This is a genomic window from Nocardia sp. NPDC049737 (assembly GCF_040674755.1).
Lineage (GTDB): Bacteria > Actinomycetota > Actinomycetes > Mycobacteriales > Mycobacteriaceae > Nocardia.
On record NZ_JBFANH010000045.1, the window covers coordinates 1 to 44,760 of the forward strand.

The window sequence follows — 44,760 nt, forward strand, 5'->3', positions numbered from 1 at the left end:
ATCGTCAAGGGCGAGAACATTCCGGAGCCGGGCATTCCGGAGTCGTTCAAGGTGCTCCTCAAGGAGCTCCAGTCGCTGTGCCTCAACGTCGAGGTGCTGTCTTCGGACGGCGCGGCGATCGAGATGCGCGACGGCGATGATGAGGATCTGGAGCGCGCGGCCGCGAACCTGGGCATCAATCTGTCCAGGAACGAAGCCGCCACCGTCGACGATCTGGCGAACTAGGCGGTAGGGCCGGATGGCGTGCACGCCGACGACATCCGGCCTCCGCGCTCGACCAACTAGTGAACTTTTTGCTCGAATTCGACCCGAATAGGGGAAAGGAAGTTACGTGCTAGACGTCAACTTCTTCGATGAACTCCGGATCGGTCTGGCCACCGCCGAAGACATCCGCCAGTGGTCCTTCGGCGAGGTGAAAAAGCCGGAGACCATCAACTACCGCACGCTCAAGCCGGAGAAGGACGGCCTGTTCTGCGAGAAGATCTTCGGTCCCACCCGGGACTGGGAGTGCTACTGCGGTAAGTACAAGCGCGTCCGCTTCAAGGGCATCATCTGTGAGCGCTGTGGCGTCGAGGTGACTCGCGCCAAGGTGCGCCGTGAGCGGATGGGCCACATCGAGCTGGCCGCTCCGGTTACCCACATCTGGTACTTCAAGGGCGTGCCTTCGCGCCTCGGGTACCTGCTCGACCTGGCGCCGAAGGATCTGGAAAAGATCATCTACTTCGCCGCCTACGTCATTGTCGGCGTCGACGAGGAGCTGCGTCACAACGAGCTCTCCACGCTCGAGGCCGAGATGGAGGTCGAGAAGAAGGCGGTCGCCGATCAGCGCGACGCCGATCTCGAGGCCCGCGCCCAGAAGCTCGAGGCCGACCTGGCCGAGCTCGAGGCCGAGGGTGCCAAATCCGATGTCCGCCGCAAGGTCAAGGACGGCGGCGAGCGCGAAATGCGTCAGCTGCGCGACCGTGCCCAGCGCGAGCTGGACCGGCTCGACGAGATCTGGAGCACCTTCACCAAGCTGTCGGTCAAGCAGCTCATCGTCGATGAGGTGCTCTACCGCGAGCTGATCGACCGCTACGGCGAGTACTTCACCGGCGCCATGGGTGCGGAGTCCATCCAGAAGCTGATGGAGAACTTCGACATCGACGCCGAGGCCGAATCGCTGCGCGAGACCATCCGCAGCGGTAAGGGCCAGAAGAAGCTGCGCGCGCTCAAGCGGCTCAAGGTCGTCGCGGCCTTCCAGGCCAACGGCAACTCGCCCATGGGCATGGTGCTCGACGCCGTTCCGGTGATCCCGCCGGAGCTGCGCCCGATGGTTCAGCTCGACGGTGGCCGCTTCGCCACCTCCGACCTGAACGACCTGTACCGCCGCGTGATCAACCGCAACAACCGCCTCAAGCGACTGATCGATCTGGGCGCGCCCGAGATCATCGTCAACAACGAGAAGCGGATGCTGCAGGAGTCCGTGGACGCACTCTTCGACAACGGCCGCCGCGGCCGCCCGGTCACCGGACCGGGTAACCGCCCGCTGAAGTCGCTGAGCGATCTGCTCAAGGGTAAGCAGGGTCGTTTCCGTCAGAACCTGCTCGGTAAGCGCGTCGACTACTCGGGCCGTTCGGTCATCGTGGTCGGTCCGCAGCTGAAGCTGCACCAGTGCGGTCTGCCCAAGCTGATGGCGCTGGAGCTGTTCAAGCCGTTCGTGATGAAGCGTCTGGTCGATCTGAACCATGCGCAGAACATCAAGTCCGCCAAGCGGATGGTGGAGCGGCAGCGTCCCCAGGTGTGGGATGTCCTCGAAGAGGTCATCGCCGAACACCCGGTGCTGCTGAACCGTGCGCCCACCCTGCACCGCCTCGGCATCCAGGCCTTCGAGCCGCAGCTGGTGGAAGGTAAGGCCATCCAGCTGCACCCGCTGGTCTGTGAGGCGTTCAACGCCGACTTCGACGGTGACCAGATGGCCGTGCACCTGCCGCTGTCCGCGGAGGCGCAGGCCGAGGCCCGCATCCTGATGCTGTCCTCGAACAACATCCTCTCGCCTGCCTCGGGTCGCCCGCTGGCCATGCCGCGTCTGGACATGGTGACCGGTCTGTACTACCTGACCCGCCTGGAAGAGGGCGCGAAGGGCGAGTACCAGGCGGCCACCAAGGATGCACCGGAGCAGGGCGTGTACTCCTCGCCCGCCGAGGCGCAGATGGCGGTGGACCGCGGTGAGCTCACCGTGCGTTCGCTGATCAAGGTGCGCCTCACCGACCAGCGCCCGCCGAAGGCTGTCGAGGCGGAGCTGTTCCCGGATGGCTGGAACCGCGGCGACGCGTGGATCGCCGAGACCACCCTTGGTCGCGTGCTGTTCAACGAGCTGCTCCCGGCGGACTACGCGTTCATCAACGAGCAGATGCCGAAGAAGCGTCAGGCAACGATCATCAACGATCTGGCCGAGCGCTACCCGATGATCGTGGTCGCGCAGACCGTCGACAAGCTCAAGGACGCGGGCTTCTACTGGGCCACCCGTTCCGGCGTGACGGTCTCGATGTCGGACGTGCTCGTTCCGCCGGAGAAGACCGAGATCATGGAGCGCTACGAGGCGCAGTCCGATCAGATCGAGAAGAAGTACCAGCGTGGTGCTCTCGACCACCAGGAGCGCAACAACGCCCTGGTCAAGATCTGGCAGGAAGCGACCGAAGAGGTCGGTAAGGCGCTGCGTGCGCACTACCCGGCCGACAACCCGATCATCACGATCGTCGACTCGGGCGCGACCGGTAACTTCACCCAGACTCGTACCCTCGCCGGTATGAAGGGCCTGGTTACCAACCCGAAGGGTGAGTTCATCCCGCGGCCGATCAAGTCCTCCTTCCGTGAGGGCCTGACGGTGCTGGAGTACTTCATCAACACCCACGGTGCTCGTAAGGGTCTGGCCGACACCGCGCTTCGTACCGCGGACTCGGGTTACCTGACCCGTCGTCTGGTGGACGTCTCGCAGGATGTCATCGTGCGCGAGCACGACTGCGCCACCGAGCGCGGCATCGTGGTGCCGATCGCCGAGAGGCAGCCCGACGGCTCGCTCATCCGGGACGCGCACGTGGAGACCTCCGCGTACGCCCGGACGCTCGCCTCGGACGCGGTGGACACCAAGGGCAACGTTGTCGTGGCGAAGGGCGCCGACCTCGGCGACCCGGCCATCGAGGCGCTGCTCGACGCCGGTATCACCGAGGTGAAGGTCCGCTCCGTGCTGACCTGTACCACCGGCACCGGCGTGTGCGCGACCTGCTACGGCCGCTCCATGGCGACCGGCAAGCTGGTCGACATCGGTGAGGCCGTCGGTATCGTCGCCGCGCAGTCCATCGGTGAGCCCGGTACCCAGCTGACCATGCGTACCTTCCACCAGGGTGGTGTCGCGGGTGACGACATCACCGGCGGTCTGCCCCGTGTGCAGGAGCTCTTCGAGGCTCGTGTGCCCAAGGGCAAGGCGCCGATCGCTGAGGTCTCGGGTCGGGTGCGGCTCGAGGACGACGATCGCTTCTACAAGATCACCATCATCCCGGATGACGGTGGCGAAGAGGTTGTCTACGACAAGCTCTCGAAGCGTCAGCGTCTGCGTGTGTTCAAGCACGACGACGGCACCGAGCGTCTGCTCTCCGACGGTGACCACGTCGAGGTCGGCCAGCAGCTGCTGGAAGGCGCGGCGGATCCGCACGAGGTGCTGCGTGTGATGGGCCCCCGTCAGGTGCAGATCCATCTGGTCCACGAGGTCCAGGAGGTCTACCGCTCGCAGGGTGTGTCGATCCACGACAAGCACATCGAGGTCATCGTGCGCCAGATGCTGCGTCGCGTGACGATCATCGATTCCGGTGCCACGGAGTTCCTGCCCGGTTCGCTCACCGAGCGTTCCGAGTTCGAGGCCTCCAACCGTCGCGTCGTCGCCGAGGGCAATGAGCCCGCGGCCGGTCGCCCGGTGCTGATGGGTATCACGAAGGCGTCGCTCGCGACCGATTCGTGGCTGTCGGCGGCATCCTTCCAGGAGACCACCCGAGTCCTGACCGACGCGGCCATCAACTGCCGCTCGGACAAGCTCATCGGTCTGAAGGAAAACGTGATCATCGGCAAGCTGATCCCGGCCGGTACCGGTATCAACCGCTACCGCAACATCCAGGTCCAGCCGACCGAAGAGGCTCGTGCCGCGGCGTACGCGGTGCCGTCCTACGACGACACCTACTACTCGCCGGACAGCTTCGGCGCCACCACCGGTGCCGCGGTCCCGCTCGACGATTACGGTTTCAGCGACTACCGGTAGTCGGTAATTGGCAATCGCCCCGCTCCAACAGGAGCGGGGCGATTCTCGTTTCACGGTATTGTCAAAGTGTGAGCGTGGCGTACGACCACTACCCAGAACTGCATCGTCTCGTCGAGCAACTCCGACCAGAGGTTGCGCCCGCAGCGCGTGAAGCGCTGCTGCGATTGGTTGAGGGTGGCGCAAGCGATCGGCTCGCCGCACTGCCGTCCTTCGACGGCCCAGAAGACCTTAGTGAGCGGATGGATACCGAACTCTTTGAGGCCCAGTAAAACTGATCGTCGATGCTAATGTCCTGGTCGCAGTGATGAATCGGCGGGATAGACGGCACGCTGAGATGAGTGCGCTCCTGGTAGGTCGGACTGATGAGCTGGTTGTCCTCCGTATGTAGTGGCTGAGGTCACCTACTTGATGCAGAAGTACGCCAGTGCACAGGCCGAAATCCAGTTCATGGAAGCCGTGCGGGACGGAGTCTTCCGTGAGGAGTTCGATGCCGCGGACACGCTGCGGATTATCGAGCTGATGAAGCAGTTCGCGAGCTTTCCACTGGGCGCTGCGGACGCTTCTCTGATTGCGGTTGCCGAGCGACTCGGAATACGGGAAATCGCTAATGCGGACAACCACTTTCGTGCGGTGAATACCGCCGGACTAGGTTTCATCAATGTTCTGCCGTAGATGATGACCGGCGGTCAGCCGGCAGATTTCTAGCGATCCTGATGACGCACTCGGGGACAGGTTTTGCCTGCGATGTGGCATTTCTCCTCGAAGCCAGCCGGTAGCCAGTTACCTGACTGCAACAGGGGATGGCTCGGGAACTGGGTGTGGGCCGCAAGTGCGAAAATCAGTACGGCCCATGGGCTTTGGACCTGCAGTAGATGTGGATTGCCGTTTCGGTCCGGATAGCGGCAGACCATTCGGTCGGGACCGGGCATATCCACCATTTCCAGACCGGCCCAGTGCACCGAGAACGAATGATCCGCGTTGTAGCAGTACATCCGTCGGTCCGAAACCATTACTGTCCCAGGGCGTTCGGCTACCCAGCGCGGGCGCAGTCCGGCCTCGGCCTGGCGGCGGCGCGAGCGGTTCGCCATAGCATTGCCGAGATGGGCGGCGGCCACAAAGGATAACGATCCGACTGCGGTCACACTGTTGTGATTCCAGGTACCGTCCCCGACCGCGCGCCACTGAAACCAGACGGCAGGCCCCTCTGCCAGAGGGATTTCGGCGGGTTCGGTTCGGACCATGGTCGCCCGGGGCGGCAGTTCGGCAAGTCGGTCGTGCAGTAGGAAGTCGATGACACCACAGGTGTACAGCAGATGGTCGTCGGCCGTGGACCAACCCACCTGCTGCGCGATGATCCGGTCGATATCGGCGGTCGGGTCGTACATCGGCCCCTACCGTCCGATCGGCCGCAGACACATCGGCTTTCCCTCAGTTCTTCGCGCCAACGTCGTCATGCAATATCCAATCGCGATAGATATGCCACCGTTGTCAATTGTGCCCAAGGGGAGCCGATCGTGCGATCATCCGCCGTCTGCACGAGTGCGCGAAAAGATTCGTAGGCTGGAAGGGCCCGAAATGCCGGGCCTGGCCACCGACTTCGAGACGGGACTACATCCATGACGTACGGACAACAGCCCGGCTATGGCTATCCTCCAGCGCAGCCGCAGTTCGAGCCACCGGCGCATCTGGGCTTCGCGCTCGTCGCGACGATTATCGGCACGCTGACCTGTCTGGTGGGGACGGCGCTCGGGCTGGTCGCGATCGTCTTCGGCGCGCAAGTGCACTCGAAGTGGATCGCGGGCGACGTCGCGGGAGCGACGGACGCGTCGAGGAAGGCGCGAGGCTGGGCGATCGGGGCCATGGTCGCGAATGTGGTGTGCGTAGTACTCGCGGTCGGCTACCTGGCCGTCACGCTCACCCGATCGTCTTCCTACTGATCCATGGTGGACAACCGCTGTCCCGCCGGGGTATGAAATTAGAACACGTTTCAGTTCAGTGGGAGATGCGATGGATGACGCGGCTATGGGCGATCTGGTGATGGCCGGATTTCAGAAGCTGGGATTTATCCAGTTCACCGGCATCGAAGGAGTGGAGTTCAGCTCGGGCCGCAATGTTGTGACGATCGCGCCGAAGCCCGAACATCTCAACCACAATGGTGATCTGCATGCCGCGGTGCTGTTCGGGCTAGCCGAGACCGCGGCGATGGGTGCGTCGATCTCGGGCATTGTCGATCTCATGGGTGAGACGTTCATCGTCGCCCGTGGCGGCCGGATCGAATACCTCGCGCGGGCCAAGGGGGAGGCGGGTCCATTCGTCGCGACCTCCGAGTTGACCGCCGAAACCTTGGAACAAGTGCGCGCCGATATCGCGGCGCGCGCCGATGTCGAACTCGAGGTGCCGGTGGAAATCACTGATAGCACTGGCAAGCCTGTTGCCGCATCGGCATTCACGGCGGTCATTCGGCCACGTCGGAAGTGACCGATTGCCCGGGGTCGGGAGGGCGACCCGAACGCGCGCCCTCCCGTAAACCACGTCAGCGCTCGCTGTCGAGCAGCGCCATCTGCGCGGCCGCATAACGCTCGCCCGCGATCTGATCGGCCGGCACTGCGGCTTCGATGGTTGCCAGTTCGTCGGCGCTGAGCTGGATATCCACGGCTCCAAGGGATTCCGTCCAGCGCTGGCGAGTGCGTGCGCCGAGGATCGGCACGATATCCGCGCCCCTGGTCAGCACCCAGGCAATGGCCAATTGCGCGACCGAAACATCCTTCTCCGCAGCGATTTTCGCGAGAGCGTCGACCAATTTCAGGTTCTGGTCGAGATTTTCACCCTGGAAGCGCGGGCTGTGCGCGCGGAAGTCGGTCGGCGCGAAGGTCGCGCCCGGACGAACCGAATCGCTGAGCAGACCACGTGACAGCACTCCGTAGGCGGTGACGCCGATGCCGAGTTCCCTTACCGTGGGCAGGATTTCGGCCTCGATACTCCGGGAGATCAGCGAGTATTCGATCTGCAGATCCGCGATCGGATGCACGGCGGCGGCCCGACGGATGGTTTCGACGCCGACCTCGGACAGGCCGATGTGGCGGATATAACCCGCCTCGACGAGTTCGGCCATGGCGCCGATCGTCTCCTCGATCGCGACATTCGGGTCCAAGCGCGCGGGGCGGTAGACGTCGATGTAGTCCACGCCGAGGCGCTGCAGGCTGTAGGTGAGGAAGTTGCGCAGCGCGACGGGGCGACTATCGGTGCCGCCCCACGTGCCACCCGGCCCGCGCAGTGCGCCGAACTTCACGCTCAGCACCATGTCCTCGCGGGGACGCTCGGCAATCGCCTTGCCGATCAGCATCTCATTGTGACCGGCGCCATAGAAGTCGCCGGTATCGATGAGGTTGGCGCCGGAGTCCAGTGCGGCGTGGATGGTGGCAATCGATTCGGCGTCGTCGGCGGCCCCGTACATGCCGGACATGCCCATGGCGCCGAGTCCGATGCGGCTGACCGCTGGTCCGGTATTGCCGAGCTTGCTGGTGAGCTTCGATGTCGTCATAGGACCAGCTTGGCCGCTGTGCACGCGTGGCGGCAGAGATCGCTTATCGGGGGATCGGCGATCCCTGGCTGACTCGCGCGTATTGCGGGAAAGTATTGCTATGGACCGATCCGAACTGGCCGATTTCCTGCGCCGGCGTCGCGAACAGTTGACGCCCGCGGACGTCGGACTGCCACCGGGGGTGCGCCGGCGCACCCCCGGTTTGCGCAGGGACGAGGTTGCCATGCTGGCGGGCATGTCCACCGACTACTACACCCGTCTCGAGCAGTCCCGCGGCCCGCGCCCATCCACCCAGGTGCTGGCGTCGCTGGCGCGGGCGCTGCGCTTCAGCAATGACGAGCGCGACCACCTGTATCACCTGTGCGACCACGCCCCGCCCGGAGGTGAGTCCGCCGACAAACACGTCGGTCCCGGGATCATGCATGTGCTCGCGAAACTGGACGACACCGCGGCCACGGTCATTACTGACCTCGGCGAGGTATTGGTGCAGAACCGAATGCACACCCTGCTCGTCGGCGACCACGCGAGTCGGCGCGGCTGGGACCGGTTCTATGCCTGGCGCTGGTTCACCGATCCGCAGTCGCGCTCGATCTTCCCGGAGGACGACTGGGAGCGGTTGGGGCGCAATCACGTCGCGGATCTGCGCGCCACCGCGGCGCGCCGATCCGGCGATGCCGACGTCACCGAATACGTGAGCCGATTGCGTACCGCGAGTGCGGAATTCGAGCAGTTGTGGCACGAACACGAAGTGGCGGTGCGGACTTCGGATATCAAGCGGATCCTGCATCCGGAGGTCGGCGCGATCGATACGGTCTGCGAAACCCTGCTCACCCCGAACGCGGCACAGCGCCTACTGGTCTATATGCCGCGTCCGGGCACCGATGCCGCGGAGAAGCTGGATCTATTGCGCGTCATCGGGACGCAGCGCCTGCTACCGCACGACGATATCGGCTCGCTCAGGGATTGAGATCGAAGTAATCCATCGCCGCCTGAACGGCCGGTTCACCACCACCCGCGGACAGACCGGCGAACGCGCCGATGGTCCCGCCGACCACGGTCATGACCGGGACGGTGACGAAGTCGAAGACGAAAAGGCCGAGCGGGAAACCGAGGACGAATCCGATAGCGGCACCGATGGCGGCACCCGTCAACACCTGCGGCATGGACTTCTCGACCTGATCGAAAAAGCGCTCCTCGGTGCTCACCTCCCGCACCGGGTCATCGGTCGTGCTGATCGGTGTGAGTGCGAGCCGGGTACCCGCCTCATCGATGGTCGGCACCAGATCGATTCGATGCCCGGCGATCTTCACTACGGTTGGCAGTGCGGCGACCACCTGTCCGTTCGGATCGGTCAGCGAGATGACCTTGTTGTCGCGGACCAGGTCCCAGCGGCCCTCCGAAATGGTCGTCACCACGGCGTGCCGGTTCTGCGTCGCCGCGACGTGGTAGCCGAGGTGCTGGAAGATGCCCTGCAGATCGAGTGGTACGTCGGCGGTCGAATTAGGCGCGGGCACTGCGGGTTCGGCATGTACGACGCTGGTGCCTATCGTGGTGGCCGCGAGCGCAAGCAGTGCCGTCGCGGTGATTCTGGAGATCCTCATCCTGCTCTTTCATCCGACCACCGGCGTGGAATGTCCGGTTTGCTCCGGACGAAGATACCGTTTCGTGATCGAATGTTGAAGGGTTTCCTCCCCGATACCAGGTGAGTCCCGATTGTTTTGTGGTGCTTCGTATTCAGGTCCTGGCCGAACCCATGCGCCGCTTGCGCGGCTTCAGATGCAGACCGGGCAGCGGCGGGGCGGGAATGCGCTGTTGCGGTGTGTGGCCCGCGATATCGGCGAAACGTTCGACAACATGCTTTTCCCAATCGTTTCGGGCCTCGACGATGTCTTCATGGCTGCGGCCGACGAAGTTCCACCACATCACCAGTTCTTCGCCGAATGGCTCGCCGCCGATGAGCGCGAAATGCGCGCCCTCGGTGCTCGTCAGCGGCAACTCGTCGCGGCCGGCGCCCAGGTAGAGCAGTGGGCCCGCGGCGATTTCGGTGCCATCGACGGTGACATTGCCCTCGACCACCATGAGCGCGTGCTCGAAATCGGGATCCAGGGCAATGGTGGTGTCGACGCCCGGTTCGATCCGCACATCCGCGCCGACGATCGGCGTGTACACCTTGGCAGGCGAGGTGAGTCCGGCGAACGTGCCGATCAGCACGATGGCTCGCACTCCGGGAGCCTCGTAGACCGGCAGGTCACGATGCTGTTCGAAGTGTGGATCAATCCCGAGGCTATTGCCGGGCAACGCGATCCACAGTTGTAGGCCGTGCCCGGCTTGCGCCCCCGCGACGCCGTATTCGGAATGCGCGATGCCGCGTCCGGAGGTCATCAGATTCAGCTGTCCCGGCTCGATCTCCACATCGGAGCCGACCGAGTCGCGGTGGCGGATACGGCCGTCGAACGGCCAGGTCACCGTCTGCAATCCGATATGCGGATGCGGATCGATATCCGGTGACGCACCCGTCTTGGTGACCGTGGGCGAGCCGAAGTGATCGAGAAAGCACCAGGCGCCGACGGTCGGCAGATCACGTTGCGGCAGTACACGTTCCACGTAAACGCCGCGCACACCGCCGAGCGGGACCTCGCGCGCCGGATAGATCTCCGCGACCGGACCGCAACCGGGTGTCGCCTCGCAGACCGCTTCGTCCGGATGCGGATCCAGGTCACTCATGCCTGCACCTCGCTGGCGCTCGGTTCCGGCATGACCGACCTTGTCGCTGTGCTGATGGTTCGCTCGCTGCGCTCACTCACGTGCCTGCACCTCGCTGGCGCTCGGTTCCGGCATGACCGACCTTGTCGCTGTGCTGATGGTTCGCTCGCTCATCGGGTGATGCCCTTGCCGACCACGTGCTCGTCGTACTGCGGATGCTTCTCCAGATAGGCCTTGATGAACGGGCACAGCGGTCGGATCACCCGGTCGCGGGCGACCGCATCCTCCACCGCGTTCTTGGCCAGAACGGTGCCGAGGCCCTTGCCGGAAAACGCGCCATCGATCTCGGTGTGGATGAACACCGTCTCGTCGTCGCGCTCCTCGTACTCGGCGAATCCAGCCAGTTCGCCGCCGTAGAAGACCTCGTAGCGCTGCTTCTCGTCGTTGCGAACGACCTTGCTCTCGGGCGTCGATTCGGTCATGGTCGACTTCTCCTTCGTCGGGCGTACCGGGTGCTTACTCAGGATCGATACGCGGTTGAACGCGCCGATCGTGGTGGCGACCCAGAGGATCGCCGAGACCTGCTCATCCGATAAATGCTCCCGCGCCCGAGCGTACTCACGATCCATCGTGGCCTCGTCCGGCAGCGTGGTGGTGAGTTCGGCAAGTGCCAGCGCGGCCCGCTCGTGCGGCGCGTACAGCTCGGTGCGCCGCCACGCGGACAGTACGGAGAGTTCGCGCTCGGTGGCGCCGGCCGCGATGGCGGCGCGATGGTGGACGTCCAGGCAGTAGGCGCAGCCGTTGATCTGGGAGATGCGTACGTTGATCAATTCGATGAGCCTGCGGTCGAGTCCGGCCTCGGCTCCGGCGGCGCGGACCGCGCTGGCCACGGTGTTCAGCGCGCGAAACGCCTCGGGTGTCTGCTTGTCGATGAACACGCGTCTGCCGGATGACTCCATGCTCCGGATAGTAGAGCAGCACGGACCCGGACTGCGGTCCGGATGCCGTGCTGCGCTGGGCTCTGTGAGATCAGGTGACCTCGTGGAACCGTCGGAGGTGGAACGGCTCGATCAGGATCTCGTCCAATATTGCCGCCGCTTCCTTCAGATGCGGGGTTTCGAAATGCGTCGCAAGTGCCGCCTCATCGACCCACTCCTCGAGCAGCACGACCCGACTCGGATCGCTCGGGTGCAGATACAGCTCGTAGGCGATACAGCCCGCCTCGGCAAGTGTCGGCGCAACCAAATCCTCGAGCGTCTCGCGCAGTTCGGTCTCGTGACCGGGCTTGGCGGCGAACCGGACATTGAGCGTCAGAGTGGACACCGATGACTCCTGATTCGGCTGACCGGTCATTCCCGGCCGACGGCGGTGAAAGACATATCCGCGTACCGGTCTCCGGCCACCTTGTCGGCGATCGGGTCCAGCACGGCCAATTCCTCGGCGGTGAGCGAAATGGTCGCGGCGGCGACATTCTCGGCGAGCCGGATGCGGCTGCGGGTGCCCGGAATCGGGACCACCGTGAGTCCGTGCACGCCCGCCTGGGCATGCACCCACGCCAATGCCACCTGCGCGAGGGAGATTCCGCGCTCGTCCGCGATGGCGCGCAGCGGGGCGAGCAATTCGACGTTGTGTGCGGCGTTATCGCCCGAGTAGCGCGGCTGTGTTTTCCGGAAGTCCTTGTCGTCGGCCAACTCGCCTGCCGCGGCGAAGGATCCGGTGAGGAATCCGCGACCGAGCGGCGAGTACGGCACGAATGTCACGCCGAGTTCGGCGGCGGTGGGTGCCGCACTGCGCTCGGCATCCCTGGAGAACAGCGACCATTCGGACTGCACGGCCGCGATCGGATGCACCGCATGGGCCGCGCGCAGTTCGTCGCCGGTCACTTCCGACAGGCCGAGCGCCCGAACCTTGCCCTGCGCCACGAGCTCGGCCATCGCGCCGACCGATTCCTCGATCGGGACCGCGGGATCGCGGCGGTGTAGGTAGTACAGATCGATGGTGTCGATGCCGAGGCGGCGCAGGCTGGCATCGACCGCGCTGCTGATGTATTCGGGCGAGTTGTCGATGCCGCGGTAGGTGGGGTCGTCGGCCTTGCGGACGATGCCGAACTTGGTGGCGAGGACCACCTCGTCGCGGTTGGCGCGCACGAAGTCGCTGAGGAATTCCTCGTTGTGACCCGAGCCGTACATATCGGCGGTATCGAACAGCGTGACGCCGAGTTCCAGTGCGCGATCCAGGGTCGCCCGCGATTCGGTGAGGTCCGACGGGCCGTAGAAATCGCTTATTCCCATGCAGCCCAGGCCTTGTACACCCACTTGGATCCCGCTGGCGCCCAATGCTGCAGTCGGAAGTGAACTCATATTTTGATCCCTTTGCATGGTTTCGTGAGTGCGGCCGGTTTGACGGCGGCGGTTTTGCCCTCGTACAGGTCGATCTTGTAATCGAGCACGGCCAGGGTCTGATGGAGTTCGTCGATCTTGGCGAGCACCTCCGCGCGGGTATTGCGGAACATCTGCAGCCGCTCGGGCACGGTGGATTCGCCCTCCCGCACCAATTCGGCATAGCGGACCATGTCCGCCACCGACATCCCGGTGGTGCGCAACCTGCCGATCAAGGCCAACCACTCCAGATCGCGATTGCTGAACCGCCGCTTTCCGGCGTGATCGCGCCCGATGTAATTCATCAGCCCGATCCGCTCGTACCATCGCAGCGTGTCGCGACTCAGTCCCGACCGATCCGCTGCCTCGCCGATCGAATACTGCGGCTTCTCCCGATCCACATCGACTTGCTCGTCACCGACGACCTGATCTACGGCTCCACCCACTGCACTCGCCCTTCTCGATGAACAAAACCGACGTTAATGACCTGGAGCGCACTCCAAGCAAGCCCTAATTCTGCCGAACATCGGTTGTGCTTGCCGCCGGGCCCGCATCTTGCGTGGGACACTGGAGCCGACCAGGGGTGGGGACGAGTTCACAACAACTTGCCGTGTCCATTGACGATTCGGCTCGATCTACTGGGGTAGCGAACGGACGCTGTCCTCGCCGCGCATCCAATGCGCGACGATGACCAACGGGCCGCTGTGGACTCAGTCGCGTTTGGGCAGCTCCTGCACGGCCCATTTGTTGCCGTCAGGGTCGGCGAAGAAGGTGAACAGGCCCCAACCCATATCCTTCACGGGCGTCGCCTCCACACCTGCCGCGACCAACTGCTGGTACGCCCCCTCGGCGCTCGCGACAACCACCTGCATGCCTTCGACGCTGCCCGGTGCGGCGTCGGTGATGCCTTCGCCGATACAGATGGAGCAGCCGGAGCCGGGTGGGGTCAGCTGGACGAAGCGCAGGCTCTCGTTGACGCGGTGGTCGTGGTCGGCGTTGAAGCCGATCTTGGTGTAGAAGTCCTTGGCGCGGTCCACATCGGTCACCGGAATCGCGACCAGTTCGATTTTCCAATCCATCTGCTGAGCATCGCATCGGCTCGACGGCGAGAACGGGTTTTCGCACCTACTCTGGTGACATGCCAGGTAAGGACATCGACCGGATCAGAGCCCGCTCGGCTTGGGCCACGGTCCGGGAAAGCCCCGTGATCACCGCCATCGCGGTGGCGCCGTTCGTGCTGGCGCTCGGCGTCGTGTGGTGGCTGCTCGGCGGATTCGCCGCGTTCGTGCTGCTCGTCGTCCTGGGCGTCGTCGTGGTGGTCGGCGGCAAACTACTGCACTGATCGCACCCGCGCTCAGCGCGGAATATGGAATCGCACCAGATCGCCGGTGCCCTCGTCCACCTGCGCCCACGGCCGGTCGAATTCGAGTACCGCGAGCGCCGAGGTGGGGAACTTCCGGCTGAGCTCGATCGCCGGATCGGAGTCGCGATTGCTCGCCAACTCCCATGCCGTCCAAGGCATTCCGGGCGCATGCCCGATGACCAGCAGCGTCGTGACATCGTCATCGCTGAGCTGGACCAGTTCGATGAGCGTGCGCGGCGACGCCTCGTAGATGCCAGCCTCATAGACCACCGGCGCGGTGACTCCGGTGGCGGCGAGCGTTTCCCGCGTGCGCGTGGCGGTCGAGCAGCGTACCGCATCGATCGGCGGCTGGGTCTGGCGTAACCACTGACCGGCAAGTCCGGCCTCGCGCTGACCACGTGGAGCGAGCGGGCGCTCGTGATCGGAGATACCGTCGGGATAGGACGACTTACCGTGCCGCATGAGGATCAGAGTCCGCACCATGGAGATACCGTAAGCCCTCCGGAGAAGAGGCCTCGAACACACTCGAGGCAAACTGAAAGCGGCATCACAATCACGGCGCCTCATGGGACACCCCCGCCGGCACCGTGACGATGACGCTCCCGACCACTCCCGACCCCCTTGGGTGGCTATAGCCCAGGTACATTTTCGAGGATCTGCACAATATGGCCTACGTAATCACGCAGCGTTGTTGCAACGACGCCAGCTGCGTCACTGAGTGCCCGGTCGATTGCATCCGTCCCACCCCGGACCAGCCGGAATTCGCGACGACCGAGATGCTCTACATCGACCCCGACACCTGTATCGACTGCGGTGCCTGCGTTGACGCGTGCCCGGTGGAGGCCATCTTCTCCGAGGATGATCTGACCGCGTCGCTGGCCAGGTTCCGCGACATCAACGCCGCCTACTTCCAACGGCATCCACTCGAATCGAACTTCGATCCGATCGTCACGCCCGCGCGTCCGCCCAAGGAACTCGGCACGCTCCGCGTCGCGATCATCGGCGCGGGACCGGCGGCCTGTTACGCGGCCGACGAACTGCTGCGCCGCTGCGATGTCGAGGTCGAGATGTTCGATCGGCTGCCGACGCCGTGGGGTCTGGTGCGCGCGGGCGTCGCTCCCGACCACCCGGGCACCAAGACGGTCTCCGGGCTGTTCGAGTCGGCTTTCCGGCGCGAGGCGCTGCAGTTCTACCTCAATGTCGAGGTCGGCTCGCACATCACCCATGAGGAACTGCTCGCCCACCACCACGCGGTCATTTACGCGGTGGGCGCGTCCTCCGACCGGCGACTGGGTGTGCCGGGCGAGGATCTGCCGGGCAGCCATTCGGCGACCGAATTCGTCGCCTGGTACAACGGCCATCCGGACTACGCGGATCGCAGGTTCGACCTGTCCGGTGAGCGCGCGGTGATCGTCGGCAACGGCAATGTCGCCCTCGATGTCGCGCGCGTGCTGACGGTGGACCCGGACGAACTCGCCAAGACCGATATCGCCGACCATGCCCTGGATGCGCTGCGCGGCAGCAATATCCGTGAGGTCGTCGTGCTCGGTCGGCGCGGTCCGCTGCAGGCGGCCTACACCTCGCCGGAGTTCCTGGCGCTGACGCATCTGAAGGGCGTCGACGTCATCGTCGAGGAGGCCGACCTGACGCTCGACCCGGGCAGCCAGGCGCTGCTGGACCATCCCGAGGTCGAGCCGTCGCTGGAGCTGAAGTACACCCTCGCCAAGGAATACGCGTCAGGGCGTCGTGATCCGGCCAACAAGCGGATCGTCTTCCGCTATCTGGTCTCGCCGACGGCACTGCACGGTGCCGATCACGTCGAGTCGGTCGAGTTCGCGCACAACGAATTGGTCAGCGAGAACGGCCAATTGCTGGCGCGCACAACCGATCGCAGCGAGACCCTGGACACCGGACTGATTTTGCGTTCGATCGGCTACAAGGGCGAAGCGATCAAGGATCTCCCCTTCGACGAGCGCCGCGCCGTGGTCCCCAATGAGCACGGCCGTGTCATCGGCGAGGACGGTGTTCCGGTGCCCGGTGTCTATGTGAGCGGCTGGATCAAGCGCGGTCCGCGCGGTGTCATCGGCTCCAACCGAATCGACTCCGAGGAGACCGTCGAGCAGCTCCTCGCCGACTTCACCACGGGCAAACTCGGTGTGCCACAGGCCGATCGGGCCGCGCTCAAGGCGCTGCTCGGCCAGCGGCAGGCCGATCTGGTCGACCGTGAGGGCTGGAAGGCGATCGATACGGCGGAGAAGTCCGCGGGTAAGGCATCGGGCCGTCCGCGGGTGAAGTTCACTACCCGTGAGGATCTGCTCAAGGCCGCACGCGGCTGAACAGGCCACCGGCTCCGTTCCCAGTGAACGGAGCCGGTTTTTCTTTGCCGGTTTATCTCTACAGAGGCATGATGCGCACAACGGTCGTGGTGGTACCGCCGACCACGAACCACAACCGCAGCACCGGTCGCCCGGAGCGATCGCCCGGTTCGTAGCGGCTGCGCACGGTGACGTGCTGACGTGCCAGCACCGGCGCGACGTACTCGATCACCGCGCGATGCGGTCCGGCGACCAGCTTGGGGTATTCGACCAGGAACTGTTCCACCGCCTGCCAGTAACAGGCATTGTTGACGTGGTTGTACTGGTCGATATCGGTGGCCCGCACCGGGAACGGCATATCGGTATCCGATTCCGGCGGGGTGGCGTCGGTGAGATAGGGCCGCCAGCGCAGACGGTGCTCATTGGTGGTCTGCGCCAGATAGGCCAAGCCCTCGTCGCTGATCCTGGCGGGCATATTGTTGGATTCGCTGATATTGATCCAGAAGCCCTCGGTCTCGATCAATCCGCCGTTCGCGCTGGTGATGCGCACCCGCATATTCGTCCAGCGGGTGGACATGCTCGAACACCACCGCAGCAGCCGCACCTGGTCGGGCCACAGGATCGGCCGGATGACGTCGATCACCGTACGACGCACGATCCAGCTCGGATCGGTCGTATGCAGGTTCGTCTGTTGCAGTTGCTCCCAGGCGATGTCCTGCAGATAACGTGCGACGGCGTCGAACCGCAAGCGGTTGTACGGATCTACATCGCCCGCCCGCATGGGCCACGCCGACGCAAACCCCATGCCCTCCTGGGGAAGCGGGGCGAGTGGCTGATCGAGTGACACTGGTGCTCCTCGCGCTGCACGGTGTGCCGCGTTCTCTTACGCTGCTGTTCTGAGACGACTTTACGGGGCGTACGTCACACACTCGCGCCGAGCCGCCTCTACTCACACACGTCGGTCCCGCCGGGCGGGATGGGGCGATGATGGAAGCACCGCGCAGCGATTCGACGAAGGGGATTGGCAGGGTGGCGGGTGTGCACAACTCCGACCTACCGCCGAAACTCGGCAAACCCGCCGAACGAGCCCTGGCCGCCGCCGGAATCCACCGCCTGGCCGACTTGACCACCTGGACCGAACGCGACCTCGCCGCCTTACACGGTGTCGGCCCCACCGCGATCACCAAGCTCCGCGCCGCCCTCGCCGAACGCAACCAAACCTTCGCCTGAGCGCTGCGCCTCGGGCGACGATCGGCGATCGCGCCGGTACTATCCCGAGAGGACCGAGGGGAGGGCCGGGGTTGAAACCACTTGGGCCGCACGATCCGCGCCGGGCAGGCCGCCATCGCTTGATCGCCGTAATCGGGCAGGGCGCGATGGGACGAGTGCTGCTCGGCCGATCGCCGGACGGACGTCTCGTCGCAGTCAAAATGATCCACCGCCACCTCGCCCAGAACCCGGAATTTCGCGCCCGCTTCCGACTGGAAGTCCAGGCATCACAGCGCGTCACCGGCGCATACACGGCCGCGGTCATGGATGCCGACCCCGACGCCGCCGAACCCTGGCTGGCCTCGGTGTTCGTACCGGGACCTTCGCTGCGCGCCGCCGTCGACCAATCCGGCCCGATGCCATTGGGCGGACTCCGTTTGCTCACAGCGGGACTGGCCTCGGCGCTCATGGAGATCCACCGCGCGGGCATGGTGCACCGCGACCTCAAACCGACCAATGTACTGCTCGCGGAGGATGGTCCGCGGGTCATCGACTTCGGTATTGCGCGGGCGTTGGAGGGGGATATCCAGCTCACTAGCACCGGCTCGGTGGTTGGTTCGCCCGCATTCATGTCGCCAGAGCAGGCCGAAGGTCATCAGTTGACGACTGCCAGCGATGTGTTTTCGGTCGGTGCGATGTTGGTGCTGGCCGCGACCGGCGAGAGCCCTTTCCTTGGTGCGTCCACTCCGCAAACTCTGTACAACGTCGTCCACAATCGAGCGGATACCACCCGAGTCCCACCTGTCCTGCGCGGTGTGGTGGAAGCATGTCTCGACAAGAATCCGGCGTATCGGCCGACGCCGCCACAGCTGCTGCAATCGGTCGAGGCGATCACGGCACGTGCGGGCTGGGCAGCGGCCGTGCGACAGCAGATTGCGCATGATCGTTCCGATGCGGAGCGGTGGGTCGCGTTGGACGGACGGGTCCCGGAGTCGGCCAAGCGACGCGGCGGCCGGGTCCGATGGGTGGCGGCCGCCGCGGTCGCGACGCTGGTCGCCGCGGGCGGTGCGAGCGCGGTCCTGCTGACTCACGGTGAATCCGTGCCACCGGATCCGCTGGCGAACCGGAAGCTGGAGCTGAGTGATGAGCAGCTGCGGCTGGTCGACACATGCAAACTGCTCAGTTCCGACGTTCTCGGTTCACTCGGTACTCCGGACTCGACATTTGCTTTGAGATCCACGACATGTGCAATGGGTCTACGCCAGAGCAACGGTAGGCAGACAACAGTAACGCTGTATGCCGGAACCGATGTGCCCGCAACGGAATACAAGGACAGCGGAGTGACCGTCGCGGGTCTGCCGATACTCGATTCGACGTTTCACTCCAGCGTTGTCAACCTGTGTGGGCGCGCGGCGTTGTTGCGGCAAAGTCCACGTATCGGAATCGAAGTGAACGTGAAGGGTAGCGATACCGAATCGTGCGAGCTGGCGATGAGCGCACTGAAGGCCGTTATCGCCCGACTCGCCTCGAATCCGCCCTTGGTGTCGCTACCGCGGCAGTCCGCGATTCGAATGGACCCCTGTACCGCAGTCGATCAGTCGGTCGTGGACTCTTCGCTGGGTGCGGGTGTCAAGGCGGCTCCCGTCGACGTGCACAAATGTAAGTGGTCGGGTGCCGAGGCGGATGTCACCGTCGAGCTCACCGAGACCAAGCGGGTCGACACCGGGGAATCGAAGTTCACCAATCTCAGACTTAACGGCGGCCAGCTCGGGCCGCTGGATGTCTCGCGTTCCACCGATGACAAAGGAGAATGCGTGACGTACCACATGGTCCGATCGACACTCGAGAATCGGGGGGAGATGGTAATTGTGACAGTCCATCCAAAATCGACGATCGCGTCCGATAACGCTTGTGCGCCTTCCGATCCGATTCTGATGTCGGTGCTGAACCGATTGCGTGCCACCTGATGGTCGAGCGTTTGGATTCCGATCAGCCCGCTCGGATCGGACGGTATCGCCTACTCGGACAACTGGGCGCCGGGGGAATGGGGCGCGTATTCCTTGGAATAGGCCCCGACGGCCGGCCGGTCGCGATCAAGCAGGTACATCCGCATCTGGTCGAGGAAGACGACTTCCTGCCGCGTTTTCGCCGTGAGGTGCAGACCTCCGCGCGTGTCTCCGGGGCATTCACCGCCGCTGTCGTCGACTTCGATGTCGACTCCGAGATGCCCTGGCTTGCCTCGGTTTTCGTACCGGGGCTGCCACTGGACAAAGCGGTGGCGCAGTTCGGTCCGCTCCCGGTCGATCAGGTGCGGTTTCTCGCAGTCGGTTTGGCTTCGGCGCTGACGGCGATCCATCGAATCGGGCTCATACACCGAGACCTGAAGCCCGCCAACATCATCCTCGCGCAGGACGGACCGAGGGTTATCGACTTCGGTATCGCGCGAGCGGTCGAGGGCCGATCCGAGCTGACGCAAACAGGCTCGATCATCGGGTCGCCCGCGTTCATGTCGCCGGAGCAGGCACAGTCGATGCCTCTGACGCCGGCTAGCGACGTCTTCGCCTTCGGGGCCGTCATCGCGATGGCCGCTGGTGGCAAGAGCCCATTCGCCGGGGCATCGATGCCGCACACCCTGTACAACATCGTGCACACTGATCCGGACCTGACCGGGCTTCCCTCGCAGATCCGGCAGTTGGTCGAGCCGTGCCTGCGTAAGGAGCCGGGGGCACGTCCGACGACGGCGCAGATCCTGGATTACCTCGGACCGATGCCGCAGGCGCCGAATCCGTGGTCCTCCGCTGTCCACGGCGCAATTCGGCAGCAGGCCGCAGAGTTATCGGCGTTGACATCCGATCCGGAATCGACGCAGATCGTCGGGGTGCCATCCGCTGGCACGGAGCCGACGTCGATGCGTGAGGAGGAGACCTTCGAGCAGCGACTCCGTCGATTGGAAGTCAACTCGTGGGACGCGAGTTCGAAGCGGGACAAGCGATCGCTGGTGATTGCGGCTTTGGTCGCGTTGGTGCTGCTGATCGGTACCGGAATCGGGGTTGGGGTCATGCGCTCTGGCGATGGTCCGGCGAATCCTGCTGGTGCGACTGAGAATCCGCTCAGTGCGATGAACCTGACGCAACTGCGGCTGGTCGATCTGTGTGGCTTGATGAACAAACCGTTTACCGCAGTAGGTGAGTGGAAGGCAGCACCCTATCCCTTGCAGTGGGGCTCCTGCACTGCCAAGGGCGCGAATTACAACGTTGAGCTGTGGAAGAGGTCGACAGCCGCCTACCAAGAAAGCGGAAAAAGGATTGATGGCGTTCCGGTGCTCGAAGACCGTACGAACCTGGGGCACGACTGCACACGGGGTTTGGTGCCCGCGAAAATGGAGCCGCAGTTCGGTCTGTTCGTTCAGGTGAATACCTCGGACTCGGCCGCCAAGGCAGGAATGTGCGAAGCCGCGGAGTCGGCCATGGCCGAGGTGATCGCTCGGCTGCGGTCGTCGTCATTTCAGCTGCTGAACGTTCAGGGCTCGTTGGCGCGACTCGATGCCTGCGCGCTGGTTTCGCCGACTGCCATCAAGTTCAACGTCGGCGCGCCTTCGCAGGGGGTTGCGAATGACGTGTACAGCTGCAAATGGACAGCGACCAATGTCTTGACCTTGAAACTGGATCGGGCAGCCAGGCCTGATCTCACATCGGGATTGAAACAGATCGATGTCGAAGGGCTCGTCGGCTATCGGCCTGTCGATGACCCCCAACGTGGGGAGTGTTCGGCCCAATATGCGCAAGGCACTATTGATCAGGGTCTCGCGGAGGTCGTGACAGTGCGGGTTTCGAATCAGACGGTCGACCCGGAGCGACTCTGCACAGCTGCGGCGGCGGTTCTGAAGAATGTTGTCTCGAATCTGCCGCCTCGGTGAACGTATCAGCGGGCTTGGGAGGGATTGGCGTGCGTCGCTTGATGTTCGGCTCGTTTGTGGCTTTTCTCGTCATCGTCGCGGTGACGGCGTGTGGTCAGGCGGTTCGAGGGTCCGCGCTGCCCGGCGAACCGGATGTTCGAAAGCTGGATGCTGGTCAATACCCGGTCCGGCAGTCCCGCCTGGTAGACCAACTGGATCAGCAGGACTATGCGTTGCTGGAGGCAGTGCGCATGTCCGACTCGGTATTGAACCCCTATGAGGTCGACTCCAAATACGGGCAAGGCGCTATCGCAGGCCCAGTGCTCACTACACAGGCCATGACGCGATACCTGGTCCCCCCGGTCGAGGCCGTCCTGCAGAAGTACGGTATGGTGCTGGGATTCGTCTCCTCCGCTTCGGATAAGTCGACGCCGCTTGCGAACGCTCGTGACTCATCGAAGGACCGCGAGGGCCTGTTTGTGGCGGTATCGCGCTTTCCCGACGAACGGTCGGCCACATCGGCCGCTACGGAGATGAACGACGCTGATTTCTCGTGGAACCCCGACAATGTCGCGGTGCAGCTGCCTGGATACGCGCAAGCCAAGGCGCACTGGCGGCCATCGGTGCCGACCCTGGGCAGCACTACACCGCACGGTGTATTCGTCATCAGCATCCTGGCGGAGCAGCGCGACACCAATATTCAAGCGCTGGTTGAGATGACGCAGAAGTATCTCGACGCCGAGACGAAGGCGCTGGACGGTTTCACATCGACCCCGCGCGACAAATTCAACACCCTGCGGCAGGACCCTGATCGGCTACTCGTTCGAACCCTGCACGCGGACATGGTGGTTCAGCGTCCGAGCTCGGGCGACCTCATCTACACCAGGCGCGGCTTCTTGAACAAGACGTCGCGTTCGTCATTCGTCGCGTTCGTGACGAACCAGGCCGGTCGGCACCAGATCATGACCGAAGCACAAGTCGATCGCGTAGCGGTGTCGGCTTTGTCGACTGTGTACCGGACCAATAGCGTTGCGGCAGCGCACAAGTTCGTCAGCGACTATCCGAGGATCGATGCCGAAGGCTTTCGGCGCGATTACGATCCGCCCCTGAATGTTGGGGATTCGTACTGCTACGAGGATCTTCGGGCCGTTTCGGACGATAGGTTTCGATGCGTGGTCGCGTACCGGTCGTATGCGATCTATGTGCAGAGCGCGCAGTTGTACGACGCACAGCAACGGGTTGTCGCCCAGTACGCGTTGCTGGCGAACACCCAGTAAGTCGTTCGATCGGGGCCGCGCCGATCAGTAACCGACGTAGCCTTCCTTCTGGCTCATCGCGACGATGCCCGGTACGTTGCTCAATGAACCGTATCTTTCGATCGCGTACCGCGATCCGGCGATGATGTTGTCCACCGGATTCCAGATGTCGTCGTGGCCGGGCAGCTTGTAGGCGTTGAAAGTCGGGTCGATGGTCTGCATCAGGCCCTTCGATGGAATGCCCGCCGCGGCATTGCTGTCCCAGAGGTTGATGGCGTTGGGGTTGCCGCCGGATTCCTTCTCGATGATGGTGGCGATGATCGCGGCGTCGCTATCGCTGATGTTGTAGCCCTTTTCGCGCAGCGCCTTGATCGCTTCCTCGATCCACTTCTTCTGGTCGCCGGTCGGCATGGTGCTGGGGACGTTGTACGACGTCGTGCTGCCCGAATTCGAACTGCCGGAGGAGGATCCGGAGCCGCTGCCGTTGTGATTGCTCGACACGTAACTGGGCTTGCTCGTGTTGGAGGACGTGGTGGACGCCGGCGTGGTGCTGGTGTTCTGGGACTGTGACGTTCCCAGATTCGGGTCGCCGAGGTCGTTGAAGGCCTTCTCCAGGTTCTGTACTGCGGTGTCCACCTTTGTTTTTGCGTCGTTGGCGGCCTGCTCAGCTTCCTTGAGTTTGACGGTGATCTGGTTCGACCAGTCCGCGGCGTCCCGACGGGCTCTCCACGCCAGGTTCTCGGTGTCCGTGTTCTGGTTGTCCTGACTGGACAGCGGGCCGAGTAGGGCGGCGATCCGGCCTTCGGGGTCAATAGTTCCGTCTGGATTCACCGGGAAGCCGGTGATGAGACCTCGGCCGTCGGCCGGAACCGGCGACGCGGTCGAGATTGTGTTGCGCAGCGTCACGATCTCGTCTTTGAGGTACTGAAGCCGACCAACCTCGGCTTGGAACGCCGTTTGGAGTTCGAGTATTCGCTGACTCACCGCGGAAGCGCGGGTCTTTTCGGTCTCCATTCGCGTATTCGCCGCTGCTGCGGCGGCGCCGGACCAGATCTTGTCGGTGCCCAGCTTTGCGGTGTCTTCGGTGCCCTTGCGGACCGCGGTGTCCAGATCCGTTGAGATTTTGGCCGCGTTGTCGGCGGCGGTGGTGAGGTGGCTGGGCTCCCACTTGGCTACGTCGTCGATGGTGAGGGTCATGGGAGTCGCAGGCCGATCGTCTTCAGGTTGTTCGTGAAGTCGGTCTCGGCGACTTCGAACGCGCCCGCGACGTTGTGGGTGAGCGAAGCGATCTTGTCGAGACGCTCGCCGATTCGGGTCAGGCTGCGGTTGACGGTGTCGGTGGCGGATTGCACGGCAGTTCCGAATTGGGTGCCGGGCAGTGCGTTTACCGCGATGTTGAAGCCGTCACCGACATTGAGTTTCTTGATGCCATTCGCCTCATCGCCCAGACTCTTGGCGAATGTCTGCAGTGCGCCCGCATCGACCCGCAACGTGCCCGGGTCCATTTGGTCTACCACGAAAAACCTCCCCCTTCGTCCCCACCTCAGGTCGCGGTCAGCATAGCAAAAACAGGTGGTGCGGACAGGGGGTCGACGGTGGGTGGTTAGTTTGGTCATGGCGTCGGTGATGTGAGTGTCGCCGAATGGACAGAGAGGTCGGCATATGCGTGCAGCCCAGGTCAGCAAGCTGGAGGGGCCGGAAGCGGTCGAGGTCGTCGAGATTCCGGAGCCGGCGGCATATCCCGGGGGTGTGGTCATCGACGTGCATGCGGCCGGGGTGGCGTTTCCCGATGTGCTGATGACGCGGGGTCTGTACCAGATGAAGCCCGAGCTGCCGTTCGTCGTCGGCGGCGAGGTGGCTGGGATCGTGCGCGAGGCTCCGGAGGGCGCGCACATAAAGCCGGGGGATCGGGTGGTCGCGCTGACCATGCTCGGCAATGCTCTCGCCGAGGTGGCGGTCACGCCGACGCAGATGGTGTTCCGGTTGCCGGACAATGTATCTCTGCAGGCCGGGGCCGGAATCCTGTTCAACGATCTGACCGTGCACTTCTGCCTGCGCAACCGCGGCAGGCTGGCTGCGGGGGAGACCGTGCTGGTGCACGGCGCCGCGGGCGGCATCGGCACCTCGACCCTGCGGATGGCGGTCGCGCTGGGTGCGAGTCGGGTCATCGCGGTGGTGAGCACCGAGGAGAAGGCGGCCGTCGCGCGTGCCAACGGCGCCACCGATGTGGTGCTGACCGACGGCTGGCTCGCGGCCGTCAAGGAGCTGACCGGTGGCCGCGGTGTGGATATCGTGCTCGATCCGGTCGGCGGCGACCGGTTCACCGACAGCATCCGCAGCCTCGCTCCGGCGGGCCGTCTGCTGGTGGTCGGCTTCACCGCCGGTGAGATCCCGACGGTCAAGGTGAATCGACTGCTGCTCAAGAACGTCGAGGTGATCGGCGCGGCCTGGGGCGAATGGGTAATGACCCATCCGGGTTATCTGACCGAGCAGTGGGAAGAGGTCGAGCCATTGCTTGCCTCCGGCAAGATCACCCCACCGAAGCCGGTGCTCTACCCGTTGGAGCGGGCCGCCGAGGCGGTCGCCTCCCTCGACAACCGCACCGCCACCGGAAAGGTTGTTGTCACCCTGCGCTGACCTCGAGCCGCGCCCGAATTGGTAGGCCGCGCTCGAATTCTGCGACCATTCGATGCGCGGCGCGACAATTCGCGCCCAGCGGTACGGTGATCTGATCATGAAGCTGGCCCACCCGTGCCCGACCGCCACCCTGAGGAATCGCTGCGCAGATGCTGTCTAATCGGGTATTGAATCGGACGTTGCTTGCACGCCAGCATCTGCTGGAGCGTTCAGCGCTGAGTGTGTTCGAGATGTGTGACCATCTGGTGGGGTTGCAGGGCCAGGATTCGCGGCCGCCGTTCGTCGGATTGTGGAGCCGCATAGCGGATTTCGATCCCGCGACGGTGTCGGCCGCTCTGGAGGATCGCTCGCTGGTGCGAATCACCTTGATGCGTGGGACGATTCATATGGTTACGCCGCCGGATGCGCTGCGTATTGCGCCGCATATCCAGCCCGAGCTCGAGAAGATCCCTTTCCGAAAAGGTTTCAACTACGGCGCGATGGTCGGTCTGGATCCGGACGAGGTGCGCAAGCACGGCGAGGCCGCACTCGGTGACGAGCCGATGTCGGCGGCCGACCTGCGCGCCAAGGCCGCGGTGATCTACCCGGATCGCGATGCCGGTGCGGTGCTGCAGACCTGGCTGTGCCAACTGCCCGTGCTGCAGACTCCGCCGCGGGGCAAGTGGAAGGACAACAGCAGGCCGATCTGGTCCCGTGTCGAACCCTGGCTCGGCGCGCCGCTGGAACCCAACTATCCGTTGGCGGAGTTGGTCTTTCGTTATCTGTGCGCCTTCGGCCCGGCCAGCACCATGGATATGCAGACCTGGTCGAAGCTGACCGGTATGAAGGCCGCCGTCGAGCAGCTCGGCGACCGCCTGCGCACTTACACCGACGAACGCGGTCGCACCCTCTACGACATCGCCGACGGCGAACTCGCCGATCCCGATCTGCCCGCCCCGGTGCGCCTGCTCGGCTGGTACGACAATGCGATTCTCTCGCATCAGGACCGAACCAGAATCGTCCCCGACGGCACGGCCCCACCGTTGCGCGCATTCGCGACCGCGGTCTCCCCGGTCCTGGTCGACGGCTTCCTCGCGGGCTTCTACAAGATCTTCCTGGAGAAGGGTGTCGCCCGCCTGCGCATCACCCCGACCAGGACGTGGTCGGCTGTGGAGCGCAAGGCGGTCGATGCGGAGGCCAATGCGCTGGTCGGGTTTCTGGAGGCCGATAAGCAGCCGAGCGTCGAAATATTGGACGTGGCCGCCGATCTGCGTCCCTGACCAGGACGATGAGGATCAACGCACCGAATGCGGGCGACCGCGGCGCAAATCTGTGGGCTCAGCACGCCCTGCGCGGCCCCGCCCCGTGCTACGTCGAGCGCTGCCGCCGTCCGACCCGCACCGCGGGTAACGGTTGACCGGGCCCAGCCACCAGTTGCTCGGCGATGTCGATCGCGACGAGCACGGCCGCGGTGAGCCCGACCACGGCAATCGCGGGTAACAACGACGACACCAGCGCGACGGCGATCAAGCCAACGGCCGCGACGACCCGAGTCGTGGCGACATTGCCGAGCATCCGCCACCGATTCACCACCAGGGCGACGAGGAACACAGCCGCGCCGCCCGGTGCGAGCGCGGCGGCGACGCCGTGGGCGGTGTGCCCGGGATCGGCGACCGCATGCCCCAGGCCGACGGCCACCGCGACGAGTCCTGTGACCAGCGCTAAATGCCCATAGCTCAGCACATCTCGCACGATCAGCCCGGGCGAGGGCATGGTCGCCAGCGCGTACTCGAGCAGTCGCGCCGAGCGGTGGAAATAGATCCACCACAGCCCCGCACCGACGAGGAAGGCAAGCATCAGGGTGGCAACCACCGCCGGATCGAGGTCGGTCGAGGACGCCTGCGCGCCCGCGTCCACCACCGATTCGCCCAGCGCGATGATGATGAACAAGCCGAACCGTTCCACCAGGTGCGATGCGCCGATCGTCCGGCCGCGCAGGGCCCTGGCGTACAGCAGCGGCGCTCCCAACTGCACGATGAGCGCACCGGCCCAGAACCAGATCCGCGAATGCTCGGGCAGCGGCGCGCTCGCGAAAATCGCTATGCCGGTGACCAATCCGATACTGAATGGATTGATCGTGGTCGCGAATCCATTGGTGCTGGTGATCGCGACGAACAGCATAATTCGCAACAGCAGGTGCGCGCCCGCGAAAACCATTGCGGCCCCGCGTGGTTGGTCCAGCGCCGCGGGCGCGGCCACCGCCATCAAGAAAATGCACAGCCCGCAGGCGAACAACACCAGCCGCTGGGCATTGGTCTCCTCGACGGTATTCACCAGGATCGTGACTCCGACCCACCCCCACCACAGCGGTGCAAGCAGCACCAGGGCATGGCCCAGCGTGGCGAACGAGGTGTGGTGGCCGAGTACGTGAGCGGTCTGGGTGACCGCGAAGACGAGCACCAGGTCGAAGAACAGCTCAGCCCAGGTGGCGCGGGCGTGTGGGGTGGATGTGGATTCGGCAGTCGTCTCGCTCAAAACTGGTCTCGCACTCGATAGTTCGGGAAATACGGTGTGGGGACCAATCCGCCGCGCACCGCGAGCACGAGCGTAAACGACCGGCCTACCGCTCGTGGGCGTCCCGGTAGGCGGGTGCTTTGGTGGTCCCGGTCGGTGTGAGCGTGCGCAATAGCGGCAGCGTCCGATGCGCGACCACTGTCGACAGCACGATCACACTGTGCGAGCGCACCACCGAACTCGTCCGGTCGATGCTCAACAACACCGCCTGGAGTCCGGCATGTGAATCCGCGCCGATCCGGCACAGCACATCGCCGGAGCCGGTGGTCGCATATGCCTCCAGTACGCCGGGAATCGTGTCGAGTTCGGCCGCCACCGCATCCAGCGCACCCTGTGCGATCTCCAAGGTGACGAAGGCCTGCACATCGAAACCCGCTGCGGTGACATCGATCTGCGGATCATAGGACGAGATGACGCCAGACTCCTCCATCCGTCCGATGCGCGACTGGACGGTGGCCCGGGCGACCCGCGTGCGCCGGGACAGCTCGAGAATGCCCGCCTTCTGATACTCGTGCATCGCGGTGAGGATGGCGAGATCGAGTTCATCGAGTTTCGCGGGCGTGCGCGACATGACGGCCTCCGTTCGGGCATGACCGGCGTAGTGCGGGTCACTTACGATGCTATTCAAATTGTCCAGCATCTGGGGTGACTTGCTAGCCGATTTCGCCATAGTGTCTAACCGAAATCGGTGATGTTGCCTATCCGAAGGGGCGGAGATTTCCTTGGATCATGACCATCGAGCATCTGCCGAAAGCCCACCGACAGAGTGGTCCGCTGCCTGCCGACGGTGAGTTGCGCCGCCTGGTCGGGCTGGTCGATCATGACGACAGCGTCGATCCGTTCCCGGTTATCGGCTGGGATGCACTGGTCTGGGTGGTCGGCAACGCGACTCAGACCGCGCACTTCCTGGAATCCGCCTTCGGGATGCGGCTGGAGGCCTATTCGGGTCCGGAAACCGGCAACCGTGATCACAAGGCGTATGTGCTGCGCAGCGGCTCGGCCAGATTCGTCGTCACCGGCGCGGTCGCACCGGACAGTCCGCTGGTCGCACACCACGATCGGCACGGCGACGGCATTGTCGATATCGCGCTCGAAGTTCCGGATGTGGACCGGTGCATCGAATGGGCGCGCACACACGGCGCGCGGATCCTGGTCGAACCACATGACGACACAGACGAATTCGGCACTGTCCGCTCGGCCGCGCTGGCCACCTATGGCGAGACCAGGCATACGCTGATCGATCGCTGCGAGTACTACGGGCCGTATCTGCCCGGATATGTCGCCCGCCGTTCCGCGTATCAGCCGCGCGCAGGTGCCCCTACCAGGCTGTTTCAGGCCATCGACCATGTCGTCGGCAATGTCGAGCTCGGCATGATGGACGAGTGGGTCGAGTTCTACCGCCGCGTCATGGGATTCACGAATATGGCCGAATTCGTCGGCGACGATATCGCCACCGAATACTCGGCGCTGATGAGCAAGGTGGTGGCCAATGGCAATCACCGGGTGAAGTTCCCGCTAAACGAACCAGCCGTCGGTAAGAAGCGTTCCCAGATCGACGAATACCTGGAGTTCTACCGCGGCCCAGGCGTGCAGCACATCGCGCTCGCCACCAGCGACATCCTCGAATGTGTCGACGTATTGCGCCGCGAGGGCGTCGAATTCCTCGAAACGCCCGACACCTACTACTCCGATCCGGAACTACGCGCCCGCATCGGCCACGTCCGCGTCCCGGTGCGCGAGCTGCAGCGCCGCGGCATCCTGGTCGACCGCGACGAAGACGGCTACCTGCTGCAGATCTTCACCAAACCGCTCACCGACCGCCCAACCGTCTTCTTCGAACTCATCGAACGCCACGGCTCACTAGGCTTCGGCAAGGGCAACTTCAAGGCCCTGTTCCAGGCGATCGAACGCGAACAAGCAGCGCGCGGAAACCTTTAACCGCCCGTCGATTACCGCACTACCAGCCGCGTCGGAGCGAGTCTTACGAGCGCGCCCCGTTCGCGGCTCGTCTTGTGTCCGAGTTGTTGAAGTGCGTGTGCCGCATTCGCGTGTCTCGACCTTCTGAGCGTGCGTGCGCCGGGTGTCAAGCGCTTCGTCATCACCGACCCTGTCGGAGCGAGTCTTACGAGCGAGGAGTTCGCGGCTCGTCTTGTGTCCGAGTTGTCGAAGCGCATGCGTCGCATTCGCGTGTCTCGACCTTCTGAGCGTGCGTGCGCCGGGTGTCAAGCGCTTCGTCATCACCGACCCTGTCGGAGCGAGTCTTACGAGCGAGGAGTTCGCGGCTCGTCTTGTGTCCGAGTTGTTGAAGTGCGTGTGCCGCATTCGCGTGTCTCGACCTTCTGAGCGTGCGTGCGCCGGGTGTCAAGCGCTTCGTCATCACCGACCCTGTCGGAGCGAGTCTTACGAGCGACCCGTTCGCGGCCCGTCTCGCGTCCGAGTCGTCGAAGCGCATGCGCCGCAGGCGCAAGTCTCGACGGCTCGGACGCGAGACATCAGGGGGCCGCGAACACGCCGCGCCCGCGCGGCCAAAAACTCAGTAGAGTTCACGGCATGCGGATCCCGTCGGCGATCATCACCGGTCTGGCCTTGGTATTGACGCTGTCGGCCTGCGGCTCGGACGGTGACTCCGATTCCTCGAACGCCCCGCTGCGCCCGCCGCCGAAGGTCGCGACGCTCGGCCCGTTCGTTGGTGAGTGCGGCCATGTCACCGATCAAGAGGTGCGCGATATCGCCGGGTTGAGCCAACTCGCGCGGGTCAACCGGAATTCGGTCGGCTGCAACTTCCAATCCGCCGGACTCGCTTCGCCGAGTGTCACTTTCGCGTCCTATCGGGGTAGCCCGATCGATCGCGAGAAGGCCTGGGTCTCCAATGTCGGGCGCGATCCGGAGACCATCGATGTCGGTGGCCGCAAGGGCTTCCAGGCACTCGATCCCAGCGGTTCGGTCTGCGATCTGGCGGTGCAACTCGATGACGATTTCTTCGAGTGGTCGATGTCCTACGGATTGTTCTCCGAGCAGGGCAATCCGTGTGACCGGACCCGCAAGCTGGCCGAGTTGACCGTGCAGCGGCTGCAGTGAGGGGAATGCGGATGAGTTCACGTCCTGGTCTGCGGGTTGCGGCGGCCGTCGCCGCGGTGCTCGCGGTCGCGATGTCCGCGGGCGGCTGCGGCAAAACCGTCAAGGGTTCGGCGCATCCGGCGGGCGGCAGCGGCACCACCACGATCAATACCAATTTCGACAAATTGCTGCGCGAATGCGAGGTGGTCGGGCTCGACCAGATCGGTGCGGCGGTCGGCAATGCGACGGTCGTTTCCCCGTCCTTCAACGGCGCGGTGTGCATGTGGGATGTCGAGGACGCGCCCGGCGGCTCGGCCATGGTGACCCTGAACTGGTATGAGGAAGGCTCGCTGAACAACGAGAAGTCCAATAACGATAAGCTCGGCTACAACACCGAGAACATCACCGTGCAGGGGCGGCGCGGTCTGAAGACGACGCGTCCGAACGATCCGGACTCGTGCGGGGTGAGTGCGGGCGCCGCTGACACCGGCATCATCGGCTGGTGGATCAACTATCATCCCGGCGGCCATCCCGATCCGTGCGCGGGTGCGCAGAAATTGGTCGAGCTGACGCTGAATCTGGCGCGGTAGCCTGGCAGGTGGTATCGGGCAGTAGGGCGTGCGAACCGACCCCACTTTGACCCCGTGTCGCGGTCACGAGTATCGTGGATCGCTGTGCCCGGAAGCATGCGGGCAAGTTCGTGCGTAAACGTAGGCCAGCGAGAGCGGCTGACCTTTCCGGCGTGCCCGGAATTCGGGATATGTCTTGCGTGCGACACGCCCGACCTCGGGACGCGCGAAACGTGGCCGGACGTGCGAGTGAAAGCTCGATGACCGCAGCGTGAACGACGGACCCGGAGGCGGTAGCTTGCGTGACCACGGAGGGTCCCGAGAGCGCTGCTAATTGAACACGGCGATGGGAGTGATGGGCCCGAAGGAGGTAGCGGAGCGTGACCACGAGGGCCCCACGAGCATCGCGAATTGAACACAGACATGAAGTTCCAGACACCGCGTTAACTAATTAAGGAAAGCCGGTCTATGCCAACCATCAACCAGCTGGTCCGCAAGGGTCGTCGCGACAAGGTCTCCAAGACCAAGACCGCGGCCCTCAAGGGGAGCCCGCAGCGTCGTGGCGTGTGCACCCGCGTGTATACCACCACCCCGAAGAAGCCGAACTCCGCGCTGCGTAAGGTCGCGCGTGTTCGCCTGACCAGCGCGGTCGAGGTCACGGCCTACATCCCGGGTGAGGGCCACAACCTGCAGGAGCACTCGATGGTGCTCGTTCGTGGCGGTCGTGTGAAGGACCTTCCGGGTGTCCGCTACAAGATCATCCGTGGCTCGCTCGACACCCAGGGTGTGAAGAACCGCAAGCAGGCCCGCAGCCGTTACGGCGCCAAGAAGGAGAAGAGCTGATATGCCACGCAAGGGCCCCGCACCCAAGCGTCCGCTGATCAACGACCCGGTCTACGGGTCGCCGCTGGTCACTCAGCTGGTCAACAAGATCCTGCTGGACGGCAAGAAGTCCACGGCCGAGCGCATCGTCTACGGCGCGCTGGAGCAGGCGCGCGAGAAGACCGGCACCGATCCGGTCGTCACCCTCAAGCGCGCGCTGGACAACGTCAAGCCTGCCCTCGAGGTGAAGCCCCGCCGCGTTGGTGGCGCCACCTACCAGGTGCCTGTCGAGGTCCGTCCGGGCCGCTCCAACACGCTGGCCCTGCGCTGGCTGGTCAACTACTCCCGCGCTCGCCGCGAGAAGACCATGGTCGAGCGTCTGGCCAATGAGCTCCTCGATGCCAGCAACGGTCTGGGTGCTTCGGTGAAGCGCCGTGAGGACACCCACAAGATGGCCGAGTCCAACCGGGCCTTCGCGCACTACCGCTGGTGACGTCTGCCCGGCCCGTCGTTTCCTGGGTCGGTAGGCACAGTCGGAAAGCGGCACTAACCTGCCGCTTCCGGCGTTGACATAGAGACGACCACAGGGTCGTCCCCGAAAATCCCAACTAGCTACGAGCGGGGAAGATTTCCGTGGCACAGGACGTGCTCACCGACCTGAACAAGGTCCGCAACATCGGCATCATGGCCCACATTGATGCGGGCAAGACGACCACAACCGAACGCATCCTCTTCTACACCGGCATCACCTACAAGATCGGTGAAGTCCACGATGGCGCCGCCACCATGGACTGGATGGAGCAGGAGCAGGAGCGTGGTATCACCATCACCTCCGCGGCTACCACATGCTTCTGGAACGACAACCAGATCAACATCATCGACACCCCCGGGCACGTCGACTTCACCGTCGAGGTGGAGCGGTCGCTGCGCGTGCTCGACGGCGCCGTTGCGGTGTTCGACGGCAAGGAGGGCGTCGAGCCGCAGTCCGAGCAGGTGTGGCGTCAGGCCGACAAGTACGACGTGCCTCGGATCTGCTTCGTCAACAAGATGGACAAGCTCGGTGCGGACTTCTACTTCACCGTGCAGACCATCAAGGACCGTCTCGGTGCCAAGCCGTTGGTCATCCAGCTGCCGATCGGCGCTGAGGACACCTTCGAGGGCATCGTCGACCTGGTCGAGATGAACGCCAAGGTCTGGAAGGGCGAGACCAAGCTCGGCGAGAAGTACGAGATCGAAGAGATCCCGGCCGACCTCAAGGACAAGGCCGAGCAGTACCGCCAGGAGCTCCTGGAGACTGTCGCCGAATCCGACGAGGCGCTGCTGGAGAAGTTTTTCGGTGGCGAAGAGCTCACGATCGATGAGATCAAGGGCGCCATCCGCAAGCTGACGGTCAACTCCGAGCTGTACCCGATCCTGTGTGGTTCGGCGTTCAAGAACAAGGGCGTGCAGCCCATGCTCGACGCCGTGATCGACTACCTGCCGACGCCGCTGGACGACGGTGGCACCGACGGTCACGTGCCGGGCAAGGAAGACGAGATCATCCACCGCGACGCCAGCACCGCTGAGCCGTTCTCCGGTCTCGCCTTCAAGATCGCCGTGCACCCCTTCTTCGGCAAGCTGACCTACGTGCGCGTGTACTCGGGCAAGGTCGACTCCGGTGCCCAGGTCATCAACTCGACCAAGGGTAAGAAGGAGCGGCTGGGCAAGCTGTTCCAGATGCACTCCAACAAGGAGAACCCGGTTGGCGAGGCCGTCGCGGGCCACATCTACGCGGTCATCGGCTTGAAGGACACCACCACCGGTGACACCCTGTGCGATCCGCAGAACCAGATCGTGCTCGAGTCCATGACCTTCCCGGACCCGGTCATCCAGGTCTCCATCGAGCCGAAAACCAAGTCCGACCAGGAGAAGCTGGGTACCGCGATCCAGCGTCTCTCGGAAGAGGACCCGACCTTCTCGGTCAAGCTGGACCAGGAGACCGGTCAGACCGTCATCGGCGGCATGGGCGAGCTCCACCTCGACATCCTCGTCGACCGCATGCGGCGCGAGTTCAAAGTCGAGGCGAACGTCGGTAAGCCGCAGGTGGCCTACCGCGAGACGATCACCAAGAAGGTCGAGAAGCTCGAGTTCACCCACAAGAAGCAGACCGGTGGCTCCGGCCAGTTCGCGAAGGTCATCATCGCCCTCGAGCCGTTTGTCGGCGAGGACGGCGCGACCTACGAGTTCGAGAACAAGGTCTCCGGTGGCCGCGTGCCGCGTGAGTACATCCCTTCGGTGGACGCCGGTGCGCAGGATGCCATGCAGTACGGTGTGCTCGCGGGCTACCCGCTGGTGAACCTGAAGGTCACGCTGCTCGACGGCGCCTACCACGACGTCGACTCGTCGGAAATGGCCTTCAAGATCGCCGGCTCGCAGGCCCTGAAGGAAGCGGCCCGTAAGGCCGGTCCGGTGATCCTCGAACCGCTGATGGCGGTCGAGGTCATCACGCCCGAGGATTACATGGGCGATGTGATCGGCGACCTGAATTCCCGCCGTGGCCAGATCCAGGCCATGGAGGAACGCAGTGGTGCCCGTGTCGTCAAGGCGCTGGTTCCGCTCTCGGAGATGTTCGGTTACATCGGTGATCTGCGGTCGAAGACCCAGGGCCGGGCGAACTACTCCATGGTGTTCGATTCGTACGCGGAGGTTCCGGCCAACGTGTCGAAGGAGATCATCGCCAAGGCGACCGGCGAATAACTCCGATGGGGGCAGGTGCAAGACTTGCCCTTATCAGCCGGGAGTCATGCACGACCCCCAATATGTAAACCGCACTGCTGCAACTGCACGCACCAACAAGTCCAGGAGGACACCAAGTGGCGAAGGCGAAGTTCGAGCGGACGAAGCCGCACGTCAACATCGGCACCATCGGTCACGTCGACCACGGCAAGACCACGCTGACCGCAGCGATCACCAAGGTGCTGGCTGACAAGTACCCGGATCTGAACGAGAGCTTTGCCTTCGATCAGATCGACAAGGCGCCTGAGGAGAAGGCTCGTGGTATCACGATCAACATCTCCCACGTCGAGTACCAGACGGAGAAGCGCCACTACGCACACGTCGACGCGCCGGGTCACGCCGACTACATCAAGAACATGATCACCGGTGCGGCGCAGATGGACGGTGCCATCCTCGTGGTCGCCGCCACCGACGGCCCGATGCCGCAGACCCGTGAGCACGTGCTGCTCGCCCGTCAGGTCGGCGTGCCCTACATCCTGGTCGCGCTGAACAAGTCGGACATGGTCGACGACGAGGAAATCCTCGAGCTCGTCGAGATGGAGGTCCGTGAACTGCTGGCCGCCCAGGAGTTCGACGAGGAAGCGCCGGTCGTGCGGGTTTCCGGTCTGAAGGCGCTCGAGGGTGACCCGAAGTGGACCGAGGCGATCGTCGAGCTGATGAACGCGGTCGACGAGTCCATCCCGGACCCGGTTCGTGAGACCGACAAGCCGTTCCTGATGCCGGTCGAGGACGTCTTCACGATTACCGGTCGTGGCACCGTCGTGACCGGTCGTGTCGAGCGCGGCATCGTCAACGTGAACGAGGAAGTCGAGATCGTCGGCATCCGCGAGAAGGTCACCAAGACCACCGTCACCGGTATCGAGATGTTCCGTAAGCTGCTCGACCAGGGCCAGGCCGGTGACAACGTCGGTCTGCTGGTTCGTGGTATCAAGCGCGAAGATGTCGAGCGTGGCCAGGTCGTCGTGAAGCCGGGCACCACCACCCCGCACACCGAGTTCGAGGGTCAGGCCTACATCCTGTCCAAGGACGAGGGTGGCCGCCACACCCCGTTCTTCAACAACTACCGTCCGCAGTTCTACTTCCGTACGACTGACGTGACGGGCGTTGTGACCCTGCCCGAGGGCACCGAGATGGTCATGCCCGGTGACAACACCGAGATGTCCGTCAAGCTGATCCAGCCGGTCGCCATGGACGAGGGTCTGCGCTTCGCGATCCGCGAGGGTGGCCGCACCGTCGGCGCCGGTCGCGTCACGAAGATCATCAAGTGATTTCCTGAATCGCTTTCGAACGGCGTCGCTCCGAAAGGGGCGGCGCCGTTCGGCATTTCGGGCGAAAGGTGCGTTCGAGCAGGCTGTTCCAGCTGTGGTTAATGTCGGGCAAAAGGGGGTAAAGACCGGTTGATCGGAGGGATGCTATGAGGAGTTCGGCGCTGGCCACCGCGCTCGACGTCACCGAGGGGACGTTGACGCACGGTATGCCGTATCTCGCGCTCGGAGCCGGGCGGCCGCTGGTATTCCTGCGCTGGTTCACCCCGGATCATGCCAATCCGACGGGATTGATGCGGCAGTCCGAAATCAAGACGTTGGCACCGCTCGCGGCGCATTTTCGGGTGTATGCGGTCAATCGTGCGCCCGGTATGGCCGAGGGGACGACGATGGCCGATATCGCCGCCGACCACGCGGATGCGTTGCAGGCCGAATTCGGTGCGCCGGTCGATGTTCTGGGCGTGTCCTCGGGTGGATCGCTGGCGCTACAACTCGCGGCGGATCAACCTGCCGCGGTGCGCCGACTGATCGTCGCCTCATCCGGCTACACCCTCGAAAACGCCACCCGCGCAGCCCAATTGGCTTATGGCGAGGCGGTCTATGCGGGTAAGCGTGCGCTGCACCATATGGCCGCCGTCGGCTCCACGTCGCCGATCGCGCAACGCATCGCATCGGCGGCTATGTGGTTGGCCGATCCCCTTGCGCGCCCGAAGAATCCGGCCGATACGCTGGCCTTCATCCGTGCCGAGGATGCCTTCGATCTATCCGGGCGCCTCGGCGATATCACCGCGCCGACCCTCGTTCTCGGCGGCGACCGCGACGGCGCCTACAGCACACAGACCTTCCGTCGTACCGCCGACGGAATCCCGAACTCGCGCTTGATCATTTACCCGGAAACCACTCATATCGGGGTCGTGAAGCGGTTCGTCTCCGATGTCGTCGCCTTTCTCGCCGACTAGCAGTTGCTCGGCGCCGGATCGCCGCGGAAGCGCGCGGCGAGCCAGGACAGCACCGAGGGAATGCCGAGGATGGCGGCACTCAGATGTTCGGGGGAGTAGATGAGTTCGGCCTGCAACGGCACGCCGGCCGCACAGTAGCGGCGGTTGACATCGAGGATCGACTCGGTCGGGATGAGCGCATCACTGGGCGAATGCCATTCGAATATCGGTATTTTCGGGATTCCGTCGAATAGTTCCAGACTGTTCTCCTCGAGCACGGCTCGGGCGTTGCGATCACCGACCATCGTCATACTGCTCGCGTAATCCCGGACGCTGTGTCCCGCGCCGGTGGTGAGGATTTCATTGGTGCAGCCGTTGGTGATGACTTTGCGTGCCGCCACCCCGCTGGCATTCAGATAATTGCTGATCGGAAACCGGTCCGGATATTCCCGTTCCAGCCCGATAGCGGCCGCCATCAGCAGTCCGAATGCCGGATGCGGGTTGAAGTTGACGCTTTCCAGCATTTTCACCAAATTCATCGGCACGCCACCGGTCGCGGCGCCCGCGATCTCGAGTTCCGGCGCGTACTTCGGTGCCATCGCGGCGGCGAATGCGGTGGCCATACCGCCGCCGGAATATCCGGCCATCGTGATTCGGCTGTGTGCGGCGGTGAGTTCGGGGACCCGGCGCACGGCGCGAATACCGTCCAGGGTGACCTGGCCGCCGAGCCGGGCCGCGCCGTAGGCGAAGGTCGGTCCGAGGTGATCGGGCAGCGCGATACTCCACCCGCTCAGCAGTAGGGCGTTGAGCAATATCGCCTCGCGGACCTGCAGATTCGGATCCGAGGTGTACAGCACGCGGGAAACCGCGCACTTGGCCCCGAGGCCGTTGATGATGTGCTGATAGGACAGCACCGGCCCATCGGGTTGATGGGAGCGCGGGGTCAGCACCGTGGTCGTCGCCGCGATCGGCCGGCCGGTGGAATTTGTCGAACGGAATTTGATCAGCGTGACGGTCGTATCGGGAAAGATCAATATTGGCGGCAACTGCCGCGTCGCGAGCACGTCACCCGGTTTCCTATTCGCCAAATCGGGTGGCGCCGCATAGAAGGTGTCCGGGTCCGGGTCCGGATAAATCGGTGCGGCCTGGGTCTCGGTAGCGCCGATGACTGTTGTCGAAGCGCCGACCAGGAGGCCGACAATCACTGCGCGCGTCGCGAGACCGGTGAGATCTCGAAGGATTCGATTGATCTCCACAATTGGAACTTGTATCACGCACCGTGCACCCGCATTGAGAAGGCGCGTCTTTCAGATTTCGGTGCTCAGCCGAGCTGAGTCATCCCCGCGGCGACGACCTGGGCGACATTGCAGATTTCATCCGCGGTCGGCAGCGGCAGCCCGTCGAGCGCATGCAGTCGGTCGCTGCTGGCAATGGCGAACATCGCCGAAACCCAGGCCGCTGCGCACGCGCGCAGAGTCCCGGGCTGGATCGGGGCGGGCGCGCTGGCCTGCAGCACCCGGGCGGTGACGTCGAGCAGTTGATCGCGCAGGCGGCGCAATTGGCGGCGGACGTCGGGATGGGTATCGGCTTCGCGCCACATGATCACCCGCAGCACCGACGAATGGTGATCGCGCAGATTGAGTGCGGCATCGAGATTGATCAGGCTGGCCGCCGGATCGCCCGGTGTGACCACGGTGCCGATATCGGCGATCGGCTGGGCCGGCACCCGCTCGGCCATCAGCGCGGTCAGGATCGAATCCTTGGTGGGGAAGTAGTAGAAGACCAGCCCCTTGGGGACATCGGCGCTCTCGGCAATGGTCGCGGTCGCGGTCGCGTCGAATCCCTGTGCCGCGAAAAGTCGTTCCGCGGCATCGAGAATGAGCTGACGGGCGTCGCCGTCGACTTTGGCGCTACGACGACGCCCGACTCGCCGGGGTTTCGGCATCTGCATCAGTGATGCGGAGCCATGTCGTGCAACCGGTCCGACACCATCGGCAGCGCCGCCACCGCGACCACTACCGTCACCACGCCCACTACCCATGCGGTCCAGGATGCGCCGCGGTAGTCGGTGTAGTCCATCGCCCAGGGGGAGATGAAGAGCAACGCGCCGAACAAGCCCATCGCGTAGTCGGCGGCCGTCAGGGTCGCGCGGTACATCTGCGCCAGGCCGGTGAGGGCGATGAGCACGCCCAGCACGATCAGCGTCCACATGGCGTTGTCGTTGTGGGTCACCCATAGGGGTGACAGCGCGGTGAAGACGCCCAGCACAACGGCCAAGAAGTCCTGCGCGCGACTTTCGGTGAACATGGTGTGCCTCCTCAGGCTCTGAATTGTTCTCCTCACCCAGATCTAACTCTGATTGACCGCCCGATCAATAGAGGGATGGATACGATTGCGCACCGATCGGTCGGTAAGGCGGAGTGACGGCCATCACGGCGAATCGCGACCAAGCGAAGGTTAGGGTTAGCTGCGTCACCATCAGTGACGGATGCCAACTCGAGCCGGCGCCTGCCAGGCACTACCGAAGGGAGGCTGTGCGTGAGTGAGCGCAGCGAGCGAACCACAGACACAGCCGGGGGCCCGGTCATGCCCGAGCCGAGCGCAAGCGAGGTGGCGGCATGAACGGGCCGATCGTAATCATCGGAGCTGGTCTGGCCGGTTTACGCACAGCGGAGGAGTTGCGCCGTGCCGGGTACGAGGGTGAGTTGATCCTCGTCGGCGACGAGTCGCGGCTGCCCTACGATCGCCCGCCGCTGTCCAAGCAGTTCGTGCGCGGCGAAACCGACGACACCACGCTGCGCCCCGCCGAATTCTTCGACGAGAAGCAGATCGTCCTGCGGCTGAATACCGAGGCGGTCGGCGTCGACATCGACGCCCGCCAGGTGCGCCTAGCCGACGGTGGCACGCTCGACTACGGCCAACTGATCATCGCGACTGGTCTGCGGCCGCGGCGCTTACCCGGGCTGCCGGATCTGCGCGGCGTGCACGTGCTGCGCGGCTATGCCGATGCCGCCGCCCTGCGCGACGAATTGTCCGGCGCGCGTACCGCGCTGGTGGTCGGTGCCGGATTCATCGGCTGTGAACTGGCGGCGAGCTTCCGAGCCAGTGGTGTCGAGGTCGTACTCGTCGAACCGCAGCCGACGCCGCTGGCCTCGGTGCTCGGTGCCGAAATCGGTGCGCTGGTCGCGCGCATGCATCGTGACGAAGGCGTCGATCTGCGCTGCGGAACGGGCCTGGACAGCTTCCTTTCCGATGACGACCGAGTGCGCGGCGCCCGACTCTCCGACGGCAGCGAGGTGGCCGCCGATCTGGTGGTCATCGGTGTCGGTTCCCGGCCGGTGACCGAATGGCTCGCCGATTCCGATATCGCACTCGCCGAACCGTCGGCCGGTGGCGGTGTACTCGCGGACGAGGTGGGCCGCACCTCGGTCGAGGGTGTGTGGGCGGTCGGCGATGTGTCGGCATGGCTGCACGAGACCGGTCAGCGCAAGCGCGTCGAGCACTGGACCAACGCCGGTGAGCAGGCGCGGCTGCTGGCATGTGCGCTGTTGGGCGCCGAACCGCCGACAGCGGCGCGAGTGCCGTACTTCTGGAGCGATCAGTACGACGTGAAGATCCAGGCGCTCGGCACCCCGAATGCCGATGACGAAATCCACATCGTCTCCGATGATGGCCGCAAGTTCCTCGCCTACTACTCGCAGAACGGCAATCTGACCGGCGTGGTGGGCGCGGGAAAGACCGCTCAGGTGATGAAGGTCCGCGCGAAGATCGCCGCGGGTGCGCCGGTCGCGGACCTGCTCGAGGCCGCCCAGCCGTAGTGATTATTCCGTTGTAATACGGTGGTCGGGTGATCGTCGCGCTCATCGATTCCGGGCTGGGGTTGCTGCCCACGGCCGCCTGGCTGCGCAAGCTGCGGCCCGATGTCGACCTGCTACTCCAGTTGGACCCCGATGGCGCGCCGTGGGGTCCCAAGCCGGAACAGTGGGTGACCGACCGGGTGGTCGACACGGCGCGCAGCTCGGTTCGGCTCGGCGCGGAAGTGCTCGTGCTGCCGTGCAATACGGCCAGCGTCACCGCCTTGGATGAGGTGCGTGCGGAGGTCGGGCCGGGGATTCCGGTCATCGGCACCGTCCCCGCGATCAAACCCGCCGCCGCGGTATGCAAATCGGTCGCGGTGTGGGCGACCGCCGCGACCACGGCCAGCCGATACCAAGCCGATCTGATCGCCCGCTTCGGCGGCGATGCGAAGGTGGTCGGTATCGCCTGCCATGGTCTGGCGGATTCGATCGACAGCGGTGATCTGGTCGCGGCCCGTGATTCGATCGCGCGCGCGGCCGAACAGACACCCGACGATGTGGAGGGTGTGGTGCTCGGCTGTACGCACTATCCGCTGGTCATCGATGCCATTGTGGCCGCACTGCCGGATGGTGTGCGACTGTTCGACAGTGCACAAGCTGTTGCGGCGCAGACGATTCGGCGCATGGAGGCGCTCGACCGGCCGACCACCGGCAATGGTGAGGTGCGGGTGTTCAACAGTGGGCGGCCGGGTGAATTGCCCACCAGCGCGGCGGCTTTCGAGTCGGGGCGGATTCTGGGTGCCCAGTAGCGCCCAGCTGCCGACCGCCGCCGATGTGCATGCGGCACTGGCCGAAGTCGCCGATCCGGCCGATGCCATTCATCTACAGCGGTTCTTCAAGACCGGGCGCGGTGAGTACGGCGAGGGTGATGTTTTCCTCGGTGTGCGCGTGCCGGTTACGCGATCGATCGCGAAACGCTTTGCGGCACTTCCGCTCGACGAGATCGACACACTGCTGGACAGTGCCGTGCACGAGGACCGGCTGGCCGCGCTGATCATCCTCAATGCCGAATTCGCCGAGGCGAGCAAACCGCGCACGCTCGATATCGATGCGCAGGCGGCAATGGTCGAACTCTATCTCGCCGCGGTGCGCCGAGGCCGGGTGAACAACTGGGATCTGGTCGACGTTTCCGCCGAAAACATCATCGGCCCTTGGCTACTCGACCGACCCCGCGACTTGGTCTTCGAACTGGCACGCGCGGACTCGCTCTGGCAGCGCCGGGTCGCACTGCTGACGACCTTCGCGTTCATCAAGGCAGGCGATGCCTCGACCACCTTCGAACTCGGCGAGCGACTCCTCGACGACCGCCACGATCTGATCCAGAAGGCGCTCGGCTGGATGCTGCGAGAGGTCGGCAAGCGTATCGATGAGCAACTGCTCACCGGCTTCCTCGACAAGCACGCGGCGCAAATGGGCCGCACCGCACTGAGTTACGCGACCGAACGCCTCGATCCCGCTCTACGTATCCACTACCGCAAGCTGTAAAGCGTTGCGCCCGATCAGAATTGGATGCGTAGGTGATCGGTGACCGGATGCGCCTGGCAGCCGAGGATATAGCCGTTCTCGATATCCTCCGGATCGAGGATTTCGGAATTGTCCATTTCGACCTTGCCCTCGAGTACCGTGCAGGCACAGGAACCGCATTCGCCCTCCTGGCAGGAGTACGGCACATCCAGACCCTTCGACAGCATGATGTCGACCAGGGTCTGCTTGCGCGGCCACTTCAGCTCGTGCACCTCACCGTCGAGTTCGACCTCGACGGTGGCCGCATCGGCCGCCTCCTCGTCGGTCACCTCGGCCGGCGCCTGATCCGCGAACGGATCTCCGGCAAGGGAATTGAACACCTCCGCATGGGTGCGTGAGCGCGGCACCTCGAGCCGGGCGAGTGCGTCGTGCACCCGGTCCATGAACGGCTTGGGGCCGCACATGAAGGCGTGGTAGCTCGCGTACGGCTCGACCAGGGCGGCCAAACCATCGGCGGTCGGCAGTCCCTGCAGGTGCTCGAGCCAGTGGATCACGGTGAGCCGCTGCGGATGTTTCTCGGCCAATTCACGCAGCTCGCGCGCGAAGATCACCGACTCGTGATCGCGATTGGCGTACACCAATACGATTCGGCCGCCGCCGCGTGCCAGCGCCGATTTCAGGATGGACATCACCGGTGTGATGCCGCTGCCTGCGCCGAACAGCAGCAGATCGTCATCGAGATCCTTCGGCGTGAAAACGCCGGAGGGCGGCAGCACTTCGATTGCGTCGCCCACTTTGAGGTTGTCGCATACCCAGTTCGACCCGTAGCCGCCGACGGTGCGTTTGACGGTCACCTTGGGCTTGTCATCGGTGTAGGGCGAGCTGGCCAGCGAATAGCACCGGGCCACCGACCCGGTCAGATCGCTCGGGATGCGCAGAGTGAGGAACTGGCCCGGCTGATAGCTGAAACGTTCGCGCAGTTCGTCGGGGACGTCGAAGACCAGCGAACAGGTGTCCGGCGTCTCGGCGATGACCGCGGCTACCCGCAGCACGACCGAACGCGAACCGTGTGGAACCTCGAGCGTGGTCATCTCGTCCTCTCGAACCGAACCAAAACTAGAACGTGTTTCAGTTTCATCGTACGTCGGGATCGGGCTGACGGACAAGCAGGGCCTCCAGACCCGCGATCAGCACCTCCATGCCGAAGTCGTAGGCATACTTTCCGCGCAGGTCGGGCATGTATTTCGTGGCCCGCGCCACCGACTCGGGCAGTGCGACATCGGCCAGCAGTTGCGGCTCTCTCGGGTTCACCCGGCGGCGACCGAACAGGTAGGTGTGGATCGTCGCGTACCCGGCGAGCACATTGCGATCGTGGAAACCGGCCTCGAACAGGATCTCCATGATCGCCGCGATCAGGTCGAGCTGTTTTCCCAGCATCTGCTCGATCAGCACATCGCCGAGTCCAGGATGCTTGCGCAGCTTCTCATCGATCTGGTCGATCAGATCGCGCAGCCGCTGCTGCCACGGTCCGAAATCGGCCGGTGGTTTGCGAACTCCGGTCAACGCCGCGGTCGCGACGAGATCGAGCAGCTCGCGTTTATCCGCGACGTAGTAGTACGGCGCCATCGGGGAAACGCCGAGCTCACGGGAGAGCCGTCGCATCGACAGCTTCTCCACACCGTCCGCACGCACCACCCGCAACGCGGCCTCGACGATCTCGGACTCCGACAGTGTTCGATTCGCGGTGCTCCCAGGCCCTACGTGGTTACGCATGCTGCCGCCTCCGGCCCTCGCGCTCGCACCGCGGGGTTCGATTCGCGGTGCTCCCAGGCCCTACGTGGTTACGCATGCTGCCGCCTCCGGGCCTCGCGCTCGCAC

46 protein-coding genes and 1 pseudogene are annotated in these 44,760 nt (G+C 64.3%); 26 read left to right on the forward strand and 21 right to left on the reverse strand.

Features of this window, described 5'->3' with window-relative positions; genetic code table 11:
* The 4 genes from AB0J47_RS38050 to AB0J47_RS38065 all read left to right on the forward strand — a co-directional run.
* A partial coding sequence (locus tag AB0J47_RS38050) for a hypothetical protein (RefSeq protein ID WP_364358078.1) occupies positions 1-225 on the forward strand: 225 nt, incomplete at its 5' end.
* Between the two features lie 106 nt (positions 226-331).
* Entirely contained in the window at positions 332-4,285 is a 3,954-nt protein-coding gene (locus AB0J47_RS38055) for a DNA-directed RNA polymerase subunit beta' (RefSeq protein WP_364358081.1), read from the forward strand.
* Positions 4,286-4,353: 68 nt separating this feature from the next.
* Positions 4,354-4,554, forward strand: coding sequence for a hypothetical protein (locus AB0J47_RS38060; RefSeq protein ID WP_364358084.1), 201 nt, complete (start codon positions 4,354-4,356; stop codon positions 4,552-4,554).
* A 118-nt stretch (positions 4,555-4,672) separates the two neighbouring features.
* Positions 4,673-4,957 (forward strand): PIN domain-containing protein, encoded by a 285-nt coding sequence (locus AB0J47_RS38065; RefSeq protein ID WP_364358087.1) that lies wholly within the window; start codon positions 4,673-4,675, stop codon positions 4,955-4,957.
* A gap of 29 nt (positions 4,958-4,986) precedes the next feature.
* On the opposite strand, the gene AB0J47_RS38070 is transcribed toward AB0J47_RS38065, so the two are convergent.
* Positions 4,987-5,670 carry a hypothetical protein gene (locus AB0J47_RS38070; RefSeq protein ID WP_364358090.1) on the reverse strand — a complete coding sequence of 228 codons (684 nt, stop codon included), beginning with the start codon at positions 5,668-5,670 and terminating at the stop codon, positions 4,987-4,989.
* 231 nt (positions 5,671-5,901) lie between these two features.
* On the opposite strand from AB0J47_RS38070, the gene AB0J47_RS38075 reads away from it, so the two are divergent.
* Together AB0J47_RS38075 and AB0J47_RS38080 are read left to right on the forward strand one after the other, a co-directional pair.
* Positions 5,902-6,222: a CD225/dispanin family protein gene (locus AB0J47_RS38075; RefSeq protein WP_364358093.1), complete on the forward strand. Its 321-nt coding sequence runs from the start codon at positions 5,902-5,904 to the stop codon at positions 6,220-6,222.
* A 70-nt stretch (positions 6,223-6,292) separates the two neighbouring features.
* On the forward strand, positions 6,293-6,763 hold the full coding sequence (locus AB0J47_RS38080) for a DUF4442 domain-containing protein (RefSeq protein ID WP_364358096.1): 471 nt from the start codon (positions 6,293-6,295) through the stop codon (positions 6,761-6,763).
* 55 nt (positions 6,764-6,818) lie between these two features.
* On the opposite strand, the gene AB0J47_RS38085 is transcribed toward AB0J47_RS38080, so the two are convergent.
* Positions 6,819-7,826 (reverse strand): aldo/keto reductase, encoded by a 1,008-nt coding sequence (locus AB0J47_RS38085; protein WP_364358099.1) that lies wholly within the window; start codon positions 7,824-7,826, stop codon positions 6,819-6,821.
* Positions 7,827-7,926: 100 nt separating this feature from the next.
* Between AB0J47_RS38085 and AB0J47_RS38090 the strand changes: the two genes are divergently transcribed.
* Complete coding sequence (locus AB0J47_RS38090; protein ID WP_364358102.1) at positions 7,927-8,793, forward strand: helix-turn-helix transcriptional regulator; 867 nt, start codon at positions 7,927-7,929, stop codon at positions 8,791-8,793.
* On the opposite strand, the gene AB0J47_RS38095 is transcribed toward AB0J47_RS38090, so the two are convergent.
* From AB0J47_RS38095 to AB0J47_RS38130, 8 genes and pseudogenes are all read right to left on the reverse strand, one after another.
* Complete coding sequence (locus AB0J47_RS38095; RefSeq protein WP_364358105.1) at positions 8,783-9,427, reverse strand: hypothetical protein; 645 nt, start codon at positions 9,425-9,427, stop codon at positions 8,783-8,785. The two genes, AB0J47_RS38090 and AB0J47_RS38095, sit on opposite strands and share 11 nt — an antisense overlap.
* Before the next feature lie 133 nt (positions 9,428-9,560).
* Positions 9,561-10,550: a pirin family protein gene (locus AB0J47_RS38100; protein WP_364358108.1), complete on the reverse strand. Its 990-nt coding sequence runs from the start codon at positions 10,548-10,550 to the stop codon at positions 9,561-9,563.
* A 149-nt stretch (positions 10,551-10,699) separates the two neighbouring features.
* Positions 10,700-11,011, reverse strand: coding sequence for a GNAT family N-acetyltransferase (locus AB0J47_RS38105; RefSeq protein WP_364358203.1), 312 nt, complete (start codon positions 11,009-11,011; stop codon positions 10,700-10,702).
* Between the two features lie 12 nt (positions 11,012-11,023).
* Positions 11,024-11,488 (reverse strand): annotated as a pseudogene (locus AB0J47_RS38110) (carboxymuconolactone decarboxylase family protein); the annotation flags it as partial.
* A 70-nt stretch (positions 11,489-11,558) separates the two neighbouring features.
* Positions 11,559-11,852, reverse strand: coding sequence for a putative quinol monooxygenase (locus tag AB0J47_RS38115; RefSeq protein ID WP_364358111.1), 294 nt, complete (start codon positions 11,850-11,852; stop codon positions 11,559-11,561).
* A 26-nt stretch (positions 11,853-11,878) separates the two neighbouring features.
* Positions 11,879-12,889, reverse strand: coding sequence for an aldo/keto reductase (locus AB0J47_RS38120; RefSeq protein ID WP_364358114.1), 1,011 nt, complete (start codon positions 12,887-12,889; stop codon positions 11,879-11,881).
* Positions 12,886-13,353 (reverse strand): MerR family transcriptional regulator, encoded by a 468-nt coding sequence (locus AB0J47_RS38125; protein ID WP_364358117.1) that lies wholly within the window; start codon positions 13,351-13,353, stop codon positions 12,886-12,888. Before AB0J47_RS38125 ends, AB0J47_RS38120 begins: the two co-directional genes overlap by 4 nt.
* A 264-nt stretch (positions 13,354-13,617) precedes the next feature.
* Positions 13,618-13,986 carry a VOC family protein gene (locus AB0J47_RS38130; protein WP_364358120.1) on the reverse strand — a complete coding sequence of 123 codons (369 nt, stop codon included), beginning with the start codon at positions 13,984-13,986 and terminating at the stop codon, positions 13,618-13,620.
* Between the two features lie 59 nt (positions 13,987-14,045).
* Between AB0J47_RS38130 and AB0J47_RS38135 the strand changes: the two genes are divergently transcribed.
* Positions 14,046-14,249 (forward strand): hypothetical protein, encoded by a 204-nt coding sequence (locus AB0J47_RS38135; RefSeq protein WP_364358123.1) that lies wholly within the window; start codon positions 14,046-14,048, stop codon positions 14,247-14,249.
* A gap of 12 nt (positions 14,250-14,261) precedes the next feature.
* Here the strand turns inward: AB0J47_RS38135 and AB0J47_RS38140 are convergent, their stop codons facing one another.
* Positions 14,262-14,753: a histidine phosphatase family protein gene (locus AB0J47_RS38140; RefSeq protein WP_364358126.1), complete on the reverse strand. Its 492-nt coding sequence runs from the start codon at positions 14,751-14,753 to the stop codon at positions 14,262-14,264.
* Between the two features lie 182 nt (positions 14,754-14,935).
* Between AB0J47_RS38140 and AB0J47_RS38145 the strand changes: the two genes are divergently transcribed.
* The gene (locus AB0J47_RS38145; RefSeq protein WP_364358129.1) at positions 14,936-16,606 is read left to right on the forward strand and encodes an FAD-dependent oxidoreductase; all 1,671 of its coding nucleotides are present in this window, start codon (positions 14,936-14,938) and stop codon (positions 16,604-16,606) included.
* Between the two features lie 58 nt (positions 16,607-16,664).
* Here the strand turns inward: AB0J47_RS38145 and AB0J47_RS38150 are convergent, their stop codons facing one another.
* Entirely contained in the window at positions 16,665-17,432 is a 768-nt protein-coding gene (locus tag AB0J47_RS38150; protein ID WP_364358132.1) for an acyl-ACP thioesterase domain-containing protein, read from the reverse strand.
* A 137-nt stretch (positions 17,433-17,569) separates the two neighbouring features.
* Between AB0J47_RS38150 and AB0J47_RS38155 the strand changes: the two genes are divergently transcribed.
* From AB0J47_RS38155 to AB0J47_RS38170, 4 genes are all read left to right on the forward strand, one after another.
* The gene (locus tag AB0J47_RS38155) at positions 17,570-17,815 is read left to right on the forward strand and encodes a hypothetical protein (RefSeq protein ID WP_364358135.1); all 246 of its coding nucleotides are present in this window, start codon (positions 17,570-17,572) and stop codon (positions 17,813-17,815) included.
* Between the two features lie 71 nt (positions 17,816-17,886).
* Entirely contained in the window at positions 17,887-19,761 is a 1,875-nt protein-coding gene (locus AB0J47_RS38160) for a serine/threonine-protein kinase (RefSeq protein WP_364358138.1), read from the forward strand.
* The gene (locus AB0J47_RS38165) at positions 19,761-21,710 is read left to right on the forward strand and encodes a serine/threonine-protein kinase (protein WP_364358141.1); all 1,950 of its coding nucleotides are present in this window, start codon (positions 19,761-19,763) and stop codon (positions 21,708-21,710) included. Before AB0J47_RS38160 ends, AB0J47_RS38165 begins: the two co-directional genes overlap by 1 nt.
* A gap of 29 nt (positions 21,711-21,739) precedes the next feature.
* Positions 21,740-22,966 carry a hypothetical protein gene (locus tag AB0J47_RS38170; RefSeq protein ID WP_364358144.1) on the forward strand — a complete coding sequence of 409 codons (1,227 nt, stop codon included), beginning with the start codon at positions 21,740-21,742 and terminating at the stop codon, positions 22,964-22,966.
* Between the two features lie 24 nt (positions 22,967-22,990).
* Here the strand turns inward: AB0J47_RS38170 and AB0J47_RS38175 are convergent, their stop codons facing one another.
* Positions 22,991-24,142: a transglycosylase SLT domain-containing protein gene (locus tag AB0J47_RS38175; RefSeq protein ID WP_364358147.1), complete on the reverse strand. Its 1,152-nt coding sequence runs from the start codon at positions 24,140-24,142 to the stop codon at positions 22,991-22,993.
* Positions 24,139-24,462, reverse strand: a complete 324-nt coding sequence (locus AB0J47_RS38180) for an ESX-1 secretion-associated protein (RefSeq protein ID WP_364358150.1) — start codon at positions 24,460-24,462, stop codon at positions 24,139-24,141. Before AB0J47_RS38180 ends, AB0J47_RS38175 begins: the two co-directional genes overlap by 4 nt.
* Before the next feature lie 145 nt (positions 24,463-24,607).
* Between AB0J47_RS38180 and AB0J47_RS38185 the strand changes: the two genes are divergently transcribed.
* Both AB0J47_RS38185 and AB0J47_RS38190 read left to right on the forward strand, forming a co-directional pair.
* On the forward strand, positions 24,608-25,582 hold the full coding sequence (locus AB0J47_RS38185; RefSeq protein ID WP_364358153.1) for an NADPH:quinone oxidoreductase family protein: 975 nt from the start codon (positions 24,608-24,610) through the stop codon (positions 25,580-25,582).
* A gap of 149 nt (positions 25,583-25,731) precedes the next feature.
* Complete coding sequence (locus AB0J47_RS38190) at positions 25,732-26,841, forward strand: winged helix DNA-binding domain-containing protein (RefSeq protein WP_364358156.1); 1,110 nt, start codon at positions 25,732-25,734, stop codon at positions 26,839-26,841.
* A gap of 88 nt (positions 26,842-26,929) precedes the next feature.
* Here AB0J47_RS38190 and AB0J47_RS38195 read toward each other — a convergent pair whose 3' ends face one another.
* Positions 26,930-28,096 carry a low temperature requirement protein A gene (locus tag AB0J47_RS38195; RefSeq protein ID WP_364358159.1) on the reverse strand — a complete coding sequence of 389 codons (1,167 nt, stop codon included), beginning with the start codon at positions 28,094-28,096 and terminating at the stop codon, positions 26,930-26,932.
* 85 nt (positions 28,097-28,181) lie between these two features.
* A complete protein-coding gene (locus tag AB0J47_RS38200; protein ID WP_364358162.1) occupies positions 28,182-28,706 on the reverse strand; it encodes an Lrp/AsnC ligand binding domain-containing protein in 525 nt (174 codons plus the stop codon).
* Positions 28,707-28,864: 158 nt separating this feature from the next.
* On the opposite strand from AB0J47_RS38200, the gene hppD reads away from it, so the two are divergent.
* From hppD to AB0J47_RS38240, 8 genes are all read left to right on the forward strand, one after another.
* A complete protein-coding gene (hppD, locus tag AB0J47_RS38205) occupies positions 28,865-30,073 on the forward strand; it encodes a 4-hydroxyphenylpyruvate dioxygenase (protein ID WP_364358165.1) in 1,209 nt (402 codons plus the stop codon).
* Positions 30,074-30,685: 612 nt separating this feature from the next.
* Positions 30,686-31,213 carry a DUF3558 domain-containing protein gene (locus AB0J47_RS38210; protein WP_364358168.1) on the forward strand — a complete coding sequence of 176 codons (528 nt, stop codon included), beginning with the start codon at positions 30,686-30,688 and terminating at the stop codon, positions 31,211-31,213.
* Positions 31,214-31,224: 11 nt separating this feature from the next.
* Positions 31,225-31,782: a DUF3558 domain-containing protein gene (locus AB0J47_RS38215; RefSeq protein WP_364358171.1), complete on the forward strand. Its 558-nt coding sequence runs from the start codon at positions 31,225-31,227 to the stop codon at positions 31,780-31,782.
* 447 nt (positions 31,783-32,229) lie between these two features.
* On the forward strand, positions 32,230-32,604 hold the full coding sequence (rpsL, locus tag AB0J47_RS38220) for a 30S ribosomal protein S12 (RefSeq protein WP_019049359.1): 375 nt from the start codon (positions 32,230-32,232) through the stop codon (positions 32,602-32,604).
* A 1-nt stretch (position 32,605) separates the two neighbouring features.
* Positions 32,606-33,076: a 30S ribosomal protein S7 gene (rpsG, locus tag AB0J47_RS38225; RefSeq protein ID WP_040739280.1), complete on the forward strand. Its 471-nt coding sequence runs from the start codon at positions 32,606-32,608 to the stop codon at positions 33,074-33,076.
* Positions 33,077-33,216: 140 nt separating this feature from the next.
* Positions 33,217-35,319, forward strand: a complete 2,103-nt coding sequence (fusA, locus tag AB0J47_RS38230; protein ID WP_327093961.1) for an elongation factor G — start codon at positions 33,217-33,219, stop codon at positions 35,317-35,319.
* 116 nt (positions 35,320-35,435) lie between these two features.
* Complete coding sequence (tuf, locus tag AB0J47_RS38235) at positions 35,436-36,626, forward strand: elongation factor Tu (RefSeq protein ID WP_364358176.1); 1,191 nt, start codon at positions 35,436-35,438, stop codon at positions 36,624-36,626.
* Between the two features lie 146 nt (positions 36,627-36,772).
* Positions 36,773-37,582, forward strand: a complete 810-nt coding sequence (locus AB0J47_RS38240) for an alpha/beta hydrolase (protein ID WP_364358179.1) — start codon at positions 36,773-36,775, stop codon at positions 37,580-37,582.
* Here AB0J47_RS38240 and AB0J47_RS38245 read toward each other — a convergent pair.
* From AB0J47_RS38245 to AB0J47_RS38255, 3 genes are all read right to left on the reverse strand, one after another.
* Positions 37,579-38,751 (reverse strand): lipase family protein, encoded by a 1,173-nt coding sequence (locus tag AB0J47_RS38245; RefSeq protein WP_364358206.1) that lies wholly within the window; start codon positions 38,749-38,751, stop codon positions 37,579-37,581. The two genes, AB0J47_RS38240 and AB0J47_RS38245, sit on opposite strands and share 4 nt — an antisense overlap.
* A gap of 131 nt (positions 38,752-38,882) precedes the next feature.
* A complete protein-coding gene (locus AB0J47_RS38250) occupies positions 38,883-39,506 on the reverse strand; it encodes a helix-turn-helix domain-containing protein (RefSeq protein ID WP_364358182.1) in 624 nt (207 codons plus the stop codon).
* 5 nt (positions 39,507-39,511) lie between these two features.
* Complete coding sequence (locus tag AB0J47_RS38255; protein WP_364358185.1) at positions 39,512-39,868, reverse strand: SPW repeat protein; 357 nt, start codon at positions 39,866-39,868, stop codon at positions 39,512-39,514.
* A gap of 311 nt (positions 39,869-40,179) precedes the next feature.
* Between AB0J47_RS38255 and AB0J47_RS38260 the strand changes: the two genes are divergently transcribed.
* The 3 genes from AB0J47_RS38260 to AB0J47_RS38270 are packed head-to-tail and all read left to right on the forward strand — an operon-like array spanning position 40,180 to position 42,903.
* Entirely contained in the window at positions 40,180-41,379 is a 1,200-nt protein-coding gene (locus tag AB0J47_RS38260; RefSeq protein ID WP_364358188.1) for an FAD/NAD(P)-binding oxidoreductase, read from the forward strand.
* A gap of 29 nt (positions 41,380-41,408) precedes the next feature.
* Positions 41,409-42,167, forward strand: a complete 759-nt coding sequence (locus AB0J47_RS38265) for an aspartate/glutamate racemase family protein (RefSeq protein ID WP_364358191.1) — start codon at positions 41,409-41,411, stop codon at positions 42,165-42,167.
* Positions 42,157-42,903: a DNA alkylation repair protein gene (locus AB0J47_RS38270; RefSeq protein WP_364358194.1), complete on the forward strand. Its 747-nt coding sequence runs from the start codon at positions 42,157-42,159 to the stop codon at positions 42,901-42,903. Before AB0J47_RS38265 ends, AB0J47_RS38270 begins: the two co-directional genes overlap by 11 nt.
* Positions 42,904-42,917: 14 nt before the next feature.
* On the opposite strand, the gene AB0J47_RS38275 is transcribed toward AB0J47_RS38270, so the two are convergent.
* Together AB0J47_RS38275 and mftR2 are read right to left on the reverse strand one after the other, a co-directional pair.
* Complete coding sequence (locus AB0J47_RS38275; protein ID WP_364358197.1) at positions 42,918-43,973, reverse strand: ferredoxin--NADP reductase; 1,056 nt, start codon at positions 43,971-43,973, stop codon at positions 42,918-42,920.
* Positions 43,974-44,016: 43 nt separating this feature from the next.
* The gene (mftR2, locus tag AB0J47_RS38280) at positions 44,017-44,655 is read right to left on the reverse strand and encodes a mycofactocin system transcriptional regulator MftR2 (protein WP_364358200.1); all 639 of its coding nucleotides are present in this window, start codon (positions 44,653-44,655) and stop codon (positions 44,017-44,019) included.
* Between the last annotated feature and the right edge of the window lie 105 nt (positions 44,656-44,760).

Coding starts and splice junctions, on each gene's coding strand:
- AB0J47_RS38070 (WP_364358090.1), bottom strand. CDS start 5,670: ATGTACGACCCGACCGCCGATATCGACCGGATCATCGCGCAGCAGGTG.
- AB0J47_RS38075 (WP_364358093.1), top strand. CDS start 5,902: ATGACGTACGGACAACAGCCCGGCTATGGCTATCCTCCAGCGCAGCCG.
- AB0J47_RS38080 (WP_364358096.1), top strand. CDS start 6,293: ATGGATGACGCGGCTATGGGCGATCTGGTGATGGCCGGATTTCAGAAG.
- AB0J47_RS38085 (WP_364358099.1), bottom strand. CDS start 7,826: ATGACGACATCGAAGCTCACCAGCAAGCTCGGCAATACCGGACCAGCG.
- AB0J47_RS38090 (WP_364358102.1), top strand. CDS start 7,927: ATGGACCGATCCGAACTGGCCGATTTCCTGCGCCGGCGTCGCGAACAG.
- AB0J47_RS38095 (WP_364358105.1), bottom strand. CDS start 9,427: ATGAGGATCTCCAGAATCACCGCGACGGCACTGCTTGCGCTCGCGGCC.
- AB0J47_RS38100 (WP_364358108.1), bottom strand. CDS start 10,550: ATGAGTGACCTGGATCCGCATCCGGACGAAGCGGTCTGCGAGGCGACA.
- AB0J47_RS38105 (WP_364358203.1), bottom strand. CDS start 11,011: ATGACCGAATCGACGCCCGAGAGCAAGGTCGTTCGCAACGACGAGAAG.
- AB0J47_RS38120 (WP_364358114.1), bottom strand. CDS start 12,889: ATGAGTTCACTTCCGACTGCAGCATTGGGCGCCAGCGGGATCCAAGTG.
- AB0J47_RS38130 (WP_364358120.1), bottom strand. CDS start 13,986: ATGGATTGGAAAATCGAACTGGTCGCGATTCCGGTGACCGATGTGGAC.
- AB0J47_RS38135 (WP_364358123.1), top strand. CDS start 14,046: ATGCCAGGTAAGGACATCGACCGGATCAGAGCCCGCTCGGCTTGGGCC.
- AB0J47_RS38140 (WP_364358126.1), bottom strand. CDS start 14,753: ATGGTGCGGACTCTGATCCTCATGCGGCACGGTAAGTCGTCCTATCCC.
- AB0J47_RS38145 (WP_364358129.1), top strand. CDS start 14,936: ATGGCCTACGTAATCACGCAGCGTTGTTGCAACGACGCCAGCTGCGTC.
- AB0J47_RS38155 (WP_364358135.1), top strand. CDS start 17,570: ATGATGGAAGCACCGCGCAGCGATTCGACGAAGGGGATTGGCAGGGTG.
- AB0J47_RS38165 (WP_364358141.1), top strand. CDS start 19,761: ATGGTCGAGCGTTTGGATTCCGATCAGCCCGCTCGGATCGGACGGTAT.
- AB0J47_RS38175 (WP_364358147.1), bottom strand. CDS start 24,142: ATGACCCTCACCATCGACGACGTAGCCAAGTGGGAGCCCAGCCACCTC.
- AB0J47_RS38185 (WP_364358153.1), top strand. CDS start 24,608: ATGCGTGCAGCCCAGGTCAGCAAGCTGGAGGGGCCGGAAGCGGTCGAG.
- AB0J47_RS38190 (WP_364358156.1), top strand. CDS start 25,732: ATGCTGTCTAATCGGGTATTGAATCGGACGTTGCTTGCACGCCAGCAT.
- AB0J47_RS38200 (WP_364358162.1), bottom strand. CDS start 28,706: ATGTCGCGCACGCCCGCGAAACTCGATGAACTCGATCTCGCCATCCTC.
- hppD (WP_364358165.1), top strand. CDS start 28,865: ATGACCATCGAGCATCTGCCGAAAGCCCACCGACAGAGTGGTCCGCTG.
- AB0J47_RS38210 (WP_364358168.1), top strand. CDS start 30,686: ATGCGGATCCCGTCGGCGATCATCACCGGTCTGGCCTTGGTATTGACG.
- AB0J47_RS38215 (WP_364358171.1), top strand. CDS start 31,225: ATGAGTTCACGTCCTGGTCTGCGGGTTGCGGCGGCCGTCGCCGCGGTG.
- rpsL (WP_019049359.1), top strand. CDS start 32,230: ATGCCAACCATCAACCAGCTGGTCCGCAAGGGTCGTCGCGACAAGGTC.
- rpsG (WP_040739280.1), top strand. CDS start 32,606: ATGCCACGCAAGGGCCCCGCACCCAAGCGTCCGCTGATCAACGACCCG.
- AB0J47_RS38240 (WP_364358179.1), top strand. CDS start 36,773: ATGAGGAGTTCGGCGCTGGCCACCGCGCTCGACGTCACCGAGGGGACG.
- AB0J47_RS38250 (WP_364358182.1), bottom strand. CDS start 39,506: ATGCCGAAACCCCGGCGAGTCGGGCGTCGTCGTAGCGCCAAAGTCGAC.
- AB0J47_RS38255 (WP_364358185.1), bottom strand. CDS start 39,868: ATGTTCACCGAAAGTCGCGCGCAGGACTTCTTGGCCGTTGTGCTGGGC.
- AB0J47_RS38260 (WP_364358188.1), top strand. CDS start 40,180: ATGAACGGGCCGATCGTAATCATCGGAGCTGGTCTGGCCGGTTTACGC.
- AB0J47_RS38275 (WP_364358197.1), bottom strand. CDS start 43,973: ATGACCACGCTCGAGGTTCCACACGGTTCGCGTTCGGTCGTGCTGCGG.
- mftR2 (WP_364358200.1), bottom strand. CDS start 44,655: ATGCGTAACCACGTAGGGCCTGGGAGCACCGCGAATCGAACACTGTCG.